At 72.2% G+C, this 55,194-nt stretch carries 45 protein-coding genes; 32 read left to right on the forward strand and 13 right to left on the reverse strand.

All coding sequences use genetic code 11. The annotated features are described in order from the left end of the window. The 11 genes from ADK52_RS30950 to ADK52_RS31000 form a co-directional block, all read left to right on the forward strand. Positions 1-2,034: hypothetical protein (locus ADK52_RS30950; RefSeq protein ID WP_053693173.1), on the forward strand; the 2,034-nt coding region annotated here is incomplete at its 5' end. A gap of 128 nt (positions 2,035-2,162) precedes the next feature. Next, the gene (locus tag ADK52_RS30955) at positions 2,163-3,743 is read left to right on the forward strand and encodes a PucR family transcriptional regulator (RefSeq protein WP_053693174.1); all 1,581 of its coding nucleotides are present in this window, start codon (positions 2,163-2,165) and stop codon (positions 3,741-3,743) included. Positions 3,744-3,933: 190 nt separating this feature from the next. Continuing rightward, positions 3,934-5,379, forward strand: coding sequence for an aldehyde dehydrogenase family protein (locus ADK52_RS30960; protein ID WP_053693175.1), 1,446 nt, complete (start codon positions 3,934-3,936; stop codon positions 5,377-5,379). Between the two features lie 153 nt (positions 5,380-5,532). Then, positions 5,533-7,476: an acyl-CoA dehydrogenase family protein gene (locus ADK52_RS30965; RefSeq protein ID WP_053693176.1), complete on the forward strand. Its 1,944-nt coding sequence runs from the start codon at positions 5,533-5,535 to the stop codon at positions 7,474-7,476. An 89-nt stretch (positions 7,477-7,565) separates the two neighbouring features. After that, the gene (locus tag ADK52_RS30970) at positions 7,566-8,936 is read left to right on the forward strand and encodes a hypothetical protein (protein WP_053693177.1); all 1,371 of its coding nucleotides are present in this window, start codon (positions 7,566-7,568) and stop codon (positions 8,934-8,936) included. A gap of 12 nt (positions 8,937-8,948) precedes the next feature. Next, positions 8,949-10,211, forward strand: a complete 1,263-nt coding sequence (gene dxr / locus ADK52_RS30975; RefSeq protein ID WP_199828581.1) for a 1-deoxy-D-xylulose-5-phosphate reductoisomerase — start codon at positions 8,949-8,951, stop codon at positions 10,209-10,211. Then, positions 10,208-11,509, forward strand: coding sequence for a M50 family metallopeptidase (locus ADK52_RS30980; protein WP_053693179.1), 1,302 nt, complete (start codon positions 10,208-10,210; stop codon positions 11,507-11,509). Before dxr ends, ADK52_RS30980 begins: the two co-directional genes overlap by 4 nt. 185 nt (positions 11,510-11,694) lie before the next feature. After that, positions 11,695-12,852, forward strand: a complete 1,158-nt coding sequence (gene ispG / locus ADK52_RS30985; RefSeq protein WP_053693180.1) for a flavodoxin-dependent (E)-4-hydroxy-3-methylbut-2-enyl-diphosphate synthase — start codon at positions 11,695-11,697, stop codon at positions 12,850-12,852. A gap of 173 nt (positions 12,853-13,025) precedes the next feature. Beyond that, the gene (locus ADK52_RS30990) at positions 13,026-13,871 is read left to right on the forward strand and encodes a GNAT family N-acetyltransferase (RefSeq protein WP_182508533.1); all 846 of its coding nucleotides are present in this window, start codon (positions 13,026-13,028) and stop codon (positions 13,869-13,871) included. A gap of 86 nt (positions 13,872-13,957) precedes the next feature. Beyond that, a complete protein-coding gene (locus tag ADK52_RS30995; RefSeq protein ID WP_053693182.1) occupies positions 13,958-14,530 on the forward strand; it encodes a GNAT family N-acetyltransferase in 573 nt (190 codons plus the stop codon). A 42-nt stretch (positions 14,531-14,572) separates the two neighbouring features. Then, positions 14,573-16,267 carry a proline--tRNA ligase gene (locus tag ADK52_RS31000; RefSeq protein WP_053693183.1) on the forward strand — a complete coding sequence of 565 codons (1,695 nt, stop codon included), beginning with the start codon at positions 14,573-14,575 and terminating at the stop codon, positions 16,265-16,267. 22 nt (positions 16,268-16,289) lie between these two features. On the opposite strand, the gene ADK52_RS31005 is transcribed toward ADK52_RS31000, so the two are convergent. From ADK52_RS31005 to ADK52_RS31020, 4 genes are read right to left on the reverse strand one after another with little or no spacing between them, the layout of a single operon-like run. Next, positions 16,290-17,300, reverse strand: a complete 1,011-nt coding sequence (locus ADK52_RS31005; RefSeq protein WP_053693184.1) for a slipin family protein — start codon at positions 17,298-17,300, stop codon at positions 16,290-16,292. 60 nt (positions 17,301-17,360) lie between these two features. Beyond that, positions 17,361-18,263: an aminoglycoside phosphotransferase family protein gene (locus ADK52_RS31010; protein WP_053693185.1), complete on the reverse strand. Its 903-nt coding sequence runs from the start codon at positions 18,261-18,263 to the stop codon at positions 17,361-17,363. A 16-nt stretch (positions 18,264-18,279) separates the two neighbouring features. After that, positions 18,280-18,738, reverse strand: a complete 459-nt coding sequence (locus ADK52_RS31015; protein ID WP_030161480.1) for a ferritin-like domain-containing protein — start codon at positions 18,736-18,738, stop codon at positions 18,280-18,282. Further along, positions 18,735-19,337, reverse strand: a complete 603-nt coding sequence (locus ADK52_RS31020) for a hypothetical protein (protein ID WP_420714959.1) — start codon at positions 19,335-19,337, stop codon at positions 18,735-18,737. The genes ADK52_RS31015 and ADK52_RS31020 overlap by 4 nt, the downstream gene beginning before the upstream one ends. Before the next feature lie 114 nt (positions 19,338-19,451). On the opposite strand from ADK52_RS31020, the gene rimP reads away from it, so the two are divergent. The 7 genes from rimP (at position 19,452) to truB (ending at position 26,497) form a co-directional block, all read left to right on the forward strand. After that, positions 19,452-19,949, forward strand: a complete 498-nt coding sequence (gene rimP / locus ADK52_RS31025) for a ribosome maturation factor RimP (RefSeq protein ID WP_053693186.1) — start codon at positions 19,452-19,454, stop codon at positions 19,947-19,949. 2 nt (positions 19,950-19,951) lie between these two features. Then, a complete protein-coding gene (gene nusA, locus ADK52_RS31030) occupies positions 19,952-20,962 on the forward strand; it encodes a transcription termination factor NusA (protein WP_053693187.1) in 1,011 nt (336 codons plus the stop codon). Positions 20,963-21,081: 119 nt separating this feature from the next. Then, positions 21,082-21,369 carry a YlxR family protein gene (locus ADK52_RS40690; protein WP_078988735.1) on the forward strand — a complete coding sequence of 96 codons (288 nt, stop codon included), beginning with the start codon at positions 21,082-21,084 and terminating at the stop codon, positions 21,367-21,369. A 148-nt stretch (positions 21,370-21,517) separates the two neighbouring features. After that, positions 21,518-24,655 carry a translation initiation factor IF-2 gene (gene infB / locus ADK52_RS40695; protein WP_078988736.1) on the forward strand — a complete coding sequence of 1,046 codons (3,138 nt, stop codon included), beginning with the start codon at positions 21,518-21,520 and terminating at the stop codon, positions 24,653-24,655. Positions 24,656-24,808: 153 nt separating this feature from the next. Continuing rightward, complete coding sequence (locus ADK52_RS31040; protein WP_030651158.1) at positions 24,809-25,102, forward strand: DUF503 domain-containing protein; 294 nt, start codon at positions 24,809-24,811, stop codon at positions 25,100-25,102. 28 nt (positions 25,103-25,130) lie between these two features. Further along, complete coding sequence (rbfA, locus tag ADK52_RS31045; RefSeq protein ID WP_030708679.1) at positions 25,131-25,592, forward strand: 30S ribosome-binding factor RbfA; 462 nt, start codon at positions 25,131-25,133, stop codon at positions 25,590-25,592. Continuing rightward, positions 25,589-26,497 carry a tRNA pseudouridine(55) synthase TruB gene (gene truB, locus ADK52_RS31050; protein ID WP_053693188.1) on the forward strand — a complete coding sequence of 303 codons (909 nt, stop codon included), beginning with the start codon at positions 25,589-25,591 and terminating at the stop codon, positions 26,495-26,497. Before rbfA ends, truB begins: the two co-directional genes overlap by 4 nt. Before the next feature lie 239 nt (positions 26,498-26,736). On the opposite strand, the gene ADK52_RS31055 is transcribed toward truB, so the two are convergent. Both ADK52_RS31055 and ADK52_RS31060 read right to left on the reverse strand, forming a co-directional pair. Further along, positions 26,737-27,360 carry a hypothetical protein gene (locus tag ADK52_RS31055; RefSeq protein WP_053693189.1) on the reverse strand — a complete coding sequence of 208 codons (624 nt, stop codon included), beginning with the start codon at positions 27,358-27,360 and terminating at the stop codon, positions 26,737-26,739. Next, positions 27,357-27,959 carry an RNA polymerase sigma factor gene (locus tag ADK52_RS31060; RefSeq protein WP_078988737.1) on the reverse strand — a complete coding sequence of 201 codons (603 nt, stop codon included), beginning with the start codon at positions 27,957-27,959 and terminating at the stop codon, positions 27,357-27,359. The genes ADK52_RS31055 and ADK52_RS31060 overlap by 4 nt, the downstream gene beginning before the upstream one ends. Positions 27,960-28,188: 229 nt before the next feature. Between ADK52_RS31060 and ADK52_RS31065 the strand changes: the two genes are divergently transcribed. Then, positions 28,189-29,145 carry a bifunctional riboflavin kinase/FAD synthetase gene (locus ADK52_RS31065; protein ID WP_078988738.1) on the forward strand — a complete coding sequence of 319 codons (957 nt, stop codon included), beginning with the start codon at positions 28,189-28,191 and terminating at the stop codon, positions 29,143-29,145. 77 nt (positions 29,146-29,222) lie between these two features. On the opposite strand, the gene ADK52_RS31070 is transcribed toward ADK52_RS31065, so the two are convergent. The 3 genes from ADK52_RS31070 to eccE form a co-directional block, all read right to left on the reverse strand. After that, entirely contained in the window at positions 29,223-31,787 is a 2,565-nt protein-coding gene (locus ADK52_RS31070) for an SCO5717 family growth-regulating ATPase (RefSeq protein WP_053693191.1), read from the reverse strand. A 234-nt stretch (positions 31,788-32,021) separates the two neighbouring features. Continuing rightward, a complete protein-coding gene (locus ADK52_RS31075) occupies positions 32,022-32,720 on the reverse strand; it encodes a hypothetical protein (protein ID WP_053693192.1) in 699 nt (232 codons plus the stop codon). Next, positions 32,717-33,991, reverse strand: a complete 1,275-nt coding sequence (gene eccE, locus ADK52_RS31080; RefSeq protein ID WP_053693193.1) for a type VII secretion protein EccE — start codon at positions 33,989-33,991, stop codon at positions 32,717-32,719. Before eccE ends, ADK52_RS31075 begins: the two co-directional genes overlap by 4 nt. A gap of 223 nt (positions 33,992-34,214) precedes the next feature. On the opposite strand from eccE, the gene eccB reads away from it, so the two are divergent. From eccB to ADK52_RS31100, 4 genes are all read left to right on the forward strand, one after another. Continuing rightward, positions 34,215-35,816 carry a type VII secretion protein EccB gene (gene eccB / locus ADK52_RS31085; protein ID WP_053693194.1) on the forward strand — a complete coding sequence of 534 codons (1,602 nt, stop codon included), beginning with the start codon at positions 34,215-34,217 and terminating at the stop codon, positions 35,814-35,816. Between the two features lie 11 nt (positions 35,817-35,827). Next, entirely contained in the window at positions 35,828-37,120 is a 1,293-nt protein-coding gene (mycP, locus tag ADK52_RS31090) for a type VII secretion-associated serine protease mycosin (RefSeq protein ID WP_420714960.1), read from the forward strand. Positions 37,121-37,333: 213 nt separating this feature from the next. Then, complete coding sequence (locus ADK52_RS31095) at positions 37,334-37,669, forward strand: WXG100 family type VII secretion target (protein WP_030859748.1); 336 nt, start codon at positions 37,334-37,336, stop codon at positions 37,667-37,669. A gap of 63 nt (positions 37,670-37,732) precedes the next feature. Further along, positions 37,733-38,044 carry a WXG100 family type VII secretion target gene (locus ADK52_RS31100; protein WP_053693195.1) on the forward strand — a complete coding sequence of 104 codons (312 nt, stop codon included), beginning with the start codon at positions 37,733-37,735 and terminating at the stop codon, positions 38,042-38,044. A gap of 75 nt (positions 38,045-38,119) precedes the next feature. Here ADK52_RS31100 and ADK52_RS31105 read toward each other — a convergent pair whose 3' ends face one another. Both ADK52_RS31105 and eccCa read right to left on the reverse strand, forming a co-directional pair. After that, complete coding sequence (locus tag ADK52_RS31105) at positions 38,120-38,365, reverse strand: DUF397 domain-containing protein (RefSeq protein WP_030161442.1); 246 nt, start codon at positions 38,363-38,365, stop codon at positions 38,120-38,122. A 162-nt stretch (positions 38,366-38,527) separates the two neighbouring features. Next, on the reverse strand, positions 38,528-42,493 hold the full coding sequence (gene eccCa / locus ADK52_RS31110; RefSeq protein ID WP_053693196.1) for a type VII secretion protein EccCa: 3,966 nt from the start codon (positions 42,491-42,493) through the stop codon (positions 38,528-38,530). 218 nt (positions 42,494-42,711) lie between these two features. On the opposite strand from eccCa, the gene eccD reads away from it, so the two are divergent. The 6 genes from eccD (at position 42,712) to ADK52_RS31140 (ending at position 49,909) form a co-directional block, all read left to right on the forward strand. After that, positions 42,712-44,217 carry a type VII secretion integral membrane protein EccD gene (eccD, locus tag ADK52_RS31115; RefSeq protein ID WP_053693197.1) on the forward strand — a complete coding sequence of 502 codons (1,506 nt, stop codon included), beginning with the start codon at positions 42,712-42,714 and terminating at the stop codon, positions 44,215-44,217. A gap of 184 nt (positions 44,218-44,401) precedes the next feature. After that, entirely contained in the window at positions 44,402-44,689 is a 288-nt protein-coding gene (gene rpsO, locus ADK52_RS31120; protein ID WP_030161433.1) for a 30S ribosomal protein S15, read from the forward strand. Between the two features lie 312 nt (positions 44,690-45,001). Then, complete coding sequence (locus tag ADK52_RS31125) at positions 45,002-47,224, forward strand: polyribonucleotide nucleotidyltransferase (RefSeq protein ID WP_053693198.1); 2,223 nt, start codon at positions 45,002-45,004, stop codon at positions 47,222-47,224. Further along, a complete protein-coding gene (locus ADK52_RS31130) occupies positions 47,221-48,600 on the forward strand; it encodes a M16 family metallopeptidase (RefSeq protein ID WP_053693199.1) in 1,380 nt (459 codons plus the stop codon). Before ADK52_RS31125 ends, ADK52_RS31130 begins: the two co-directional genes overlap by 4 nt. Before the next feature lie 75 nt (positions 48,601-48,675). After that, positions 48,676-49,431, forward strand: a complete 756-nt coding sequence (gene dapB, locus ADK52_RS31135) for a 4-hydroxy-tetrahydrodipicolinate reductase (RefSeq protein ID WP_030161428.1) — start codon at positions 48,676-48,678, stop codon at positions 49,429-49,431. 19 nt (positions 49,432-49,450) lie between these two features. Continuing rightward, positions 49,451-49,909, forward strand: coding sequence for a hypothetical protein (locus ADK52_RS31140; RefSeq protein ID WP_053693200.1), 459 nt, complete (start codon positions 49,451-49,453; stop codon positions 49,907-49,909). A gap of 100 nt (positions 49,910-50,009) precedes the next feature. Here ADK52_RS31140 and ADK52_RS31145 read toward each other — a convergent pair whose 3' ends face one another. Continuing rightward, entirely contained in the window at positions 50,010-50,576 is a 567-nt protein-coding gene (locus tag ADK52_RS31145) for a PH domain-containing protein (RefSeq protein WP_053693201.1), read from the reverse strand. Positions 50,577-50,623: 47 nt separating this feature from the next. Beyond that, a complete protein-coding gene (locus ADK52_RS31150) occupies positions 50,624-50,863 on the reverse strand; it encodes a hypothetical protein (RefSeq protein ID WP_053693202.1) in 240 nt (79 codons plus the stop codon). Between the two features lie 247 nt (positions 50,864-51,110). On the opposite strand from ADK52_RS31150, the gene thyX reads away from it, so the two are divergent. The 3 genes from thyX to ADK52_RS31165 all read left to right on the forward strand — a co-directional run bounded on the left by thyX (position 51,111) and on the right by ADK52_RS31165 (position 54,806). Next, entirely contained in the window at positions 51,111-51,851 is a 741-nt protein-coding gene (gene thyX, locus ADK52_RS31155) for an FAD-dependent thymidylate synthase (RefSeq protein ID WP_053693203.1), read from the forward strand. A 249-nt stretch (positions 51,852-52,100) separates the two neighbouring features. Further along, positions 52,101-53,000 carry a 4-hydroxy-tetrahydrodipicolinate synthase gene (gene dapA, locus ADK52_RS31160; protein ID WP_053693204.1) on the forward strand — a complete coding sequence of 300 codons (900 nt, stop codon included), beginning with the start codon at positions 52,101-52,103 and terminating at the stop codon, positions 52,998-53,000. A 120-nt stretch (positions 53,001-53,120) separates the two neighbouring features. Next, positions 53,121-54,806, forward strand: coding sequence for a ribonuclease J (locus tag ADK52_RS31165; protein WP_053693205.1), 1,686 nt, complete (start codon positions 53,121-53,123; stop codon positions 54,804-54,806). Positions 54,807-55,194 lie beyond the last annotated feature (388 nt).

The following is a 55,194-nucleotide window of genomic DNA, read 5'->3' on the forward strand; positions in this document are numbered from 1 at the left end:
CCTCCCGGCCTCCCGCCGAAGCCCGCCCACGCCCCCGCCGGCCCCGGCCCGTCCCTCGCCGACTGGCTGCGCACCCCGCGCAGCTCCGACGGGCCCGGCGTGTGGACGTACGGTCACGTGCCGCGCGCCGCCGAGGAGCCCGAGCGGACCCCGACCCGGCAGCTGATCAGCGGTGCGCTGATCGCCTTGCTGGCCGGGCTGCTGCTGTGGTCCCTGCTGTGGAACGGCTACCTGGGCGGCTTCTGGCTCTGGCCGCTCTACATGTTCACGCCCGACTCCTGGGCCGGGACGCTGCCCTCGGTGGTGGCCGCGTACATCTGGTACGCCCTGGTCGCCATCGCCCTGACCGTCGGCTTCGGCCGGCTCGGCCGCTGGCCCGAACTGGCCCGCCGGATGCTCGGCAGCCGGGCCGTCCAGGCCGTGCAGGCCGCCGTACCGGCCCGACCCGAGGAGGGCGGCCCCGACGATCCCGCCGGCTGGCCGCAGCTGCGCGGGGCCGGACTCGGGGAGATCGCCGACCGGCTCGGCGCCGAGGTCGGGGCCGGCCGCATGAACGACGTGGACTACGCGCGGATCCGGCGCGCCTGGGAGTCCGTACGGGCCGACCCCTCCCGGGCCGTGGCCTTCGCCGACTCCGTCCGCGACAAGGGCGCGGGCGCCTGCATCCACCCCTCCGGGGCCCGGGACCTGCCCGTCCGCGCCGCCCGGCACGATCTGCTGGCCCGGCAGGTGCTGCTCGGCACGGTCGACGACAGCGCGCGCAACCCGTACGGCCGCCGCGGCACCCGCCTCGCCCTCGACCCCGCCGTGCTCGGCACCTCGCTGCTCGCCGTCGGTCCCTCCGGAGCGGGCAAGACACGGCAGCTGGTGCGGCCCGTCGTCGAATCGCTCGCCCTCCAGGCGCTGGCCGGGCAGGCCGCCGTCATCGCCGTCGCCTCGGCCGGCACCCAGCTCGGGCCGGACACCGCGTACGACGTCGTGGTCCGCGTGGGCGATCCCGAATCCGTCTACGACCTCGACCTCTACGGCGGCACCACCGACGCCGACGAGGCGGCCACCCTGCTCGCCGAGGCCTTCGTCGGCGACGTCCCCGGCATGGAGGTACGCCGGGCCGCGACGGCCCTCGCCCAGCTGCTCGGCCCGTTCCGCACCGCGTACGGCCGCTTCCCGGCCGTGCCCGAACTGCGCGAACTGCTCGACCGGCTCCCGGCCGCCCTCGGCGGGCTGCGCACCGCCCTCGAAGACGCCGGACAGCACGTGATGCTCCGCGAACTCGACGCGCGGGAACGGCAGTACGGGGCCCACGGCGACCCGGGACCGGCCCTCGCCGACCGGGTGGCCCTGCTCGACCGGCCCGCGTTCGCCGGCTTCTTCGACACCACCGGGCAGGGCAGGCCCTTCTCGCTGCGCGCCCTGGAGCACCCGCTGCGCGTCCGCATCGACCTGCCCGAGCGCGGCCACGCCGACGCCTCCCGGATCCTGGCCCGGCTGCTGCTCGCACAGTTCAACGCCAGCGCCGCGGCCCGCGCCGACCGCTCCCTGTTCGCGTTCCTCGCCTTCGACGACGCCTCGCACACCCTGACCCCACAGACCGTGCGCGGCCTGCAACGGCTCCGCTCGGCGAACGCGGGCGTCCTGCTCACGCTGCGCACCCTGGACGACGTACCGGAGGCGCTGCGCACCCCGCTGCTGGGGGCGGTCGGCTGCCGGATGGCCTTCTCCGGGGTCACCACCTGGGACGGCAAGCGCTTCGCCGAGGCCTGGGGCACCGCGTGGGTGGAGACGCGCGACGTCACCCACCGGACGGTCTTCGCCGACCAGCCGCTGACCCGGGCCATCCACGCCTTCCGCAAGCTGGTCACCGGCAAGGCCGTGACCACGGACGCGGTGACCGTACGGCAGGTGGAGCGGGAGCGGTGGTCGGCCTCCGAGCTGGCGCACGCCGTACCACCCGGGTACGCGGTGCTCTCGCTGACCTCGGTCCAGGGGGAACGGGCGGCCCCGCTGCTGGTGCGGCTGGCCGCCACGGGCTGAGCCGACCCGTACGAGGTGGCAGAATCGAGGGGAGTCGTTCATACGACAAGGCGAAATTGCGAAATTCCCGCCGCGCGCCTTCCCCCTCCGCCGTACCCCCTCTCTCCTCATAAGGCCCCTGGTACCCGATGCCGCTCACGCTCGCCTCACTCGTCCAGCACTCGGCGCTCAAGCTCAGCGTCCGGGCGGGGGAGGGCCGCCTCGACACCCCCGTGCGCTGGGCCCACGTCAGCGAGCTCGCCGATCCCGTCCCCTATATGGAGGGCGGCGAGCTGCTCCTGATCACCGCGATGAAGCTGGACGCGGAGGATCCGCAGGAGATGCGCCGGTACGTACGCCGCCTCGCCGCGGCGGGGGTCGTCGGCATCGGCTTCGCCGTCGGCGTGAACTACGACGCGATCCCCGAGGCCCTGGTCGAAGCCGCGCGCGCCGAGGACCTGCCGCTGCTGGAGGTACCGCGCAGGACCCCGTTCCTCGCGATCAGCAAAGCCGTCTCGGCGGCGCTGGCGGCGGACCAGTACCGCGCGGTGACCGCCGGCTTCGAGGCACAGCGGGAGCTGACCCGGGCCGCGCTCTCCGCCGACGGGCCCGCCGAGCTGCTGGCGAGGCTGGCGGCGCACGTGCACGGCTGGGCCGCCCTGTACGACACCTCGGGCGCGGTGGTCGCGGCCGCCCCGGAGTGGGCCGCGCGGCGGGCCGCCCGGCTGACCCCCGACGTGGAGCGGCTGCGGGAGCGGCCGGCGCCCGCGAGCGCCGTGGTCGGCGGGTCGGAGGACCGCGTCGAGCTCCAGTCCCTCGGGACGGGCCGGCGGGCCCGAGGCGCGCTGGCCGTCGGCACGGGGGCCCCGCTGGGCACGGCCGAGCGGTACGCCGTGCACTCGGCGGTGGCCCTGCTGACCCTGACCACCGAGCGGTCGAGGTCCCTGCACGACGCCGAGTCCCGGCTGGGGGCGGCGGTGCTGCGGATGCTGCTGGACGGGGAGGCCGAACACGCCCGGGCGGTGGCCGGGGACCTGTACGGGGCGCTGCTGGAGGCGCCGTTCCGGCTGATCGTGGCGGAGCCGGCGCTGCCGGGGACCGCGCAGCCGGAAGGGCTGGCGCTGCTGGCCGACGCGGTGGAGTCGGCGGCCGCCCGGGCGGGGGAGGCCCTGCTGGTGGTGCCGGAGCCGGGGCGGCTGGTGGTGCTGGCGGCCGACGGGGGCGCGGCGGTGCAGGCCGCCGCGGAGCACGCGGAGGCGCTGGAGTCGCGGCGCGGGCGGGATGCGACCGGTCCGGAGCCGGACGAGCTGGTGGTCGGGCTCTCCGCCGCCGCGGTGCCCTCGGGGGTGGCGGCGGCGTTCAAACAGGCGGACCAGGCGCTGGCGGTGGCCCGGCGGCGGGGCCGGACGATGGTGGAGCACGAGGACCTGGCGGCGGGGTCGGTGCTGCCGCTGCTGGCGGACGACGCCGTACGGGCCTTCGCGGACGGCACGCTGCGGGCGCTGCGCGAGCACGACGAGAAGGGGCGCGGCGACCTGGTGGCGTCGCTGCAGGCGTGGCTCTCGCGGCACGGGCAGTGGGACGCGGCGGCGGCCGATCTGGGCGTGCACCGGCATACGCTGCGCTACCGGATGCGGCGGGTCGAGGAGATCCTCGGCCGTTCCCTGGACGACCCGGACGTGCGCATGGAGCTGTGGCTCGCCCTCAAGGCCACCTCGCCCGCCGCATAGCGCGGGTGGTGCGGGGTCGCCGCCGCGCCGCGCCGCGCGGGTCCGGGCGGCGGCGTCGCGCGGGCGACACTGACAAAGCGGCGCGGCGGGCGCCCGTCATGCTCCACCCCGGCTAAACGCCGAAACCCGGACGGAGTCCTACGGTGGAGGGGACAAGGACCCCGCACACACTCGAAGGGCCGGGATTCGCATGACTTCCACCCACGCCTTCTGGCTCGCCGGCCGCCAGGCCACCGGCGAGGACAGCTTCGACGTCCACTCCCCGTGGGACAACCGGCTCGTCGGCACCGTCAGCGTGCCCACCGACGCCCAGGTCGAAGAGGCCGTGGCCGCGGCGCACGCCGTGACGGCCGAATTCTCCGCGACTCCCGCCCACGTCCGTGCCGCCGCCCTGGACCACGTGTCCAAGCGGCTCACCGAGCGCACCGAGGAGATCGCCCAGCTGATCTCCGCCGAGAACGGCAAGCCCATCAAGTGGGCCCGCGGTGAGGTCGGCCGTGCGGTGTCCGTGTTCCGTTTCGCCGCCGAAGAGGCCCGCCGCTTCAACGGCGGAGAGGCCCAGCGCCTGGACACCGACGCCGGCGGCGTCGGCCGTCTCGCCCTGACCCGCCGCTTCGTCAAGGGCCCGGTCCTCGGCATCGCGCCGTTCAACTTCCCGCTGAACCTGTGCGCCCACAAGGTGGCCCCCGCCATCGCCGTCGGCGCGCCGATCATCCTGAAGCCGGCCCCGGCCACACCGCTGTCCGGTCTGATCCTGGGCGAGCTGCTCGCCGAGACCGACCTGCCGGCCGGTTCCTGGTCCGTCCTGCCGGTCGCCAACGACAAGATGCCGGCCCTGGTGAAGGACGAGCGCCTGCCCGTCATCTCCTTCACCGGCTCCGACAAGGTCGGCTACGCCATCCAGCAGTCGGTGCCCCACAAGCACTGCACCCTGGAGCTCGGCGGCAACGCCGCCGCCGTGGTCCTGGACGACTGGTCCTCCGAGGCCGACCTCGACTGGGCCGCGACCCGCATCGCGACCTTCTCGAACTACCAGGCCGGCCAGTCCTGCATCTCCGTGCAGCGCGTGATCGCCGACGCCTCCGTCTACGACCGCCTCGTCGAGAAGGTCGTCGCGAAGGTCCAGGCCCAGGTCACCGGCGACCCGTCCGACTCCGCCACCGACGTGGGCCCCCTCGTCTCCGAGGACGCCGCCCAGCGCGTCGAGTCCTGGGTCGACGAGGCCGTCTCCGCCGGAGCCAAGCTGCTCACCGGCGGCAAGCGCGAGGGTGCCTCGTACGAGCCGACCGTCATCGCCGACCTGCCCGCCGACACCACCCTCGCCGTCGAGGAGGTCTTCGGGCCGGTGCTGACGCTGACGAAGGTCGAGAACACCGACGAGGCCTTCGCCGCCGTCAACGACTCGAAGTTCGGCCTGCAGACCGGCGTCTTCACCCGGAACATCCAGACCGCGTTCCGCGCCCACCGCGAGCTCGAGGTCGGCGGTGTGATCGTCGGCGACGCGCCGTCCTACCGTGCCGACCAGATGCCGTACGGCGGAGTGAAGCAGTCGGGTGTCGGCCGCGAGGGTGTCCGCTACGCGATGGACGACTACACGTACGAGCGAGTCCTGGTCCTGACCGGCCTCGACATCTGATTCTCGTACGGCCAAAAAGCCGACGGCCGGAGCCTACTGTGCGGGGGCTCCGGCCGTCCCCCTTTTCCCGCGGGCCCGGATTGGGTACGACTCACAGGTAGCACCGGCCAGTAGGCCGGTACCACCGACTCCTGCGGCGAGGTGAGCCCGCTCATGTCCGCAACACAGCCCGCACAGCCCAAGGTGACCGAGCGCGAGGCACGGCAGGTCGCGGAAGCGGCCCGGGAACAGGACTGGCGCAAGCCCAGCTTCGCCAAGGAACTGTTCCTGGGGCACTTCCGGCTCGACCTGATCCACCCGCACCCGATGCCCGCGGACGAGGACGTCCGGCGCGGCGAGGCCTTCCTGGCCCGGCTGAGGGCGTTCTGCGAGACCGAGATCGACGGACCGCGCATCGAGCGCGAGGCGCGGATCCCCGACGAGACCGTGCGCGGGCTCAAGGAGCTCGGCGCCCTCGGCATGAAGATCGACCCCAAGTACGGGGGCCTGGGCCTCACCCAGGTGTACTACAACAAGGCGCTGGCCCTGGTCGGCTCCGTCAGCCCCGCCATCGGGGCCCTGCTCTCCGCGCACCAGTCGATCGGCGTCCCGCAGCCGCTGAAGATGTTCGGCACGCAGGAGCAGAAGGAAACCTTCCTGCCGCGCTGCGCGACCACCGCCATCAGCGCCTTCCTGCTCACCGAGCCGGACGTCGGCTCCGACCCGGCGCGCCTGGCCACCACCGCCGTGCCCGACGGCGACGACGCGTACGTCCTCGACGGGGTGAAGCTCTGGACCACCAACGGGGTCGTCGCGGACCTGCTGGTGGTGATGGCCCGGGTGCCGAAGTCGGAGAACCACCGTGGCGGGATCACCGCCTTCGTCGTCGAGGCAGACTCCCCCGGGATCACCGTCGAGCACCGCAACGCCTTCATGGGCCTGCGCGGTCTGGAGAACGGCGTCACCCGCTTCCACCGGGTCCGGGTGCCCGCCGCGCAGCGCATCGGCGCCGAGGGCGCCGGGCTGAAGATCGCCCTGACCACGCTGAACACCGGCCGGCTGTCCCTGCCCGCCATGTGCGTCGGCGCCGGGAAATGGTGTCTGAAGATCGCCCGCGAATGGTCCGCCGTCCGCGAGCAGTGGGGCCGACCGGTCGCCCGGCACGAGGCGGTCGGCGCCAAGATCTCCTTCATCGCCGCCACCACCTTCGCCCTCGAAGCCGTCGTCGACCTCGCCTCCCAGATGGCCGACGAGGACCGCAACGACATCCGCATCGAGGCCGCCCTCGCCAAGCTCTACGGCAGCGAGATGGCCTGCCTGATGGCCGACGAGCTCGTCCAGATCCGCGGCGGGCGCGGCTTCGAGACCGCCGAATCGCTGGCCGCCCGCGGCGAGCGCGCCGTCCCCGCCGAGCAGATGCTGCGCGACCTGCGCATCAACCGGATCTTCGAGGGCTCCACCGAGATCATGCACCTGCTGATCGCCCGCGAGGCCGTCGACGCCCACCTGTCGGTCGCCGGCGACCTCATCGACCCCGAGAAGGCGCTCGGCGACAAGGCCAAGGCCGGAGCCCGCGCCGCCGGGTTCTACGCCCGCTGGCTGCCCAAGCTCGCCACCGGCCCCGGCCAGGTCCCCGGCGCGTACCGGGCGTTCCACCCGGGCGGCCACCCCGACCTCTCCACCCACCTGCGCTACGTCGAGCGCAGCGCCCGCAAACTCGCCCGCTCCACCTTCTACGCCATGTCCCGCTGGCAGGGCCGGATGGAGACCAAGCAGGGCTTCCTCGGCCGGATCGTCGACATCGGCGCCGAGCTCTTCGCGATGAGCGCGGCCTGCGTGCGCGCCGAGCACCTGCGGGCCTCCGGGGAGCACGGCCGCGAGGCCTACCAGCTGGCCGACGCCTTCTGCCAGCAGTCCCGGATCCGCGTCGAGGAGCTCTTCGGCCGGCTCTGGTCCAACACCGACGACCTGGACCGCAAGGTCGTCGCGGGCGTCCTGTCCGGTACCTACACCTGGCTGGAGGAGGGAGTGCTCGACCCGTCCGGCGACGGCCCCTGGATCGCGGACGCCACTCCCGGCCCCTCGACTCACAAAAACGTGCACCGTCCCATCCGCTGACCTGAGAGGATCGATCTCAGGCGCACTGATGTACGGGTACGGGCAGGCGTACGCCTACGCCTACCGGCACGAGGGCAAGGCGGGCAGCGATGTCGACGGCCGTGGAAGACCGCAACAGCCGGCGGCTGGCATGGTGCGTGGCGCACGTCCTGCGCCACGCACCGGACCACATCGCCCTCGACCTCCTCGGCCGGCTCGACTGGCCGACCCGCAAGTACCTGTGCCGTGACGAGTGGCTGCCCGCCTCGGCCGTCACCCTGCTCCTGCGCCACGGCAGCGAGGCGGACCGCCACTTCATCGCCCGCAACCCCCGCGTCGTCGGGCGGCCCCTGCCGGGGCTGCCCGGCCCGGCCCGGTACGCCCGCCGCCGGACCCCGCCCGAACTGCTGCCCGTACTGGCGGCCGAGCTCGGCCGGGACCCCGCCGACGGCGCCCTCACCACCGAGGAGCTCATCGGCCTGCTGCGCCGGCACGGCATACGCAGGCCCCGCGTCGCCCTCGACGTCCTGCGGCTCCCGTACGTGCTCGACCCGCGCGAGGCGGCCGCCGCGCACGAGCGGCAGCCGCTGCCGGCCGGCGCCGTGGAGGCGCTGCTGCTCGTCGCGGAACTGCCCGACGACACCGTCGGCGCGCTGCTCGCCACCCCGGCCGCCGTCCGGGACGGGCACTCCTGGCACCGGCCCGCCGTACGCGCCGTCCGGATGGGCCGGCTCACCCACGAGGAGCTCGTCGCCTGCGTGGCCCCCGCCCGCCACACGCTGCTCCTCGGCCATCTCCCGCCCGGACCGGGCCTGCGCTGGACCCTGCCCGAGCAGGCCGGGATGCGGACGGCCGTCACCCGGGCGCTGAACCCGCTGGGGGACGACCCCCGGCTGTGGTCCGAACTGCTGCGGCACGCCCCCGGCTTCGCCGGGCCGCTGCCGGACCTGGTGGCCTCCGTGGTCGCGGGGAGCCTGCCCGGGCCGCAGAGTGCGGCCGCACCGGCCACACCGGCCGCTCCGGCCGGCCCCGTGGAGCACGACGGGGCGGCCCTCGCGCGGGCCGTGCGCCACCTGGCCCCGACGGCCGCCGAGCCGGTGACCGGGGGAGTGGAGCGGGAGCTCGCCCTGGCCAGCCTCGCCGTCCCCATGGAGACCGTCCAGGAGGACATCCGCTGGGTACGGGACTGCCTGGACCGGGGGCTGCTCACCGGCGCCGACGTGGTCCGGCACAAGCTCCCCGCCTGCTGGGCCCTGGACGAGGACCACTGGCTCGGCGACGTGGACCACCCCGACCGGCACGACCGCCCGGAGGCCGTGCTCGCCGCCCGCGCCGAGGCGGACCGGCTGTTCGCCCTCGCCCTCCGCGAGGACCCGGACGCCTGGTGGCGGGTGGCCCGTACCCTCCCCGACTTCGCCGGAACGCTCCCGCACCTGCTCCTGCGGGTCACCGACGGGGACTCCGTGTCCACGCGCCCCTGAGTTGCGGCAACAATGGGGGGCATGAGCGACCGCCCAGCCCCCCTCGCCGATCCGCACCTCCTCTTCGACCCCGCGGCCGGCCGGCGGGACATCGTCATCCTCGGATCCACCGGGTCCATCGGGACCCAGGCCATCGACCTCGCCCTGCGCAACCCGGACCGGTTCCGGGTGACCGCGCTGTCCGCCGCCGGCGGGCGCGTCGGGCTGCTGGCCGAGCAGGCCCGGCAGCTGCGGGTGAACACCGTGGCCGTCGCCCGCGAAGACGTCGTACCGACCCTGAAGGAGGCCCTGAACGCCCAGTACGGCGCTTCGGAGCCGCTGCCCGAGATCCTGGCCGGGCCCGACGCGGCGACCGAGCTCGCCGCCTCCGAGTGCCACACCGTCCTCAACGGCATCACCGGCTCCATCGGCCTCGCGCCCACGCTCGCCGCGCTGCGCGCCGGGCGGACCCTGGCCCTGGCCAACAAGGAGTCGCTGATCGTCGGCGGCCCGCTGGTCAAGGCCCTCGCGAAGCCCGGCCAGATCATCCCGGTCGACTCCGAGCACGCGGCCCTGTTCCAGGCTCTCGCCGCCGGCACCCGGGCCGATGTGCGCAAGCTGGTGGTCACCGCCTCCGGCGGGCCCTTCCGCGGACGTACCCGCGCCGAGCTGGCCTCGGTCACCGTCGAGGACGCCCTCGCGCACCCCACCTGGGCCATGGGCCCGGTGATCACCATCAACTCGGCGACCCTGGTCAACAAGGGGCTGGAGGTCATCGAGGCGCACCTGCTCTACGACATCCCCTTCGACCGCATCGAGGTCGTGGTCCATCCGCAGTCCTACGTCCACTCGATGGTGGAGTTCTCGGACGGCTCCACGCTGGCCCAGGCCACCCCGCCGGACATGCGCGGACCCATCGCGATCGGCCTCGGCTGGCCCGAGCGGGTCCCGGACGCGGCCCCCGCCTTCGACTGGACCAAGGCGTCGACCTGGGAGTTCTTCCCCCTCGACACCGAGGCCTTCCCCTCGGTCGGCCTCGCCCGGCACGTGGGCACGGTTGGCTCCACCGCCCCGGCCGTGTTCAATGCGGCGAACGAGGAGTGCGTGGAGGCGTTCCTGGCCGGTCGGCTGCCCTTCACAGCAATCATGGATACGGTCTCTGCCGTGGTCGATGAGCACAGGACGCCGGACGCGGGAACTTCCCTGACCGTCGCGGACGTCCTCGAAGCGGAGACCTGGGCCAGGGCCCGGGCACAGGAGATGGCGGCGCGGGCCGCCGTGGAGGCGCGCGCATGACAGCACTCATGACGGTGCTCGGAATACTCATCTTCGTATTCGGGCTGCTCGTCTCCATCGCGTGGCACGAGCTCGGCCACCTGTCCACGGCCAAGCTCTTCGGCATCCGCGTGCCCCAGTACATGGTCGGTTTCGGCCCGACCATCTGGTCGCGGCACAAGGGCGAGACCGAGTACGGGATCAAGGCCATCCCGATGGGCGGCTACATCCGCATGATCGGGATGTTCCCGCCCGGCGAGGACGGCAAGGTGACCGCCCGGTCGACCTCTCCGTTCCGCTCGATGATCGAGGACGCCCGTTCGGCGGCGTACGAGGAGCTCCAGCCCGGCGACGAGACGCGGCTGTTCTACACGCGCAGGCCGTGGAAGCGCGTGATCGTGATGTTCGCGGGCCCGTTCATGAACCTGGTGCTGGCGCTGGCGATCTTCTTCGGCGTCTGGATGAGCTTCGGCATCAACCAGACGACCACGCAGGTCGCGACCGTCTCCCCGTGCGTCATCCAGCAGAGCGAGAAGCGCGAGGTCTGCAAGACCGGCGACCCGGTCGCCCCGGCCAAGGCCGCCGGGCTCCAGGCGGGCGACCGGATCGTGGCGTTCAACGGCCGCAAGGTGGCCGACTGGGCCGCCCTGCAGAAGCAGATCCGCGACACCGTCGGTCCCGCCACCGTCACGGTCGTGCGCGGCGGGCAGCAGCAGACCCTCCCCGTCAAGCTGATCGAGAACAAGGTCGCCAAGACGGACGGCCACGGCGGGTACGTCAAGGGCCAGTACGTGACCGCCGGCTGGCTCGGCTTCAGCCCGAAGAGCGAGATCGCCCCGCTCTCCTTCGGCCAGTCCGTGGACCACATGGGCGAGGTCGTCGACAACAGCGTCCAGGGGCTGCTCAAGCTGCCCGCCAAGATCCCGGCGCTGTGGAACGCGGCCTTCAGCGGAGCCGAGCGCGAGCCCGACTCCCCGATGGGCATCGTCGGCGCGGCCCGGATCAGCGGCGAGATCGCCACCCTGGACATCCCGGCCGAGCAGCGGCTGGTGTTCTTCCTCCAGCTCGTCGGGTTCTTCAACCTCTCGCTGTTCCTGTTCAACATGCTCCCGCTGCTCCCGCTGGACGGCGGGCACATCGCGGGCGCCCTGTGGGAGTCGGTCCGGCGCACCGTGGCGCGCGTGTTCCGGCGCCCCGACCCCGGCCCGTTCGACGTGGCGAAGCTGATGCCCGCCGCGTACGTGGTGGCCGGCGTGTTCGTCTGCTTCACGCTGCTCGTGCTCGTCGCCGACGTGGTGAACCCGATCAAGATCACCTAGTACGTCCGCACCTGTGCGAGGCGTACAGGAGCCGCAAGGGAGCCGGGCACGCATCGTGCCCGGCTCCCTACGTTCGGGTGTTCCAGACCCTCGGATGCGTGGGCGGCCCCGTGGTTGGCGTAATCTCGAAGCCTGGAGCCCGCCGATCTCGGGACCTTGATCCACACCTTGGGGTTGCACAGCAGATGACTGCCATCTCTCTCGGAATGCCGGCCGTGCCGACGAAGCTTGCCGACCGCAGGGTCAGCCGCAAGATCCAGGTCGGCTCGGTGGCCGTCGGCGGCGACTCACAGATCTCGGTGCAGTCGATGACGACCACCAGGACCTCCGACATCGGCGCGACGCTCCAGCAGATCGCAGAGCTCACCGCCTCCGGCTGCGACATCGTGCGCGTGGCCTGCCCGACGCAGGACGACGCCGACGCGCTCGCCGTGATCGCGAAGAAGTCGCAGATCCCGGTCATCGCCGACATCCACTTCCAGCCCAAGTACGTGTTCGCCGCGATCGACGCCGGCTGCGCCGCCGTCCGCGTGAACCCGGGCAACATCAAGCAGTTCGACGACAAGGTCAAGGAGATCGCGCGGGCCGCCAAGGACGCGGGCACCCCGATCCGGATCGGCGTCAACGCCGGCTCCCTCGACGCGCGACTGCTGAAGAAGTACGGCAAGGCCACCCCCGAGGCGCTGGTCGAGTCCGCGCTGTGGGAGGCCTCCCTCTTCGAGGAGCACGGCTTCAGCGACATCAAGATCTCGGTCAAGCACAACGACCCGGTCGTCATGGTCAACGCCTACCGCCAGCTCGCCGCCCAGTGCGAGTACCCGCTGCACCTCGGCGTCACCGAGGCCGGCCCGGCCTTCCAGGGCACCATCAAGTCCGCCGTCGCCTTCGGCGCACTGCTCTCCGAGGGCATCGGCGACACGATCCGCGTCTCCCTCTCGGCCCCGCCGGTCGAGGAGATCAAGGTCGGCATCCAGATCCTGGAGTCCCTGAACCTCAAGCCGCGCCGCCTGGAGATCGTCTCCTGCCCGTCCTGCGGCCGCGCCCAGGTGGACGTCTACAAGCTGGCCGAGGAGGTCACGGCGGGCCTCACGGGCATGGAGGTCCCGCTGCGCGTCGCGGTCATGGGCTGCGTCGTGAACGGCCCGGGCGAGGCCCGCGAGGCCGACCTCGGCGTCGCCTCCGGCAACGGCAAGGGCCAGATCTTCGTGAAGGGCGAGGTCATCAAGACCGTCCCCGAGTCGAAGATCGTGGAGACCCTCATCGAAGAGGCGATGAAGATCGCCGAGCAGATGGAGAAGGACGGCATCGCCTCCGGCGAGCCCACCGTCGCCATCGGCGTCTGAGCACACCGGCGTCGTCCGGGCCCCGCGCCCGGCACCCCGCACGCATCGGCCCCGGCCCCGTTCCCGCAGCTCGCGGGCGGGGCCGGGGCTCTTTCGTGACCCGTGGGACCAGGCATCCTCCGGTGACGCCGGGTACAGTGCGGAGATCAGCAGACTTGTATGGTGAGGCCCCAGTGTTGACGCAGACCACCACCCGGGTCCTTGAGCCCAGTGATCTCGACGCCGCCCTCGAAGTCCTCGGGCGCGAGCCGGTCGAGAACGCCTTCGTCACCTCCAGGGTCCAGGTCGCCGGACTCGACCCGTGGCGCCTGGGCGGCGAGATGTGGGGCTACTACACCGACGGCCGGCTGCGCTCCCTCTGCTACGCGGGCGCCAACCTCGTCCCCGTCTGCGCCGACTCCGACGCCGTCCGGGCCTTCGCCGACCGAGCCCGCCGCACCGGCCGCCGATGCTCCTCCATCGTCGGCCCCGCCGAGGCCACCCGGCTGCTGTGGCGGCTCCTGGAGCCCAGCTGGGGCCCCGCCCGCGACGTCCGCTCCCACCAGCCGCTCATGGTCACCGAGCAGTCGTCCGCCGACGTGCGTCCCGATCCGCTCGTGCGCCGGATCCGCAAGGACGAGATGGACCTGATCATGCCCGCCTGCGTGGCCATGTTCACCGAGGAGGTCGGCGTCTCGCCGATGGCCGGCGACGGCGGGCTGCTCTACCAGGCCCGGGTCGCCGAGCTGGTCGGCACCGGCCGCTCCTTCGCCCGCATCGAGGACGGCAAGGTCGTCTTCAAGGCGGAGATCGGCGCCGCGACCGCCCGCGCCTGCCAGATCCAGGGCGTGTGGGTGGACCCCGAGTTCCGCGGCCGCGGGCACTCCGAGACCGGGATGGCGGCCGTCGTCGACTTCGCGCTGCGCGACATCGCTCCCGTGGTCAGCCTCTACGTGAACGACTTCAACACCGCGGCACGGGCCGCGTACCGCCGCGTCGGCTTCCGCGAGGTGGGCGCCTTCATGAGCGTGCTCTTCTAGACGCACCGCTCGCACGCCCTGGCACCGCCGCGTGCGGGACGGGGGCCGTGGGGACGCCGGCGGGGGGCGCCCAGTAAGGTCGCGGCATGCTGCCTACCCCCGAGGGCGACGGCCCCGACCGGCCCGCCGGACTCCGCATCGGTCCCCTCGACCTCGCCGACCGCGTGGACGAGGCCCTGCGCGTGCAGGCCGTGGCCTTCGGGCTCAGCGAGGAGGAGGTCGGCATCCGGCGCTACATCGTGCAGCGCCACATGACCTGCCGCGGAGCCCGCGCCCTCGGCGCCTTCACCGAGGACGGGGCCCTCGCCGGGTTCGTGTACGGGATGCCGAACGACCGGGCGTACTGGTGGTCCTCCGTCGTCGAACCGTACCTGCGGACCGAGGGGCTCGACGGCTGGCTCGACGGCTCCTTCGTGATCACCGAGCTGCACGTCCACCCCGGCTTCCAGGGCCGCGGAGTCGGCCGCACCCTCATCACCCGGCTCACCGACGCCGCCGAGGAGCCCCGCTCCATCCTCTCCGCCATCGACACCGAGAGCCCGGCCCGCGGGCTCTACCGGGCCCTCGGCTACACGGACCTGGCCCGCCAGGTGCACTTCCCGAGCGCGAGCCTCCCGTACGCCGTGATGGGGGCCCCGCTGCCGCTGCGCCGGCCCTGAAACGGTTTCCGAAGGGCCGCGTGCCCCCGATAGCCTCCGGGCATGTCATCGCAACACGTGCAGCGCATGTCCCGCCTCATGGCCAAGACCCTCCGCGAGGACCCGGCCGACGCGGAGACCCTGAGCCACCGGCTCCTCGTCCGCGCCGGCTACGTCCGCCGCAGCTCCGCCGGCGTGTGGACCTGGCTGCCGCTCGGCAAGAAGGTCCTCGACAACGTCTCGCGCATCGTCCGCGAGGAGATGGACGCGATCGGGGCCCAGGAGGTGCTGCTCCCGGCGCTGCTGCCGAAGGAGCCGTACGAGGTCAGCGGGCGCTGGTCGGAGTACGGGGACCTGCTCTTCCGGCTCAAGGACCGCAAGGGCGCGGACTACCTGCTCGGCCCCACCCACGAGGAGATCTTCACCCTCGTGGTGAAGGACCAGTGCACGTCCTACAAGGACCTGCCGGTCATGCTCTACCAGATCCAGACCAAGTACCGCGACGAGGCCCGGCCCCGGTCCGGCGTGCTGCGCGGCCGCGAGTTCCAGATGAAGGACTCGTACTCCTTCGACGTGAGCGACGAGGGCCTCGCCGAGTCGTACGCCCTCCACCGGGCCGCGTACCAGCGGATCTTCGAGCGCCTCGGCCTGGACCACCGCATCGTGTCCGCCGTGTCGGGCGCGATGGGCGGCTCGGCGTCGGAGGAGTTCCTGGCGCCCGCCGCGGCGGGCGAGGACACCTTCGTCGACTGCCCGTCCTGCGACTACGCGGCGAACACCGAAGCCGTCACCTTCGCGCTGGCCCCGGTGGACGCCGAACACCCCGCCATCGAGGAGGTCGACACCCCCGACACCCCGACGATCGAGACCCTCGCCGCACACCTCGGCGTGCCCGCTTCGGCGACGCTGAAGAACCTCCTGGTGAAGGTCGACGGCGAGATCACGGCCGTGGGCGTACCCGGCGACCGAGAGGTGGACCTCGGCAAGCTGGGTGAGCATCTGGCTCCGGCGGTCGTGGAGTTGGTGACCGCCGAGGACTTCACCGACCGCCCCGACCTGGTACGCGGCTACGTCGGCCCGCAGGGCCTCGGCAAGGTCCGCTACCTCGCCGACCCCCGTGTCGCGCCCGGCACTTCGTGGGTGACCGGCGCCAACAAGCCGGACACGCACGCCCGGAACGTGGTCTGCGGACGCGACTTCGAGGTGGACCGGTACCTCGACGTGGTCGTCGTCGAACCGGGCGACCCCTGCCCGCGCTGCGGCGCCGGGCTCCGGCTGGACCGGGCGATCGAGATCGGGCACATCTTCCAGCTGGGCCGCAAGTACGCCGACGCCTTCGGGCTGGACGTGCTCGGCCGCGAGGGCAAGCCGGTGCGGGTCACGATGGGCTCGTACGGGATCGGCGTCTCGCGGGCGGTGGCCGCGCTGGCCGAACAGACCGCCGACGAGCGGGGCCTGGCCTGGCCGGCGGCGGTGGCCCCGGCGGACGTCCACGTGGTGGCGGCCGGCAAGGCCGTACAGCTGGGGCTCGCGGAGCGGGCGGCCGAGGCCCTGGCGGGGTCCGGGCTGCGGGTCCTGCTGGACGACCGCGCGGGCCTGTCCCCGGGCGTGAAGCTCACGGACGCGGAGCTGATCGGCGTCCCGTGGATCCTGGTCGCGGGCCGCCGCTCGGCGGACGAGGTGGTCGAACTCCAGCACCGCGCCACGGGCACCCGCGAGGAACTCCCCCTGGCGGAAGCCCTCGCCCGCCTGACGTGACCCCGCACGGCGGCCCTCCGTACTAGCCGGCCGACGGCTCGTCACCGCCCGGCCGGGCGGAGCCGGGGGCGGGCCCCTCCGCCCCGGGCTCCGGCGGTGCGCCCGCCGCCGCGCGGCCGGGCTCCGGCGAGGCGTCCAGCGCCGCGGGGCCCGGGTCCGGCGAGGCGTCCAGCGGAGCGGGGCCGGGCTCCGGCGCGGTGACCGCGGGCGGGGGCGGCGGCGTGGTGACCGCGGGCGGTGCGGCCTGCGGCGCCGCCTCCGCCCCGCCCGGCGCCGGGGCCGCGCGCTCCAGGAAGCGCAGGAGTTCCACCGGGAACGGCAGGACCAGCGTGGAGTTCTTCTCCGCGGCCACCGCCACCACCGTCTGGAGCAGCCGCAACTGCAGCGCCGCCGGCTGCTCCGACATCACCGCCGCCGCCTCGGCCAGCTTCTTCGAAGCCTGGAGCTCCGCATCGGCGTTGATGACGCGCGCCCGCCGCTCGCGGTCCGCCTCCGCCTGCCGCGCCATCGACCGCTTCATCGTCTCCGGCAGCGAGACGTCCTTGATCTCGACCCGGTCGATCTGCACGCCCCAGCCCACCGCCGGGCTGTCGATCATCAGCTCCAGCCCCTGGTTCAGCTGCTCCCGGTTGGACAGCAGATCGTCCAGGTCCGACTTGCCGATGATCGAGCGCAGCGAGGTCTGCGCCATCTGCGACACCGCGAAGCGGTAGTCCTCGACCTCGATGATCGCGTTCGCCGGGTCCACGACCTTGAAGTACACGACCGCGTCCACCCGCACCGTGACGTTGTCCCGCGTGATGCCCTCCTGAGCGGGCACCGGCAGCGTCACGATCTGCATGTTCACCTTCCGCATGCGGTCGACGAACGGGAGGATCATGGTGAAGCCCGGCCCCCGGACCCCCTTGCGCAGACGGCCGAAACGGAAGACCAAGCCCCGCTCGTACTGGCGCACCACGCGTGCGGCCACACCCGAGTACGCCGCGATGGCCGCGGCCGCCGCGATTCCCACTGCCAGCAAGTCCTGGACCATGACGGCCTCCCGCGAGGCGCCGACCGCAATCCACGAGGCACCCCGTATCTACGGTATGCCCTACAGCCAGGCCGCGAATTCCAGCAGCAGCTCCGCCTCCCGGCGCCGCCCCGCGGCCAGCGCCCGGTTGCCCGACTCCACCGCGCGGAACAGCGTCCAGCCCCGCAGCCGGTCCCGGTCCAGCTCCAGGGAGTCGGCCAGCTTGTTCACCCGGCGCCGGGCGCCCGCCGCCCCCGCCGAGGAGGCGACCTGGTCCTCCAGCCGGTCCCGGACCAGCCGCGCCAGGTCGTACGCACGGTCCCCGACCAGCGGATCGGGACCCACCGCCAGCCACGGCGCCCGCTCGCCCGCCAGTACCTTGCCCTGCCGGAAGTTCCCGTGCAGCAGGAGCTCCTCCCCGGGCAGCGCCGTCAGCTCCTCGCGGACCGCGAGCGCGGCGGAGGCCAGCGCCCCGGCCTCCGGCGCGGCCTTGCGCAAGGCCTCCGCCTGCTGCGCGGTGCGCTCCGCCACCGTCTCGAAGGGGTGCCCGGCCGGCAGGGCCACCCACAGCCGGCGCAGCGTCCCGCACGCCTCCAGCAGGGCCTTCGCCTCCGGCAGCGAGCGCAGCGACACCTCCGGGTGGAGCCGCTCCAGCAGCAGCGCCCCGTCCTCCTCGTGGTGGCGGGTGTCGAGGACCCGTACGGCGCCGAAACCGCCCCAGTGCGCCAGCGCGGCCAGCTCCCGGTCGGGCCGGGCCTGCGGGGGAGCCAGCTTCAGCGCGGCCGGCGTCCCGTCGGCGTAGTGGACGAGGAGGACCAGACTGCTCCGGCCGCCGGGGGCCTGCACCCGCTGGGCCCGCACCCCACGCCGTGCCAGCGCCTCCTCGGCGAGCCGGGGCAACTGCCCCAGCCAGTCCGCGTTCTGCGCCGAATCCGGCGTCTCGCCGAGCGCCCGTACAAGCCGCTGCGGCGGTTCGAAAGCCATGCGTGCGTGATCCCTTTCAGCTGGTCCGAGCTCGTTCTCCACGTTCCGTGAGCCCAGGGAAGGCTACGCCGACCCCGCGCCAGCGTGCCGCGCGCACGGCCGCGGCACTCAGCGCGTCGGCCGCCTCACGGCGCAGCCGGCCGTCCGCCGCCCGCACCAGATCGGAGTACGCGCCCGCCACCCGGTCCTCGATCTCGGCGGCCAGCCGCTCGGCGTCGGCCGGGGCGCGCACCTCGAAGGGCAGGGCGTACGCCGCCTCCGCGGGCCGGGGCGAGCCGCCCATCTCGCGCACCGTCCGGGCGAGCGCGTCCCGGCGGGAGAGGTGGCCGCCGTACGCCTCGCGGGCCTCGGCCGACCGCGCGGCGGCGGCCCGGGCGCCGATGACCCCGTAGCCGTAGGCGGCCGCGTGCTCGGCGGCGAGCGCGGCCTGCGCCGCCTCCAGGGCGCGGCTCGCGGAGGAGGGTTCGGGGGTCACGGCTTGTCTCCCTGGGGCGAGGTCAGCAGATACGCGTGTACGGCGCCGCAGGCGGCCACCGAGGCCAGCAGCCGGGCCAGCTCCCCGGGCGCCCCGGCGAGGGTGACGGTCCGGGCCTCGGCGAGGCTCCGCTCGGCGTCCGCGAGGGCGGTCAGGGCCTCCTCGGGCTTCGGCGGCACGGGCTCGGCGCTCGCCACGGGGGCGCCGGCCGCGGCGGACGAGGGCGACGGGGACGGCGGGGCGGAGCCCGGGGTCTTCCCGGCCGGGGCGTCCGCGGAGGCGAACGCCCCCGCGTGCGCGGCGACCGCGGCGCGCAGCGGCGCGAGGCGCGCGGCCAGGGCCGGATGGGCGGCGGCGGTGGCGTCGTAACGTTCCAGCAGCCGCTCACTGTCCCGAACGGCCGTCTCGCGCATCCGCCGTTCGAGTGAAACCCCGGTGGCGGTGCCCGACGGGCCGCCCCCGTCGGAGCACCCGGTGAGCAGCGCGGCGCCGGCCGCGCCGGCGGCGCCGGTGAGCAGGCTCCTGCGAGAGGGCCGCGAAGGCAGGGTCCAGGGCACGGAGACGTCCTCGGAGGTGGTGGCGGGGCAGGGTGTGATCACCGTACCCGGGGGTCCGTCCCGGCGGAGGACGGCAACACCCTCCGCGACCGGATACCCTTTGACCTGACACGCGACGTAAACCACAACAGCACACGCGGCCGAGGAGTCACCCGGATGAGCACCACCCAGAGCGACAGGCTGCGCGCATTGCTGGAGCCGCTCGTCGCCGCCAAGGGCCTGGACCTCGAGGACATCGAGATGTCCAAGGCCGGCAAGCGCCGGATGCTGCGCATCATCGTGGACTCCGACGAGGGTGTGGAACTGGACGCGTGTGCCGAGCTGAGCCGCGAGGTCTCCGACCAGCTCGACGAATCCGATGTGATGGGCGAGGACGAGTACGTCCTCGAAGTGAGCTCGCCGGGCGCGGACCGCCCGCTGACCGAGCACCGTCACTACGTACGGGCGATCGACCGCCTCGTGAAGTTCCAGCTCGTCGAGGGCGGGGAACTGATCGCCCGCATCCTCGACGTGGACGACGAGGGAATGGACCTTGAGGTTCCGGGCGTGAAGGGCCGCAAGGCGACCGCCCGCCGCATTGCTTTCACCGACATCGCCAAGGCGCGGGTCGAGATCGAGTTCAACCGCAAGGACAAGAAGGAAGAGGAGGCGTAGCCGTGGACATCGACATGAGTGCCCTGCGGGGTCTGGTCCGGGAGAAGGAGATCTCCTTCGACCTGCTCGTCGAGGCGATCGAGTCGGCCCTCCTCATCGCGTACCACCGCACCGAGGGCAGCTTCCGGCGCGCCCGCGTTGTGCTGGACCGCACCAACGGCCACGTCGTCGTGTGGGCGACGGAGGACCCGCGGGACCTGGAGGAGGGGCAGGAGGCCAAGGAGTTCGACGACACCCCGTCGGACTTCGGCCGGATCGCCGCGACGACCGCCAAGCAGGTGATCCTGCAGCGTCTGCGCGACGCCGAGGACGACCTGACCTTCGGCGAGTTCGCCGGCCGCGAGGGCGACGTCATCACCGGCGTCGTCCAGCAGGGCAAGGACCCCAAGAACGTCCTCGTCGACATCGGCAAGCTGGAGGCCATCCTGCCGGTGCAGGAGCAGGTCCCCGGCGAGGAGTACACGCACGGCCTCCGCATCAAGGCGTACGTCGTACGGGTGGCGAAGGGTGTCCGCGGTCCGTCCGTGACCCTGTCGCGCACCCACCCCAACCTGGTGAAGAAGCTCTTCGCGCTGGAGGTCCCGGAGATCGCGGACGGCAGCGTCGAGATCTCGGCGATCGCCCGCGAGGCCGGCCACCGCACCAAGATCGCCGTCCGGTCCACCCGCTCGGGCCTCAACCCCAAGGGCGCCTGCATCGGCCCGATGGGTGCCCGCGTGCGCAACGTCATGGCCGAGCTGCACGGTGAGAAGATCGACATCGTCGACTGGTCGGACGACCCGGCGGAGATGGTCGCGAACGCGCTGTCACCCGCCCGGGTGAGCAAGGTCGAGGTCGTGGACTGGGACTCGCGCTCCGCCCGGGTGACCGTGCCCGACTACCAGCTGTCGCTGGCCATCGGCAAGGAGGGCCAGAACGCCCGCCTCGCCGCGCGGCTCACCGGCTGGCGCATCGACATCCGCCCCGACACCGAGGTGTCCCCGGACACCGACCGGGACCGGGGCGGGGAATAAATCCGGTACCGGTCGGAGCTGTCCGGCCGGTAGACAGGATCAAGACAGCAGATCTCGACAACATCCGTTCGATTTTTCGCCCGAAGGGGTGAGGTCGGTGCGGGGAGGTAGACTTAGGCGTGTCTGGCCGGACGCAAGCCCGCGCATGCCCCGAACGCACCTGTGTGGGGTGTCGGGAGCGAGCGGCCAAGAGCGATCTGCTGCGCATCGTGGCGGTCGGGGACGAATGCGTCCCTGATCCAAGCGGTACGCTGCCCGGCCGGGGCGCCTATGTGCACCCAGCCGTGGTCTGTCTGGACAAGGCGGTCCGTCGCAGAGCGTTCCCCCGGGCCCTTCGGTCCCCGGGAGCACTCGACACGACCGGACTGAGCAAAGCCGTGGCCGTCGTGGCCGAGGCGACACCGTAAGAAGTAGTACGGCACGGATACCCCGTGCGGTCAGGTACCTCGCGAGTTGGAAGTAGGTCGAGATTGCGATGAGCACTCGATGAGTACGCGATGAGTACGCCCATGAAGTAGCGACGGTCCGGCGTAACCCGGACCTAAAAGGAGCGAAGTGGCTAAGGTCCGGGTATACGAACTCGCCAAGGAGTTCGGAGTTGAGAGCAAGGTCGTCATGGCCAAGCTCCAGGAACTCGGTGAGTTCGTCCGTTCGGCGTCCTCGACGATCGAGGCGCCGGTTGTACGCAAGTTGACTGACGCACTGCAGGGGCCCGGCGGCAACGCCGGCAAGTCCGCTGCGAAGCCGGGCGCGCCCCGCAAGGCCGCCCCCGCCAAGCCCGGGGCTCCCACCCCGGGTGCCGTTGCACGTCCCGCTGCCCCGAAGCCCGGCGCCCCGGCCCCCAAGCCGGCCGCTGCCGAGGCCCCGGCCCCCAGCGTGTCCGCCCCGGTGACTCCGGCCGCTTCCGGCCCGCGTCCCGGTCCCAAGGCTCCGGCCGCCCCGAAGCCCGCTCCGGCGGCTCCCGTGGCGACCGAGTTCTCCGCGCCTCCGGCGGCCCCGGCCGCCCCGGCGCGCACCGAGCGTCCCGCCGGTCCCGGCGCGACCCCCGGCCCGCGTCCGGCGCAGCAGCGTCCCGCGGCCCAGGGCGGCCAGGCCGGCGCCCGTCCCGGCGCCCCGCGCCCGGCCGGCACCGCCCCCGGCGGCCAGGGACAGCGTCCCTCCGGTCCCGGTGGCCAGGCCCCGCGTCCGCAGGGCGCCCGTCCGGCCGGTCCCCGTCCGGGCAACAACCCGTTCACCTCTGGTGGCTCCACCGGCATGGCGCGCCCGCAGGCGCCCCGTCCGGCCGGCGCTCCCCGTCCCGGTGCCCCCGGCGCCGGTGGCGGCCAGGGTGCTCCCCGCCCGCAGGGCGGTCCCGGTGGCGCTCCGCGTCCCCAGGGTCCCGGTGCGGGTCGTCCCACCCCCGGCGGCATGCCCCGTCCGCAGGGCGGCGCCCCGCGTCCGGGCGGTGCTCCCGGTGGTAACCGTCCGAACCCGGGCATGATGCCGCAGCGTCCCGCTGCCGGTGGTCCCGGTCCCCGTCCCGGTGGCGGCCCCGGTGGCCGTGGTCCCGGTGCCGGTGGCCCGCGTCCCGGTGGTGGCGCCGGTCGTCCCGGTGGCGGCGGCTTCGCCGGCCGTCCGGCCGGTCCCGGCTCGCGTCCCGCGGGCGGCGGCGGCTTCGGCGGCCCGCGTCCGGGTGGCGGCGGCTTCGGCGGCGGCCCGGCCGGCGCCGGTGGCGGCGGTCGTCCCGGCTTCGGTGGCCGTCCCGGCGGTCCCGGTGCCCGTGGTGGCACGCAGGGTGCCTTCGGCCGTCCCGGCGGGCCCGCCCGTCGCGGTCGCAAGTCGAAGCGTCAGAGGCGCCAGGAGTACGAGGCCATGCAGGCCCCGTCGGTCGGCGGCGTGATGCTGCCCCGCGGCAACGGCGAGACCGTTCGCCTGTCGCGCGGTGCTTCGCTCACCGACTTCGCGGAGAAGATCAACGCCAACCCGGCGTCGCTGGTCGCGGTCATGATGAACCTCGGCGAGATGGTCACTGCCACGCAGTCCGTCTCCGACGAGACCCTCCAGCTCCTCGCGGGCGAGATGAACTACGAAGTTCAGATCGTCAGCCCGGAGGAGGAGGACCGCGAGCTCCTCGAGACCTTCGACATCGAGTTCGGTGAGGACGAGGGCGGCGAGGAATACCTCATGCCGCGTCCCCCGGTCGTCACCGTCATGGGTCACGTCGACCACGGTAAGACCCGACTGCTCGACGCCATCCGCAAGACGAACGTCGTCGCGGGCGAGGCCGGCGGCATCACCCAGCACATCGGTGCCTACCAGGTGGGCACCAACGTCAACGGTGAAGACCGCAAGATCACCTTCATCGACACCCCGGGTCACGAGGCGTTCACCGCCATGCGTGCCCGTGGTGCCAAGTCGACCGACATCGCGATCCTCGTGGTCGCGGCCAACGACGGCGTCATGCCGCAGACGATCGAGGCGCTGAACCACGCCAAGGCCGCCGGCGTCCCGATCGTCGTCGCGGTCAACAAGATCGACGTCGAGGGTGCCGACCCGGTCAAGGTGCGCGGTCAGCTCACCGAGTTCGGTCTGGTCGCCGAGGAGTACGGCGGCGACACGATGTTCGTCGACATCTCCGCCAAGCAGGGTCTGCACATCGACTCCCTGCTGGAGGCCGTCGTCCTCACCGCCGACGCCTCGCTCGACCTGCGCGCCAACCCGGAGCAGGACGCTCAGGGTATTGCGATCGAGTCCCACCTCGACCGCGGCCGCGGTGCCGTCGCCACCGTCCTCGTCCAGCGCGGTACCCTCCGCGTCGGCGACACGATGGTCGTGGGCGACGCCTACGGCCGTGTGCGCGCCATGCTCGACGACAAGGGCAACAACGTCGAGGAAGCGGGTCCGTCGACCCCCGTCCTGGTCCTGGGTCTCACCAACGTCCCCGGCGCCGGCGACAACTTCCTCGTCGTCGACGAGGACCGCACCGCCCGTCAGATCGCCGAGAAGCGTGCTGCGCGTGAGCGCAACGCCAACTTCGCCAAGCGCGTCCGCCGGGTGTCCCTGGAAGACCTCGACTCGGTCCTCAAGGCCGGTCTGGTCCAGGAACTCAACCTCATCATCAAGGGCGACGCGTCCGGTGCGGTCGAGGCCCTCGAGTCCTCGCTGCTCCAGCTCGACGTCGGCGAAGAGGTCGACATCCGCGTCCTGCACCGCGGTGTGGGTGCGGTCACCGAGTCCGACATCGCCCTGGCGATGGGCTCCGACGCCATCGTCATCGGTTACAACGTCCGTGCGGCCGGCCGTGCCGCGCAGATGGCGGACCGCGAGGGTGTCGACGTCCGCTACTACTCGGTGATCTACCAGGCCATCGAGGAGATCGAGGCGGCCCTCAAGGGTCTGCTCAAGCCGGAGTACGAAGAGGTCGAGCTCGGTACGGCGGAGGTCCGCGAGATCTTCCGCTCGTCCAAGCTGGGCAACATCGCGGGTGTTCTCATCCGCTCCGGCGAGGTCAAGCGCAACACCAAGGCGCGGCTCCTGCGCGATGGCAAGGTCATCGCCGAGAACCTCACCATCTCCGGTCTGCGCCGCTTCAAGGACGACGTCACCGAGATCCGCGAGGGCTTCGAGGGTGGTATCAACCTCGGTTCCTTCAACGACATCAAGATCGACGACGTCATCGCGACGTACGAGATGCGCGAGAAGCCCCGCGCGTAAGCGCGAGGCGGTTCGCACCGTGTCGTAAGCCCGGGGCCGGTCGGCGGAATATCCGTCGATCGGCCCCGGCCGTTGCGTGTACGGTTCTGGTGACCCTGCCGCGCGACGGCCGGCAGGCCACCGAACCCGCACCGGCGGGATATCCGGAACTGAATGTACGTGGGGACTCTGTCCTTCGATCTGCTCCTCGGCGACGTCCACTCGTTGAAGGAGAAACGCTCTGTCGTCCGGCCCATCGTCGCCGAGCTCCAACGCAAGTTCTCCGTGAGCGCGGCCGAAGTGGGCGACCAGGATCTGCACCGCAGGGCCCGTATCGGGGTCGCTCTGGTCAGTGGGGACGCGGGGTTCCTCTCGGATGTACTGGACCGCTGCGAGCGGCTGGTCGCGGCACGTCCGGAAGTGGAGCTGCTGTCGGTGAGACGGCGGCTGCACGGTGATGAAGACTGACTGCAAGACATAAGAAGGAGACGGACCAGTGGCCGACAATGCGCGGGCGAAGAAGCTGGCGGACCTCATCCGGGAGGTGGTGGCCGAGAAGCTGCAGCGTGGTGTCAAGGACCCCCGCCTCGGTACGCACGTGACCATCACGGACACCCGGGTCACCGGCGACCTGCGGGAGGCCACGGTCTTCTACACGGTCTACGGTGACGACGAGGACCGCGCCAGCGCGGCGGCGGGCCTCGAAAGCGCCAAGGGCGTACTGCGCTCCGCGGTCGGCCGGGCGGCGGGCACCAAGTTCACGCCCACCCTGACCTTCGTCGCGGACGCCCTCCCGGAGAACGCCAAGACCATCGAGGACCTCCTCGAGAAGGCGCGGACCTCCGACGCCCAGGTGCGCGAGGTGTCCTCCGGCGCCCAGTACGCCGGAGACGCCGACCCGTACAAGAAGCCGGGCGAGGACGCCGACGACTCCGACGAGGACGCAGCCGCGGAATGAGCACGCAGGTAGGTAAGACGCCGGACGGCCTTGTCATCGTCGACAAGCCGTCCGGCTTCACTTCGCACGACGTGGTCGCCAAGATGCGCGGGATCGCCAAGACCCGCCGCGTCGGCCACGCCGGCACGCTCGACCCGATGGCGACGGGCGTCCTCGTCTTGGGCGTGGAGAAGGCCACCAAGCTCCTCGGCCACCTCGCGCTCACCGAGAAGGAGTACCTCGGGACGATCCGCCTCGGCCAGAACACCCTGACGGACGACGCGGAGGGTGAGATCACCTCCTCGGCGGACGCCTCCGCGGTGACGCGCGAGGCCGTGGACCAGGGCATCGCCAAGCTGTCCGGCGAGATCATGCAGGTCCCGTCGAAGGTCAGCGCCATCAAGATCAAGGGCGTGCGCTCCTACAAGCGCGCCCGGGACGGCGAGGACTTCGAGATCCCGGCCCGGCCGGTGACGATCTCCTCGTTCCAGGTGTACGACATGCGGGACGCGGAGGCCGAGGACGGCACCAAGGTCGTCGACCTCGTCGTCTCCGTCGTCTGCTCCAGCGGTACGTACATCCGCGCGCTCGCCCGTGACCTGGGAGCCGACCTCGGCGTCGGCGGGCACCTGACCGCGCTGCGGCGCACCCGGGTGGGCCCGTACAAGATCGACCGGGCGCGGACCCTGGACCAGCTCCAGGAGGAGCTGACCGTCATGCCGATCGGCGAGGCGGCGGCCGCGGCCTTCCCGCGCTGGGACCTCGACGCCCGGCGGGCCTCGCTGCTCGCCAACGGCGTGCGGATCGACATGCCGGACGCGTACCCCGCGGGGCAGACGGTGGCGGTCTACGGGCCGGACGGCGTGCTGCTCGGTCTCGTGGAGAGCAAGGGCGGCAAGGCGAAGTCGCTGGCGGTCTTCGCCTGATCCGCCGGTCTCTCCGGACCCGCTGACCCGCTGATCCGCTTTGACGTGGAGCGGTGAGCGCACATCGCCTGCCGCTCACCGCTCCACGACCCCCCTCGGGTAGGTCTCTATCCAGCCGGACCCCCGTATTCACCCGTCCGGGCAGGCGCGCGGAGTGACTGGAGGGAGCGTAAGGGGGCGCTTTTGCCACCCGTGCTCCTCCTCTTGGCCTGCATGCGCCGGCTGCCCCGCCGGGTCCGCTACTCCCCGAAGGCCCCACCAGGCTTTATGCCGCCGCCCGGCGCCGGGGGCGCGGGCGGGCCCGGGTACTCGGGAAGGCAGGACGGCACCAGCGATGTCTCGAGCGAGCCGAAGGACACGTCCTTGGGATGGGCTCGGGACTGCCCGAGCACGAGGGTGCGCCCCGGCGGAAGCGTCACCGAGTTGATCTTCAGTACGAATCCGCTGCCATCGCGGCTGAGCAGCCCCTCCGCGGAGTCGAAACCACCGGCCGGCCATGCGGTGCACTGAGCCGCCGGGATCCGGGGAACCAGGGCGACGCTGACGCCCAGCGCGCGGAGTTCTCGCTCCATCCCGGGCGTCCCCTCGGGATGGAAGAGCCTGACCGTGATGGTGCCGTCGTTGCCCTTGGACCAGGCATACGCGGCCGAGGAGCCCCCATCGCCGCCGAGGACCGGCAGGGCGACCAGAAGGCCCGCGGCGGCCGCCGCCGCTGTCACGCCGACGGCGAGCGGCATCCGGAACCGGCGGGCGGGGGAACGGACGGAGAAATCGACCTGCTCCTCCAACCTGCTCCGGTCGGCGGCGATCGCCAGGAGCTCCTCCTTGAGGCGCTCCTCGAACCGGGTGGGCCTGCTGTTCATCGCGCTGCCTCCAACTGGTGTGCCGGGACGGGGTGTTCGCAAGACGTGGACGCGGTCCGCAGAATGCGCCGGGCGCGGTGCAGGCGGACCCGGACGGTGGCCTGGGTGACGCCGAGGGCCTGCGCGGCCTCGGCCGGGCTGAGGCCGTCCACGACGATCAGGTCGAGGACGGCTCGAAGCGGATCGGAGAGGGCGGCATGTCTCTCGGCGAGCGCCCGGAACGCCCGCTGGGCGTCGATCCGCTCCTCCAGCGCGGCGACGTCCTCTTCGTCGAGCAGCCGGCGGCCGCTCAGCCGCTCCAGTGCGCCGCGCTCGCGGGCACGGCCGCGGGCATGGCCCGCCAGGACATGCCGCGCGATGCCGTACAGCCAGGCGACCGGGACCCCGCGGTCGGGCCGGTAGCCCGGAGCGGCCTTCAACGCGGCGAGGAAGATGTCTGCCGTGAGGTCGGCCGCCAGATGCGGGTCCGCGACGCGGCGCGTGACGAAACCCAGAACCGCGTCTATGTGCTCCTGGTAGAACGCCCCGAATCCTTCGGGCGTGGTCAGATCCGGCGGTCCGATCCCCGCCCGCACGGTCTCCTGCTCGGTGCTGCTCACCGGGCCCCCTCCCTGGTATTTGGGGGCCCGTACGAGCCCCTCTACCCCCTACTTGGCCGCAGCCGCCCCCACCGTTACATCCGCGAGCGCGGGCTCCGCCCCGCCGAGGTGACACAGAGCGCCCCCAGCCAGATGCCGATGCGGGGCCCCGGGCACGGGCATGGCAGTCTTAGACCTGCAATCGGCAACCAGGACAGGGCCTACACGGTTCGGGCGAGGAGCGGTCACAGTGCAGCGCTGGCGTGGCTTGGAGGACATCCCCCAGGACTGGGGACGCAGCGTCGTCACCATCGGCTCGTACGACGGTGTGCACCGGGGCCACCAGCTGATCATCGGGCGAGCCGTGGCCAAGGCCCGTGCGCTCGGCGTCCCGTCCGTCGTCGTCACCTTCAGCCCGCACCCGAGCGAGGTCGTGCGCCCCGGCAGCCACCCGCCGATCCTGGCCCCGTACGACCGCCGTGCCGAACTGATGGCCGGGCTGGGTGTGGACGCGCTGCTGATCCTGCCGTTCACGGCGGAGTTCTCGCAGCTCTCCCCGGCCGACTTCATCGTGAAGGTGCTCGTCGACAAGCTGCACGCGCGCGCCGTCATCGAGGGTCCGAACTTCCGCTTCGGCCACCGGGCCGCCGGGAACGTCGACTTCCTCCGCGAGCTGGGCGCCACGTACGACTACGAGGTCGAGGTCGTGGACCTGGTCGAGCGCGGCGAGGCGGGCGGCGGCGTGCCCTTCTCCTCCACGCTGGCGCGCAGGCTGGTCGCCGAGGGTGACATGGAGGGCGCGGCCGAGATCCTGGGCCGGCCGCACCGGGTCGAGGGCGTCGTCGTACGCGGCGCCCAGCGCGGGCGCGAGCTCGGCTTCCCGACCGCCAACGTCGAGACGCTCCCGCACACCGCGATCCCGGCGGACGGGGTGTACGCGGGCTGGCTCACGGCCAACGGCGAGCGGATGCCGGCCGCGATCTCGGTCGGCACGAACCTGCAGTTCGACGCCACCGAGCGGACGGTGGAGGCGTACGCGATCGACCGGGTCGGCCTGGACCTGTACGGCCTGCACGTCACCGTGGACTTCCTCGCGTACGTGCGCGGCATGGCGAAGTTCGAATCGCTGGACGGCCTCCTCGAAGCGATCGCGGACGACGTGAAGCGGGCGCGGACGCTGACCGAGTCGTACGACGCGGAGCGCTGAGCCGGGTCGCCCCGAACGCGGAAGGGCCCGTACCTCCCCCGGGAGGTACGGGCCCTTCTCGTTGTCCGCCGCCGCCGTCAGCCGAGGCGCGGGTCGCGCGGGGGCTGCTGCGGGTGCTGGGGGGGCTGCTGCTGGGGCTGCCAGGGCTGACCGGGCTGCGGATAGGGCTGTCCGTACGGCTGCGGAGGCTGCTGGTACGGGGACGGGGCCGGGCCCTGGGGCTGGCCGTACGGCTGGCCCTGCGGCTGAGCCTGCGGAGCCTGCTGGTGCGGCTGCGGCTGCGGCTGAAGCTGGGGCTGGGGCTGGGGCTGTTGAGGTGCTCCCCAGTGGCCCTGGGGGGCCTGCTGGGCCGCGCGGAGGAAGTCCTCGGCGACGAGTGCGGAGAGGTTGAAGTACGCCTCCCGGGTCTTCGGCCGCAGCATGTCGAGGTCGACCTCGGCACCGGCCGCGAGGTGCTCGTCGAACGGCACCACGACGACGCCCCGGCAGCGGGTCTCGAAGTGCTGCACGATGTCCTCGACCTTGATCATCTTTGCGGTCTCGCGGACCCCCGAGATGACGGTGATCGAGCGGGAGACGAGATCGGCGTACCCGTGCGCGGAGAGCCAGTCGAGCGTGGTGCTCGCGCTGCTGGCGCCGTCCACCGACGGGGTCGAGATGATGATCAGCTGATCGGCCAGGTCCAGGACCCCGCGCATGGCGGAGTAGAGGAGCCCGGTGCCCGAGTCGGTGAGGATGATCGGGTACTGGCGGCCGAGCGTGTCGATGACGCGGCGGTAGTCCTCGTCGTTGAACGTCGTGGAGACCGCCGGGTCGACGTCGTTGGCGATGATCTCCAGGCCGGAGGGGGCCTGAGAGGTGAACCGCCGGATGTCCATGTACGAGTTCAGGTACGGGATCGCCTGGACCAGGTCCCGGATCGTGGCCCCGGTCTCGCGGCGGACCCGGCGGCCGAGGGTGCCGGCGTCGGGGTTCGCGTCGATGGCCAGGATCTTGTCCTGGCGCTCGGTGGCGAGGGTGGCGCCGAGGGCGGTCGTGGTCGTGGTCTTGCCGACGCCGCCCTTGAGGCTGATGACGGCGATGCGGTAGCAGGACATGACCGGGGTGCGGATCAGCTCCAGCTTGCGCAGGCGCTCGGCCTCGGCCGCCTTGCCGCCGAACCGGAACCCGGAGCGCTGGGGCCGGGGCTTCTGCTTGCCGCGCAGCAGGCGGTCCGAGGACAGCTCGACCGCGGCGGTGTAGCCGAGGGGCGCGCCGCCGCCGGTGCCCGGACCGGGCTGGTAGCGCGGGTCGTGCGGCTGCGGGCCGGGCTGGGGCCCGGCGGGCCACTGGGCGTTGGTACGGGGGTCGTACTGCGGCTGCTGGTGCTGCTGCTGCGGCGGTACGGGTGCGGCTTGCGCGGGCGGGAACGCGTACTCGCCCGCCTCGACGGGCGGCTGGGGCTGCGGCATCGGCTGCGCCGGTGCGGGAGCCGGGGGGAAGCCGTACCCGTCCTGCGGCGCGGGCGCGGGCGCGGGCGCGGCAGGGCCGGGGGTCGGGGGGAAGCCGTAGCCCTGCTGGGGCGCGGTCGCGGACGGGCCGGGTGAGGGAGGGAATCCGTACCCGTCCTGGGGCGCGACCGGGGCCGGGCCGGGGGCGGGCGGGAAGCCGTACCCGTCCTGCGGCGCCGGGGTCGAGGGGAACGCGGGCGGCAGCGCCGGGAGTTCGCCTCCGTGTCCCCCGAAGGGGGTTCCCACGGGCGGGTGAACCGCGTCCGCGGGGCTGACGGGTTTCGGTGCCTCCGGCGCGGGGACCGCGTCGCGGGGCTCGTCCTCCGCGGCGGCGGGCCCGGCGCTCGGGAACGGGACGGGCGTCCCGTCGGGCGGGGTGTCCTGCCGCTGGGCGGGGACGGGCGCCTCGAGGGAGGCCTTCACGAGCGGTCCGGGCGCGTCCGAGGGCTCGGCGGCGAAGGGCGCCGGGACCTGGACCGGAGCCGGCAGCGCGGGCGCGTCGACCGGAGCCGGCAGCGCGTGCGCGTCGGCCGGAGCCGGGAGCGCCGGGAGGGCGGGGGGAGCCAAGGGGGCAGCGACCGGCGGAACGGGTGCCTCGGCCAGGGGGGCGCCAGTGCCGTCGGCCGGTGCCGGCGGGGCCGGGAACACCGGGGGCGTGTCGGCGGGTGCCGGTGCCGGGTACGCCGGGGGCGTGTCAGCGGGGGCCGGTGTCTCCGGGGCCGCGGCCGCGGCCGGTACCGGGAACGCCGAGGGCGCAGACGTGTCGGCCGGGGCGCTGAAGGGAGCCGGGGCCGGGGCCGGTGCCGGGAACGGCGCGGGCGGGGCGGCGTTCTCGGCAGGCGCAGGCGCAGGCGCAGGCGCCGGAGCGGGGAAGGGGGACGGTACGCCCGCGCCGTCCGACGGCGTGCGCGGGACCGGCGGCGCGATCCGCATCGTCGGGGGCGAGGCCACGTCCGACGGGCGGTGGGGTTCGAAGCCGCTGCCCTCGGGCAGGCCCGGTACGGGGGTGGCCGGAGCCGCGCCCTGCGTGTACCAGGCCGGCGGGGTGTAGTCGATGGTGAACTCGCCCGTCACCTCGGGCTCCGCGTCGGACTGATCGTCCGTCGGGACGTCCCAAGTCCCGCCGCGCCTCTCGTTCCGATCGCCGCTCACTGGTCCTCCTGGTCTGTCGAACACTGGTCCGGCGCCCACCTCGACGCCGCGCCCACGCTCAGCCTAATCGTGCGCGCCGACGCCAGTGTCCGCCCCCGTGGGACGGGCCGCGGGGCCGGGCCCTGCGGGCCGCCCCGGTGGCGTCGTCCTTCCCGTCCTGCCTACAGGGTGGCCGCCTCCTGAGCAACCGTCACCGGGCCCGGGACACGATGTGCCGGCGGGGCCGGACGGGGCTCAGTCGATGCGGCGGGACGGGCCCAGGAGGCCGGTCTCGGCCTCCGTGCCCTGGGTCATCACGAACTGGCGGTCCCGCGGCGTGCACCACAGGGTGACCCCGTCGCCCAGCGTCGGCAGCGAATCCACGGCCGCCCGCGGCAGGTTCATCAGACGGCCGAGCTGCTCCGCCTCGTCCGGGGACACCCGCTGGACGCCCACCAGCGAGGAGTTCTGCAGCAGCCGCGGCGCCGTCGGGCTCAGGTACGGCAGCAGGGTCAGCACCGACTGCCAGGGCCCCGCCACCACGCGTCCGCGCGGCGGCCGCATCCCGCAGTCCCGGATCACCAGCACCGGGCTGCCCGCCGACGCGCCCTGCGGCGGCACCCGGCCGACCTCGTGCAGCGTCACGCACTGCTGCCCGCCGCCCGCCGCCTGGGCCAGCCCGGACCACACCTGCCCGCGCCCGGTCTCCACCGCCACCCGGGCCCCCGTGGCCGCCGCCCGCAGCGCCATCACCTGAGCCGTCCACAGGCCGCCGATCAGCGTCACCTCGTACGGCGTCGGCCGGTTGATGCCGAGCACCGCCGGGCGCCCCTCGGCGTCCACGCCGATGACGACCCCGTCGTCCCCGACGGGCAGCGCCAGCGCGTCCAGGTCCACCGCCGGGACCGCGTGCCGTTCCCGGCGCGGGCCGATCAGCCCGAAGCCGCCCCTCATCGCGCCCCTCCCAGCGGCAGTGAAGCCAGCAGCCCCGGTACCTGTTCACGGTCGAGCCGGACCAGCCCGGTGCGCACACCGCGGGCCGTCCGTTCCAGTTCCCGGCGGGCCGCCACGAGTTCCTCGTCGCTGCGCCCCGTGACCCGTACGTGGCCGGTCAGCGTCACGCCCTGGCGCTCCGCCGGAGCCATCGTCAGGCTGAAGTTCGTCGCCAGCGCCGGCAGCGAGGTCAGCAGCGCCACGAACTGGGGCAGGGACGCCGCCCCGCCGCCGCCGAGCTGCGGCCAGCGGGCTATCCAGTACGTGGTGTGCCGCCGGTCGTCGCAGCGCCAGATCCGCGCCGTCTCCTCCGTCCGCCGGCCGGTGCTCGCCGAGCGCCCCGCCTGCGTGATCGCCATCGGGTTCGCGCACGAGGACGTGGCCAGTGCGCCTGTCAGCTCCTGTTCGGTGAGCACGGTGGCCCGGAACCCGGCCCCAGTGAGCCGGCTCGCCAACTGGTCGGCCGCCCGCACCACACAGCGCTGCGCGCCCGCGAGTCCGCCGCCGCGCGCGGTGACCGCCTCGGGGCACAGCTCCGGGTCGAGCTTGAGCGCGATCCAGGTCAGCCGCACCGCCGGGGTGCCCGTGGCGGCCTGGAGCGGCGCGTAGTTGCGGGTGGCCATCGACTGGGCCGGCAGGTGCGGGGCCGGCGCGGGCTGCGTGTGCTGCACCAGCTGGGCGGATTCCAGCCGGATGCCGTCGACTTCGAGGATGTCCCGTACGAGCCCGAGCGGAAGCGGCCGCGCACCGCGGTCCGGCCGCAGCGCGGTGGCGTCCATGTCCACCTGGACCACGGCGGTCAGGAACGTCCCGTCACCGACCATGCCGACGGGCCGCCGGTCACGGTCGCTGAACGTGAGGGTCCGCAGCGCCGGATCGGCCTCGACGAGCGGGGCCAGCCCCGGCTCGGTGCCCGCGGGCACCGCGAACGACGCGGCCCGGCGGCGCCGCGAGCGCAGTTCGAGGGCGCCGCCGAGCCACTCGGGCAGGGAGCGCTGGTGGCGGCGTACGACGGCGAGCACCACCAGGGCGAGCGCCAGGACACCGGCGGGCACCAGCAGCATCGGCTCCACGACCCAGGCCACCAGCAGGGCGGCCACGGCGATCTGGAGCAGGACGAGTTGTTGCAGTCGGAACGGGCCGAAGCGGCCCGGGCTCGACTTCGGATACGGCGTCACCCCGCCGCGCGCGGGTGCGGGCGCACCCGTCTGCGGCTGCGTCGCGGTGGCCATCAGGCGCCCACCTCCCCTTTCTCCCCCAGCTACCGCCGGGAGGTGCCCCCAGGGCCGTGTCCCCGCGCTGAATTCGTGCGGTCCGGAAGGCAGCGAGCGGCGGCCTCACCCTACCCGGCCCGTACCCACCCTCCGTCAAGAGGCATAGTAGGTGCCCGGTCCGACAATCGAGGCCCGGGGACCGTACTCACCGACCGGGCCGTGCGGGGAGAAGCAGCCGGTCATGGCATCACGACGTGATGAACTCAACGCGTACACCTTCGCGAAGCGGCGCACGGTGTCCGCGTTCCTCCAGCCTTCCGCCACGGGCTCCGAGGAAGGCGCGCCGCGCCCGCTGCGCGCGGTCCTGCCCGGCCTGATCGCGGGAGCGCTCGTACTCGCCGGGTTCGGCGCCTGGGGGATGTTCAAGCCCCAGGCCCCCAAGGGCTGGGACGAGGCCGGTACGAAGGTCATCGTCGGCAAGCAGTCGACGACCCGGTACGTGGTGCTGACGACGAAGGTGAACGGCAAGGACCAGACCCGGCTGCACCCGGTGCTCAACCTCGCCTCCGCCCGACTCCTGCTGGATCCGCAGAAGTTCAAGGTCATCCAGATCGACGACAAGGTCCTGGACGCGGGCAAGCCGCCGCGCGGGCCCATCATCGGCATCCCGTACGCGCCGGACCGGCTGCCCGCCCCGCAGGACGCGGGCAAGGCCAAGCGGTGGGCCGTCTGCCAGGCGCCGGGCGGCAACGGCAAGACCGTGCAGACCGCGACGTTCGTCCTCGCCGACCGCGAGGCGGGGCTGATGGACGACGCCCGCAAGCTCACCGACACGCAGATGCTGTACGTGCAGAGCGCGGGCGGGGCCAAGGAGCGCTACCTGGTCGACGCCTCGGGGACGAAGTACAAGTTCCCCGAAGGCGGCCCGGACGCGGCGAAGATGACGAACGCACTGGTCGGCAGCACCGGCGCCACCCCGCAGCAGGTCACCGAGTCCTGGCTGGCCACCCTCAACTCCGGGGACGACCTGGCCTTCCCGCAGCTGCCGGTGGCGGCCGGCACCAAGGCGGACGTCCAGGGCCTGACCACGGCCGACAACAAGGTCGGCATGGTGCTGATGGCGCAGACCGGCTCCGGCGCGCAGCACTACGTCGTCCTGCCCGGGAAGGTCGCCCCGGTCTCCGACTTCATGGCGTGGCTGCTGATTTCGGCGCCCGCGACCGACGGCCTCAACATGCACGGCAAGCCCCACGAGGTCGACCTCCAGTCCCTCACCCCGGACGCCACCGCGTTCAAGGGCGAAGCCAAGTGGCCGCAGAAGAAGGCCGACCGGATCAACATGACGGCCGCGGCGGACGCCGCGAATGCCCAGGGCGCGGCCGCCCAGGGCGCCGGCGCCCGCGACACCGTCTGCAACGTGCTGCGCTCGGTCGACGGACAGGGCAACCAGACGCTGAGCACCTGGGCCGGCACCGGATTCCCCATCGACATCACCGCCAGCGGCACCAGCGCGTACGTCACGCCCGGCTCGGGACTGCTCTACACGCAGGTCCAGGGGCGGCAGACCACGGCGGGCGGCGCCCTCTTCCTGGTCACCGACACCGGCCTGCGGTACGCGGTGCAGGCCAACGGGGACAGCGACGCCGAGAAGTCGAAGATCGGTGCCCCCGACCAGCAGAGCGGCCAGCCCGCCGCCGACGGCCGGCCCGAGGCCAGCCAGGCGCAGATCCGGCTCGGCTACGGGACCGTCACACCGGCCCTGGTGCCCATCGCGTGGTCCGAGTTCCTCTCGAAGGGGCCGCGCCTGGACACCAACTCCGCCCGCCAGCCCCAGGGTTCGTGAGGACGCCGCCGATGCCGATCCCGATGCCGAAGCCGATGTCCCCGTACGCGCGCGGTGCGCTCGTCTGCGCCGCGCTCGCCGTCGCCGCCCTGTCCGGTACGACCGCCACGGCCGGTGCCGCCGCGGCAGCGGCTCCGTACCCGGAGCCCGTCAGCGCCCCGGCCGCCCCCCTCGCGCTCGCGGGCGCGGGCGAGTGCACCTTTCCCATGAAGAAGCAGATCGCCGACCGCCCCTGGGCCCTGCAGCGGCTGCTGCTCGACGCGCTCTGGGCGCAGACCAAGGGCAAGGACAAGAGTGGCAAGCCCGTCCGCGTCGCGGTCATCGACACCGGTGTGGACCGGGCGAACCCGCAGCTCAGCGGGGCCATAGACGTAGGTGCGGGCAAGGACCTCATCGATCCCAAGGGCGGCGACGGCACCACCGACACCGTCGGCCACGGCACCAAGGTGGCCGGGCTGATCGCGGCCCGCCCGCAGGAGGGAACCGGCTTCGTCGGCCTGGCCCCCGACGCCACGATCATCCCGATCCGGCAGAACGACGGGCAGGGCAAGGGCAACGCCCAAACGCTCGGCCAGGCGATCGACCACGCGGTGTCCAAGGGCGCCCAGGTCATCAACATCTCCCAGGACACCGACGTCCCGCTGAGCGCCGACTCCGAGCTCGGCAAGGCCGTCCAGCGGGCCGTCGACGCCAAGATCGTGGTCGTGGCCTCGGCGGGCAACGACGGCATGACCGGAGAGAAGCGCAAGACCTACCCGGCGGCCTTCCCCGGCGTCCTCGCCGTCGGCGCCTCGGACCGCAACAACGAGCGGGCGGCGTTCTCCCAGCCCGGCGACTTCATCGGCGTCGCCGCGCCCGGCGTGGACATGGTCTCCACCGTCCCCGGCTTCGGCCAGTGCATCGACAACGGCACCAGCTTCTCCGCGCCTTACGTGGCCGGACTCGCCGCCCTGCTGCGCGCCAAGCACGAGGACTGGACCCCGCAGCAGATCATCTGGCAGATCCAGGGGACCGCCGAGCGATCGGTCAACGGCCGCGACGACTACGTCGGATGGGGAGTCGTCGACCCGGTGCGCGCGGTCACGCAGGACCACGAGGCGCCCAAGGCGCCGGTCCCGGACCCGGGCCCGCCCCCGGCGGCCGCGCCCGAGGCGGCGGCGCTGCGGATGACCGAGACGGCGCAGGAGCGCGAGGAGCGGTACAGCACGTACGCTCTCGGCATCGCGGGCGTGCTGATCGCGGTCATCGCGGGCACGGCGACGGTGGTGCGCGACGCCCGCAAGCGCCGGGGCCGTTTGCAGTGAACCGTCACAGTTCATCAACGGTAGCGGCCCACTGGTGTTGGGCCTGTCAGATGAACTGGCTAGAGTGACACCAGGCTTCACGACTGTGATCGGGGGATCGCGTGAGGCGGAGGGGATTTCCGGTGGTGCGTGGCTCAGATCCGCGCCCGGAACCTCCCTTCCGCTGCGCAATCCGCCGGTTCTGCCGGCGAATTGAGAAGTGAGGAGCTTCGGATGAGCAATTTCGGACTCGCAGACGATCCGATCGTCCAGGCGAAGAACAAGATCGAGACGACGGCCCGTGCCGTCACCACCCAGTCCCGCGAGCTGGCCGACATCCTCGCCACGGTGAGCGCCGGCTGGACCGGTGTGGGTGCCTCGGGCTTCGTTTCCGCCCAGACGGTCGTCAACGAGGACCACGACGAGATCCGTCGTCTGCTCGGGGTGCTGCACAACGCGGTCGCGCAGACCAAGAACCTCAGCAACGCGCAGGACGACGACGTGCGCGCGGCGTTCAAGACGGTGCAGGCCGGCGCGGGCCAGGGCGGCTCGGGCCTCAACGGCATCTGACCTGCCGCGCAGGTCTTACGACGTCACGTCGTTCCCACTCAACTCAGCGTGAAGGAGTACAACATGTCCGGTCCCGACGGCGGGCACACCAAGGTCCGGTATGAGAGCGTCCAGGAGATGGCGAACCGCATCCGCGTCGTCTCGAAGAAGATCATGACGGACCTGGAGGAGATGGACCAGGCCCTGAAGGTCGTCACGGACACCTGGGACGGTGAGGCGCACCAGGCGTACGTCACCCTCCAGGGGAAGTACAAGGGCAAGGCCGACCACATGCACAAGCAGCTGGAGCAGGTCGCCACGCTGATCGAGCGCGGCAAGGGTGACTACCGCGCCACCGACGTGAAGGCCTCGCGCCTGTTCACCGAGGCCTACTGAGCCCGGTCGACCGCATGCGAAGAGGGGCGCGCCCGATCAGGGCGCGCCCCTTCGTGCCTTCCCGGCGTACGGGACTCAGCGCGGACCGCGGTCGAGGTCGAACTCCCCGTCCCTGGCCCCGAGCACGAAGGCCTCCCACTCGGCCGCCGTGTAGCGCAGGACGGTGTCCCGGTCGAGCGAGGACCGCATGGCCACCGCGCCCTCGGGCAGCCGCGCGATCTCGACCCGCTCCTCGTCGGGGCTGGACCCGGGAGGCCCCTCCCACTCCACGCCGCTGATGTCGAGCGCGTACAGCTCGTCCTTCTCCTGCTGAGTGCCCATGTGCGGCCTTTCCCTCGGCGGTGCGGTGCTCCCGCGGTCTTCCCTCCCGATTATCGGTGCTGCGGGCACCCGCGGGGGAGCGTTTCCCGTTGATCACAGGAAAGCGGGGCCCGGCCGTCGGCCGGGCCCCGCTCCTCGTTCGTGCTCCTCCCCAGGCGCCCCTTACATCTCCGGCAGGCGGCCCAGCTGGACCAGCGACGTGCCCCGCTTGCGCGAGGAGAAGTACGCGCGGCCCGGGGGCATCGGGCGGGGGCGGACGTTGCCGATCAGGTCGCCCTCGGACGGGTCACCCGACAGGACCACGCCCTGCGCGCCGAGCTCCTTGAAGCGCTGCATGAACGGCTCGTACAGCGAACGCGAGGCGCCCGCCGAGTTGCGCGCGATGATGAAGCGGACACCCGTGTCGCGGGCGAACGGCAGGTACTCCACCAGCGGGGCCAGCGGATTGCCCTGGCTCGTGGCCACCAGGTCGTAGTCGTCGATGACGATGAACACGTCCGGGCCCGTCCACCAGCTGCGGTCGCGCAGCTGCTGCGGAGTGACGTCGGTCGGCGGCTGGCGCCGGGAGAACACCCCGCCCAGCGCCTCCATGTGCGTCTGCAGGGAGCTCGCCATCGGCGCGTACTCCAGCAGGTGCTCCTCCGGCAGCGCCCCGAGCAGGCTGCGCCGGTAGTCGCCGACGACGAGGCGGGCCTGGTCCGGGGTGTACCGCTGGGCGATCTGCTGGCAGATCAGCCGCAGCAGGTTCGTCTTGCCGGACTCGCTCTCGCCGAACACCAGGAAGAACGGGTCGCTCTCGAAGTCGACGAACACCGGCTCCAGGTCCGTCTCGTCGATGCCGATGGCCAGCCCGCGGCCCGGCTGGTCCCCGCCCCGGGGCAGCTGGTCGGCGTGCAGCAGCCGCGGCAGCAGCCGTACTCCGGGAGCCGCGGCCCCCGCCCAGTTCTGCTTCACCGCCGACACGAAGGCGGCCGTGGCCTCCGACAGCTCCTCCGGGTCGTGCGCGCCGTCGATCCGCGGCAGTGCGCCCAGGAAGTGCAGCTTCTCCGCGACCTGGCCGCGCCCCGGCATCCCGGTCGGCACGTTCGCCGCGACCTTGCGGTCGAACTCGGAGTCCATGACGTCGCCGAGCCGCAGCTCCAGCCGGTTCAGCATCTGGTCCTTGAGCGCGGCCCGCACCTCCATGTACCGCGCCGCCGTGATCACCACGTGGATGCCGTAGCCCAGACCGCGCGAGGCGATGTCCGTGACCACCGACTCCAGGCCCTCGTACTCGGTCCGGAAGCCGCCCCAGCCGTCGATGACGAGGAACACGTCGCCCCACGCCTCGCCGGGCAGCTCGCCCGCCGCGCGCCGGCGCCGGTACGTGCCGATCGAGTCGACGTTGTTCGCGCGGAAGAACTCCTCGCGGCGGTTGAGGATGCCCCCCACCTCCGCGACCGTGCGCCGCACCCGCTCCGGGTCCAGGCGCGAGGCGATCCCGCCCACGTGCGGCAGCTCGGAGATCGACGACATGCTGCCGCCACCGAAGTCCAGCCCGTAGAACTGCACCTCGCGCGGCGTGTGCGTCAGCGCGAACGAGGAGATCAGCGTCCGCATCAGCGTCGACTTGCCCGACTGCGGGCCGCCGACCACCATCATGTGGCCCGCCGCACCCGAGAAGTCCCGGTACAGCACCTCACGGCGCTGCTCGAACGGCTTGTCGATGAGGCCGAGCGGTACGACGAGCCCGCCGGGCCGCGTGTACCCCTCCGCGTGCAGCCCCCGCTCCGCCGAAGGAGCCAGCGCCGGCAGCAGCTGGTCCAGCGGCGGGGCCTGGTCGAGCGGCGGCAGCCACACCTGGTGCGCCGGCACCCCCTGCCCCTCCAGCCGGCCCACGATCACGTCCAGCACCGTGTCCGCGAGCGCGTCGTCCTCCCGCTGCGACTGCGCCGCCAGGTACGCCGGGTCCGGCGCCGCGTACACGACCGGCACCGGGGTCGCCGTGAACAGCGCGGGCCGCCGCTCCACCGGGAACAGCCCGACCGACAGGTCCGGTCCGCCCGAGCGGTAGGTGCCCGAGACGTACGCCGCCTTGAAGCGCGTCATCTCGTCCGTACCGAACTTCAGGTAGCCCGAACCCGGCACCGAGGGCAGGTGGTACGCGTCCGGCACGCCGATCGCGGTGCGCGACTCCGCCGCCGAGAAGGTCCGCAGACCGATCCGGTACGACAGGTACGTGTCCAGCCCGCGCAGCTTGCCCTCCTCCAGGCGCTGCGAGGCCAGCAGCAGGTGCACGCCCAGCGAACGGCCGATGCGGCCGATCTGGATGAACATGTCGATGAAGTCGGGCTTCGCCGTCAGCAGCTCGCTGAACTCGTCGATGACCAGCACCAGCGAGGCCAGCGGCTCCAGCGGGGCACCCGCCGCGCGCGCCTTCTCGTAGTCGTGGATGTTCGCGTAGTTGCCCGCCGAGCGCAGCAGCTCCTGCCGGCGCTGCAGCTCACCGCGGATCGAGTCGCCCATGCGGTCCACGAGCGTGAGGTCGTCCGCCAGGTTGGTGATGACCGCGGCCACGTGCGGCATCTGCCCCATGCCCGTGAAGGTCGCACCGCCCTTGAAGTCGGCGAGTACGAAGTTCAGCGTCTCCGAGGTGTGCGTGACCGCCAGGCCCAGCACCAGCGTGCGCAGCAGCTCCGACTTGCCGGAACCGGTCGCGCCCACGCACAGGCCGTGCGGGCCCATGCCCTCCTGCGCCGCCTCCTTCAGGTCCAGCATGACCGGAGCGCCGTCCTCGCCGACACCGATCGGCACGCGCAGCCGCTCACCGGCCGAACGCGGCCGCCAGGTGCGGGCCACGTCGATCGAGGCCGCGTCGCCCAGGTTCAGCAGATCCGTGAAGTCCAGGTTGGCCAGCAGCGGTTCGTCGTCGTCCCCGCCGCCCGTGCGCAGCGGCGCCAGCTGCCGCGCGAGCGCCTCCGCCGCCGGCAGCGACAGCGTGTCCGGTACGCCCTCGTACGCGATCCCCGCGCCCGACTCCAGCCGCAGCCGGCCCGGCCGCACCACGACCGACAGCCCGCCGCGCGGCTCGTCCAGCTCGCCCGCGACCACCTCCACGATGGTCACGCCCTGCAGCCCCTCGGCCGCCGCGAACGCCGAGTCCGGCGGCACCAGCCCGCCGCGCGAGTTCGCGTCCAGTACGACGACCAGGTGCGGCTGGTCCAGCACCGGGGACACGTCGCGGCTGAACCGCGGCCGCCCCTCCAGCCGGGGAGCCAGCAGCCCCTCCAGCTCGGTCAGGTCATCGCTGAACAGGCGCTTCGTACCGGCCCCGTCGACCTGCCCCGGCACCTGCGTGTGCGGCAGCCACTTCGTCCAGTCCCAGGACGGCACCGCCCCGGGCGCCGCCACCACGGCCACCACCAGGTCCTCGGGGGAGTGCAGCGTCGCCAGCTGCGCCACCAGCGCCCGCGCCGCCCCGCGCGCCGACTCCGGCTCCCCGGACACCGTCACGTGGTAGAACGCCCGCAGCGACACGGCCACCGGCAAACCGTCCAGCGAGGAGTGCACCTTCAGGAAGCGCTGCATCGCGCCCGCCGTCAGCGGCTCCAGCTCATCCACCGGCGCCGTGTCCGGCGCCACCAGCGCAGTCGCGAGACGCTGAGCGCCCAGCCCGAGCCGGGCCTGCCCGAAGTCCTCGTCGCCGACGCGCCGCTCCCACAGCCGCGAGCCCTCGGCCACCACCGACCACAACTGCTCGGGGGCCGGGTGCAGATACAACTGGGCGTCGCGCTGCGCCCGCGCGGTCCTGCGGACCTGACGGCGGGTCTGCGCGAGGTATTTCAGATAGTCCCGGCGCACATCGGCCATTTGCCCCTGCGTACCGCGCCGATGGCGCACCAGCTGGGCCAGAACCATGCCCACCGTGGACACCAGCATCAGCACACCCATGATGCGCATGAAGGGCGCCGCACCCGGCATGAAGAAGAAAACGACCGACGAGCCCATGCCGAGCATCGGCAGGAGCTGCATCAGCATGCCCTCCTGCTGCCCGCGGGGAAGCTCCGGCGGAGCCTCCAGCCTCAGCTCGTCCGAAGGAACTTCGGGCGGCAAGGACCGCGGCGGGCGTTTGACGACGATCTGACTCACCGGAGCATCAATCCCTCGAAAACGGACGGGACGTCGCAACCGGCGCCCCCAAGTCCCGGGCGCGAAGGGGGTCTCCCCTGCGCGACGGTGATCCTACTTGCCGACAGTCACTCATACGCCCGGTAGGGTGGCCCGCGCAGCATGCGCATCCGCGAATCCACGGCGAATCCAATGCAGCGGTGCATGCACCCGCTTCGCCAACCAGGGGGGTCACACAGGTGAGTACGGCCGCAACGACGGGTTTCTGCAGGGTCACCGTCGTGGCTCCCGACAGCCGCATCGACGTCGCCCTCCCCGAGGACATCGCCGTCGCCGACGTCTACCCCGAGCTGCTGCGCCTCACCGGCCAGACCCAGCCCGTCGGCGCCCCCACCGGCTTCCACCTGGTCCGCCGCGACGGCACCGTCCTCGACGGCGCCCGCACGCTCGCCGCCCAGCAGGTGCTCGACGGCGAGGTGCTGAGCCTGCGCCCGTTCGCCGACTCGCTGCCGCCCGCGGTCTTCGACGACGTCTCCGACGCCGTCGCCTCCGCCGTCGTCCGCGACCGCCACCGCTGGAGCGACGACATGCTGCGCGGCGCCGGCCTGATCGGCGCCGCCCTGCTCCTCGTCCTGCTCGGCTTCGTCCTCTGGTACGCCGACCCGGTCCGCCACGACATGCACGGCCTGCCCGGCATCATCGCCGGCGCCGCGGGCGTGCTCCTGACCGCCGCCGCCGGAGTGCGCGCCCGGGTCTACCGCGACCGCGGCTCCGCCGTCGCCCTCGGCCTCGGCGCCCTCCCGCTCCTGCTGATCGCCGGCTCCGGCATCGTCGCGGCCGGCGCCGGAGAGGGACCCGGCCGGCTGCAGTTCCTGCTCGGCTGCGCCTGCGTCCTGGTCGCCTCCGTCGCCCTGGTCGCGCTCACCCCGAACGGGGACGCCCCCTTCGTCGCGGCCACCTTCCTCGCCGTCACCGGGACCCTGGCCACCTTCGTCGCCATCGTCACCGAGGCCTCCGCCACCGGGACCGCCGCCGTCTGCGCCCCCGTCGCCATCGGCCTCGTCGCCTTCCTGCCCGGTCTCTCCGCCCGCTTCGCCCGGCTGCCCATCGGCTACGCCGCCCCGCAGAGCGCCGTGGAGGATTACGAGACCCCGGACCGCTACGAGACCGAGCCGTACGGCGACCCCTCCGGCTCCGAGCACCACGAGGCGGGCACCCCGCTCGACGCCGAGGCCATCGCCGCCCAGGCCCGCCGCGGCCACGAGATGCTGCTCGGCCTGGTCGGCGGCTGCGCCGCGGTCGCCGTCGGCTCCGCCGCCGTCCTCGGCTTCTCCGACAACACCTGGGGCCGCCTGCTGGCCCTGGCCACCGGGCTGGCCATGCTGCTGCGCGCCCGCCTCTTCCGCTACACCTCCCAGGTCGTGTGCACCCTGGTCGCCGGTCTGGCCGCCATCGCCCTGCTGATCCTGGGCCTGGCCCTGCACCCGCCGGCCGACCTGGTCCGCGAGCTCGTCCAGTACCACGACCGCGGCGGCCTGGACCTCCGTACGATCTGGCTCTCCGCCGCCGTCACCGCCGGCGCGGCCCTCCTCGCGGGAATTGCGCTTGTCATCCCCCGCAAGGGCCTGTCACCCTTCTGGGGACGGCTGCTCGACCTCACCGAGGCGGCAGTACTGCTCAGTCTTGTCCCGCTGGCCCTCGCCGTGCTGGACGTGTACGCCCGGGCCCGCGCTCTCACCAGCTGAGACAGGGGCCGGGCGGCAGCCTGGTACGCTGTGTGACGGCCGTTTGTGTACGCGTCCGCCGGATCCCTCGACGAGGGGTCTGTGGACTGCGCTCAGCGGACCCCGCCTCCCGAGTTACGGAAGATCCCCAGAGAATTCGACCTGGGGCACTCGGTGGCCACGAAGACCTATACGAGGAGTACGCGTGTCGCTCGACGCCGCTACGAAGAAGCAGATCATCGCCGAGTTTGGTGCCAAGGAGGGCGACACCGGCTCCCCCGAGGTCCAGGTCGCGATGCTCTCCAAGCGCATCACGGACCTGACCGAGCACCTCAAGACCCACAAGCACGACCACCACTCCCGTCGTGGTCTGCTGATCCTGGTCGGCCAGCGTCGCCGCCTGCTGCAGTACCTGGCCAAGAAGGACATCCAGCGCTTCCGTACGCTGGTCGAGCGCCTCGGCATCCGCCGCGGTGCGGCCGGCGTCAAGTAAAGACGCTGTGAAGGGAGCGGTTCCCACACTGAGGGGGCCGCTCCCTTTGCTGTACGTGCAGTCGCTCTACGTGCGCGACGTACCGGACGCTTTGTAGTCTGGACGCAACGTGCATGCGAACCACGTGCACAACTGAAGAGGAGGAGCGCCCTCCCACGCCGCCGGTCCTCGGTAGTGGTACCCGGAGAGCCCCACGGGCACTGGACCGGGTACTTCGATCGAAGACCGGCCCGCACGCAAGGAGCGCTTCTCCGCAACCGTCCGCAGCCACACGGGCAGCGGACGGAGACGACGAAAATGGAGAAAACGCTAGTGGAGAACGAGACCCACTACGCCGAGGCCGTCATTGACAACGGTTCCTTCGGCACCCGCACCATCCGCTTCGAGACGGGCCGTCTGGCCCGCCAGGCCGCCGGCTCCGCCGTTGCCTACCTGGACGACGACACGATGGTGCTTTCCGCCACCACCGCGTCGAAGAAGCCCAAGGACCAGCTCGACTTCTTCCCCCTGACGGTGGACGTCGAGGAGCGCCAGTACGCGGCCGGCAAGATCCCCGGATCCTTCTTCCGCCGCGAGGGCCGCCCCTCCGAGGACGCGATCCTCACCTGCCGTCTGATCGACCGCCCGCTGCGCCCGTCCTTCAAGAAGGGCCTGCGCAACGAGATCCAGGTCGTCGCCACGATCATGGCGCTCAACCCGGACCACCTGTACGACGTCATCGCGATCAACGCCGCGTCCGCGTCCACCCAGCTGGCCGGTCTGCCCTTCTCCGGCCCGATCGGCGGCGTCCGCGTCGCGCTGATCCGCGGCCAGTGGGTGGCCTTCCCGACCCACACCGAGCTCGAGGACGCCGTCTTCGACATGGTCGTCGCGGGCCGCGTCCTGGACGACGGCGACGTCGCGATCATGATGGTCGAGGCCGAGGCCACCGAGAAGACCATCACCCTGGTCAAGGGCGGCGCCGAGGCCCCGACCGAGGAGATCGTCGCCTCCGGTCTGGACGCCGCGAAGCCGTTCATCAAGGCCCTCTGCAAGGCCCAGGCCGACCTGGCCGCCAAGGCCGCCAAGCCCGAGGGCGAGTTCCCGGTCTTCCTGGACTACCAGGACGACGTGTACGAGGCCCTCGCGGCCGCCGTCAAGGGCGAGCTCTCCCAGGCGCTGACCATCGCGGGCAAGCAGGACCGCGAGGCCGAGCTGGACCGCGTCAAGGACATCGCCGCCGAGAAGCTCCTCCCGGCCTTCGAGGGCCGCGAGAAGGAGATCTCCGCCGCCTACCGCAGCCTGACCAAGGCCCTGGTGCGCGAGCGCGTCATCAAGGACAAGGTCCGCATCGACGGCCGCGGCGTCACGGACATCCGTACGCTGGCCGCCGAGGTCGAGGCCATTCCGCGCGTGCACGGCTCGGCGCTGTTCGAGCGTGGCGAGACCCAGATCCTGGGCGTCACCACCCTGAACATGCTCCGCATGGAGCAGCAGCTGGACACCCTCTCCCCGGTGACCCGCAAGCGCTACATGCACAACTACAACTTCCCGCCGTACTCCGTCGGTGAGACCGGCCGCGTGGGCTCGCCCAAGCGCCGCGAGATCGGCCACGGCGCGCTCGCCGAGCGCGCGATCGTGCCGGTCCTCCCGACCCGCGAGGAGTTCCCCTACGCGATCCGTCAGGTGTCCGAGGCCCTCGGCTCCAACGGTTCGACGTCCATGGGCTCGGTCTGCGCCTCCACCATGTCGCTGCTGAACGCCGGTGTGCCCCTCAAGGCCCCCGTCGCCGGTATCGCCATGGGCCTGATCTCCCAGGAGATCGACGGCAAGACGCACTACGTCGCCCTCACCGACATCCTCGGTGCGGAGGACGCCTTCGGCGACATGGACTTCAAGGTCGCCGGCACCAAGGAGTTCGTCACCGCGCTCCAGCTGGACACCAAGCTCGACGGCATCCCGGCCTCCGTCCTGGCCGCCGCCCTCAAGCAGGCCCGCGACGCCCGCCTCCACATCCTCGACGTGATGATGGAAGCGATCGACACGCCGGACGCGATGTCCCCGTTCGCCCCGCGGATCATCACCGTCAAGATCCCGGTGGACAAGATCGGTGAGGTCATCGGCCCCAAGGGCAAGATGATCAACCAGATCCAGGAGGACACCGGCGCCGAGATCACGATCGAGGACGACGGCACCATCTACATCGGTGCCGCCGACGGCCCGGCCGCCGAGGCCGCCCGCGCCACGATCAACCAGATCGCCAACCCGACCATGCCGGAGGTCGGCGAGCGCTACCTGGGTACGGTCGTCAAGACCACCACCTTCGGTGCCTTCGTCTCCCTGATGCCCGGCAAGGACGGCCTGCTGCACATCTCGCAGATCCGCAAGCTCGCCGGTGGCAAGCGCGTGGAGAACGTCGAGGACGTGCTCGCGGTCGGCACCAAGGTCCAGGTGGAGATCGCCGAGATCGACCAGCGCGGCAAGCTCTCCCTGATCCCCGTGATCGACGGCGAGGCCGCCGGTGACGACGCTGACAAGGACGACTCCGACAAGTGACGTCGCGTAGTTCCCGTGTGACGGCCCGCCCCTCTTCGGAGGGGCGGGCCGTCGCCCGTACCCAAACCCTCCTCAAGGGCGAGAACGGCATCGGCACCGTCCGGCGCACGGTCCTCCCCGGCGGACTGCGCATCGTCACCGAGACGCTGCCCTCGGTCCGCTCCGCCACCTTCGGCATCTGGGCGCACGTGGGCTCCCGTGACGAGACGCCCACGCTCAACGGTGCCACGCACTACCTCGAACACCTCCTCTTCAAGGGCACCGGCAAGCGCAGCGCCCTCGACATCTCCTCCGCGATCGACGCGGTCGGCGGCGAGATGAACGCCTTCACGGCGAAGGAGTACACCTGCTACTACGCGCGGGTGCTCGACACCGACCTGCCGCTGGCGATCGACGTCGTGTGCGACATGCTCACCGGCTCGCTGATCCGCGAAGAGGACGTCGACGCCGAGCGCGGCGTCATCCTCGAAGAGATCGCGATGACCGAGGACGACCCGGGCGACATGGTCCACGACCTGTTCGCGCACACCATGTACGGGGACACCCCGCTGGGCCGCCCCGTCCTCGGCACCGTCGACACGATCAACGCGCTCGGCGCCGACCGGATCCGCCGCTTCTACAAGAAGCACTACGACCCCCGCCACCTGGTGGTGGCCGCGGCCGGCAACGTCGACCACAACAAGGTCGTACGCCAGGTCCGCGCGGCCTTCGAGAAGGCCGGCGCCCTCGGGCACACCGACGCCGAGCCGATCGGACCGCGCACCGGCACCAAGCGCATCCGCACCTCGGGCCGCGTCGAGCTGGTCAACCGCAAGACCGAGCAGGCCCACGTGGTCCTCGGCATGCCCGGCCTGGCCCGCACCGACGAACGCCGCTGGGCGCTCGGCGTGCTGAACACCGCCCTCGGCGGAGGCATGTCCTCCCGCCTCTTCCAGGAGGTCCGGGAGAAGCGCGGCCTGGCCTACAGCGTGTACTCGTACACCTCGGGCTTCGCCGACACCGGCCTCTTCGGCGTGTACGCGGGCTGCCGCCCGAACCAGGTCCACGACGTGCTGGCGATCTGCCGCGGTGAGCTCGACAAGGTCGTCTCGGAGGGCCTCAGCGACGAGGAGATCAAGCGGGCCATCGGTCAGCTGTCCGGCTCCACCGTCCTCGGCCTGGAGGACACCGGCGCGATCATGAACCGCATCGGCAAGAGCGAGCTCTGCTGGGGCGACCAGATGTCCGTCGACGACATGCTGGCCAAGATCGCGTCCGTCACCCCGGACGACGTCCGCTCGGTCGCCGCCGACGTACTGGCCCAGCGGCCGTCGCTCGCGGTGGTCGGCCCGCTGAAGGAGAAGCAGGCCGCCCGCCTCGACGAAGCGGTGGCCTGAGACCCTGACACCCCGAGGCCGGGCACCGGCCGCCGCCGGCCGGTGCCCGGCCCGTACGACAGGAAGCGAAGAAGCATGAGCAGCAAGCTGCGGGTAGCGGTTCTCGGTGCCCAGGGCCGCATCGGCTCCGAAGCGGTCAAGGCCGTCGAGGCCGCCGAGGACATGGAGCTGGTGGCCGCCCTCGGCCGCGGCGACAAACTGGAGACGGTGGCCGAGGCCGGCGCGCAGGTCGCGGTCGAGCTGACCACCCCCGCGTCGGTCATGGGGAACCTCGACTTCCTCATCGGCCACGGCATCCACGCGGTGGTCGGCACCACCGGCTGGAACGAGGAGCGCCTCACCCAGCTGGACACCTGGCTGGCCGGTTCCCCGCAGACCGGTGTGCTCATCGCCCCGAACTTCTCCATCGGCGCCGTCCTCACCATGAAGTTCGCCGCCCAGGCAGCCCGCTACTTCGAGTCCGTCGAGGTCGTCGAGCTCCACCACCCGAACAAGGTCGACGCCCCCTCCGGCACCGCGACCCGCACGGCGCAGCTCATCGCGGCCGCCCGCGCCGAGGCCGGCTGCGCCCCGCAGCCCGACGCCACCGCCACCGCCCTCGACGGCGCACGCGGTGCGAACGTCGACGGCGTCCCGGTGCACGCGATCCGCCTGCGCGGCCTGCTGGCCCACCAGGAGGTGCTCCTCGGCGGTGAGGGCGAGACCCTGACCATCCGTCACGACTCCCTGCACCACAGCAGCTTCATGCCGGGCATCCTGCTCGGCGCGCGCCGCGTCGTGCAGCACCCGGGCCTCACGTTCGGCCTGGAAAACTTCCTCGACCTCGGCTGATGAGCAGGCAGTAGTCCCCATGCGCGCGAAGATCACTTACTTCCTCACGGCCGCCGTCCTGGTCGTCTACTTCGTCCTGGTCGGCAGCCGGGGGGTGATGCTGATCCGGCAGGGCACCGCACTGACCGTGGCCTTCGGCGGCGCCGTACTGATCCTGCCGGTCATCGGCGTCTGGTTCCTCTGGAAGAACACGCAGTTCGTGACCAGGGCGAACCAGCTCGCGACCGAGCTGGAGGCCGAGGGCGGACTGCCCGTCGACGAGCTGGAGCGGGACCAGTACGGCCGGATCCTGCGCGACTCCGCGGACGAGGTCTTCGCGCGCCGCAAGGCCGAGACGGAGGACGCGCCGGGGGACTGGCGCAGCTGGTTCCGCCTCGCCGTCGCCTACCACGACGCCCGCGACACCCCGCGGGCCCGCAAGGCCATGCAGCGGGCCATCGCCCTGCACGGCGGAGCGCGCCGCCAGGTGGCGCCGTAAGGCCCGCAAGCCCCGTAAACACCGGAAGCCCGTACGGGCCGCCTCGGCGGATCCCGTACGGGCTTCCAGGGCTCTGGACGCCGATGTCAGGCGGGCGGTGTCAGGCGGGCACGGCCCGGTACTCCTCGGCCCAGGCCTCGACGGTGTCGGCGGCACGGTCGAACGCCTCGGTCCGCGACAGGAAATCGGCATTGTGGTCGGTCAGCAGCACCGGCAGCTCCGCGCCGCCGCGCCCGGCGGCCGTCAGAGCCTGGCCCTGGACGGTCCGCGGCAGCCCCAGCCAGCGCACCGGCTGCTGGACCGTACGGAGCTCGGTGATCTCGTCCCACGCGATCGAGCGGGTCCGGAAGAACGACACCCGGCGCAGCCCCGCGGGGCTCACCCAGACGCCCGTCATGAGGATCCGCAGCGCGGACCCGATCACGCAGAGCGCGGCGGCCAGGCAGACGAGGGCGCCGGCCCAGGTGCCCGCGAACGCGATGATCATCGTGGCGAGCAGCATGAAAGCGGCCAGCAGGAGCAGCAGCGCGGCGCCGGCCACCCGCCAGGGCCCAGGCCGGTACGGCCGACGCCAGCGGTCGGGGTCCTCGTGGGCCAGTACGTCCTCGCCGGCGCTGTCTTCGTGCGCGTCGAACGCGCGGTCGGCCGTCAAGAAGGGCAGGGGCACGGCTGTACCTCACTCACATGCACGTTCGGTTGGGCTTGACCGTGAGGCTACCGCCCCTCGGAGGCCTCCGACTGCTGCGACTTGGCGGGCGCCTGGTGGGGCTGGAGTGCCGGCATGCCGAAGAGCAGGGAGCCGACGAGCCCGGCCACCACGGTCAGCCCGACCAGACTACGGGCGGCTATCTGGGCCGCGCCCAGACGCTCGCGCGGCGGCGGAGTGACATTGCTGCGGAAGCGGTCGGCCTCGGCGACGAAGGCGAACGGGACGGGCTCGCTCCGGCGAAACATAGAGCGACTCTCCTCACGGTCGGGCCCGGGGGGCGGTGGTGGCGGGGGTGTGCGGCGTCTACTGGTGAAGACGTACGAACCGCCCAATCGGTGCCGGAATTCGGGACATTAACCAAATTTTATGGCTGGGCGTCAGCTGAAAGGGTGACCGAGCGGCCTCCCGGCCCCGCGGGAGAGCTGCGCGTCGAGCCGTGAGCCGCGCCGTAGAGTGGGCGCGCCCCAAGAGAGTCGTTCGGAAGGACCCCCGGTGAGCGAGACCGCCGCTTCAGACCTGAAACCCAGCTTCCGCAGTGATGTGACGGTGGAGCTGGTGAAGCACTCCGCCGCCGACTCCGACGTGCTGTGGGCCGCCCGTGTCTCCACGGCCGGCGAGCAGTCGCTCGAAGAGCTCCAGAAGGACCCGGAGCGCTCCAAGGGCCTCATCAACTACCTGATGCGCGACCGGCACGGCAGCCCGTTCGAGCACAACTCGATGACCTTCTTCATCAGTGCCCCGATCTTCGTGTTCCGCGAGTTCATGCGGCACCGCGTCGGCTGGTCCTACAACGAGGAATCGGGCCGCTACAGGGAGCTGGAGCCGGTCTTCTACGTCCCGGACGCCGAGCGCAAGCTCGTCCAGCAGGGCCGTCCGGGCAAGTACGTGTTCGTCGAGGGCACCGCGGCGCAGCAGGAACTGACGGGCCGGGTCATGGAGGACTCGTACCGTCAGGCCTACGAGGCCTACCAGGAGATGCTGGCGGCGGGCGTGGCCCGGGAGGTTGCCCGTTCGGTCCTGCCGGTCGGACTTTTCTCCTCGATGTACGCCACCTGCAACGCGCGCTCCCTCATGCACTTCCTCGGCCTGCGCACGCAGCACGAGCTCGCGACCACCCCGTCCTTCCCGCAGCGGGAGATCGAGATGGTCGGCGAGAAGATGGAGCGGCACTGGGCCTCGCTCATGCCGCTCACGTACGCCGCCTACAACGCCAACGGACGCGTCGCCCCGTAAGGGCCGGTACGGCCCGATGGGGACGGATGAGCCCATGGCGTACTGATGTGCGGAGTCAAGTCCGAAGTGTCCGTATTGCCACGTTTCGTAAAGTTCATCTAGGCTGATCAAACGGACCCGGCACTGCTTGAACCCCCGAGCAGGCAGTGCCGGGATCCAACAACCCTCCCGGGCCCGTGCCGGGAGCCACACCCTCTTGACGTCCCCCGAGGGGACAACGCGAGCATGGCAGCGAGTAGCGTGTTACCCATGGCTCCGATCTCGACTCCGCAGACCCCCTTCGGGCGGGTCCTCACCGCCATGATCACGCCCTTCACGGCGGATGGCGCACTCGACCTCGACGGCGCGCAGCGGCTCGCCGTCCACCTGGTGGACGCAGGCAACGACGGCCTGATCATCAACGGGACCACCGGCGAGTCCCCGACCACCACCGACGCGGAGAAAAACGACCTCGTACGAGCCGTCCTCGAAGCGGTCGGCGACCGGGCCCACGTCGTCGCCGGCATCGGCACCAACGACACCCGCCACACCCTGGAGCTCGCCCGCCAGGCCGAGCGCACCGGCGCCCACGGCCTGCTCGCGGTGACCCCGTACTACAGCAAGCCGCCGCAGGAGGGCCTCTACCGGCACTTCACGGCGATCGCCGACGCCACCGAGCTCCCGGTGATGCTCTACGACATCCCCGGCCGCAGCGGCGTCCCGATCAACACCGAGACCCTGGTGCGGCTCGCCGAGCACCCCCGGATCGTCGCCAACAAGGACGCCAAGGGCGACCTCGGCCGCGCCAGCTGGGCCATCGCCCAGAGCGGACTCGCCTGGTACTCCGGCGACGACATGCTGAACCTGCCGCTGCTGTCCGTCGGCGCCGTCGGCTTCGTCTCCGTCGTCGGCCACGTGGTCACCCCCGAGCTCCGCGCGATGCTCGAAGCCCACCTGGGCGGCGACGTCCAGAAGGCCACCGAGATCCACCAGAAGCTGCTCCCCGTCTTCACCGGCATGTTCCGCACGCAGGGTGTGATCACCACCAAGGGCGCGCTGAACCTGCAGGGCCTGCCCGCGGGGCCGCTCCGCCTCCCGCTGGTCGACCTGACGGCCGAAGAGACGGCCCAGCTCAAGATCGATCTTGCCGCCGGCGGGGTACAGCTCTGACATCAGACTTCACAACTGAATAAGCAAGACGAACACAACAGACGAATGCAAGTGCACGAATGACATGCGCGCCACGTGCCTTACGACGAGGTACGTGGCGTGTGTGGTGAGGAGATACTTTTGAGCCATCCGCACCCTGAACTCGGCCCGCCGCCGAAGCTCCCCAAGGGCGGCCTCCGGGTCACCCCCCTGGGCGGTCTCGGAGAGATCGGCCGCAACATGACCGTCTTCGAGTTCGACGGCCGCCTGCTGATCGTCGACTGCGGCGTTCTCTTCCCCGAGGAGGAGCAGCCGGGCATCGACCTGATCCTGCCGGACTTCTCGTCCATCCGGGACCGCCTCGACGACGTCGAGGGCATCGTCCTCACGCACGGCCACGAGGACCACATCGGCGCCGTCCCCTACCTCCTCCGGGAGAAGCCGGACATCCCGCTGATCGGCTCCAAGCTGACGCTGGCCCTCATCGAGGCCAAGCTCCAGGAGCACCGCATCCGCCCCTACACCCTTGAGGTGAAGGAAGGCGAGCGCGAGAACCTCGGCCCCTTCGACTGCGAGTTCATCGCGGTCAACCACTCCATCCCGGACGCCCTCGCGGTCGCCATCCGGACGGGCGCGGGCATGGTCGTCGCCACGGGCGACTTCAAGATGGACCAGCTGCCGCTGGACAACCGCCTCACCGACCTGCACGCCTTCGCGCGCCTGAGCGAAGAGGGCATCGACCTCCTCCTCTCGGACTCGACGAACGCCGAGGTCCCGGGCTTCGTCCCGCCGGAGCGCGACATCTCCAACGCCATCCGCGGAGTCTTCGCGGGTGCCCAGAAGCGGATCATCGTGGCGTCCTTCGCCAGCCACGTGCACCGCATCCAGCAGATCCTCGACGCCGCCCACGAGTACGGCCGCCGGGTCGCCTTCGTCGGCCGCTCAATGGTCCGCAACATGGGCATCGCCCGTGACCTGGGCTACCTGCGCGTCCCGGCCGGGCTCGTCGTCGACGTGAAGACCCTCGACGACCTGCCGGACGACGAGGTCGTGCTGGTCTGTACGGGCTCCCAGGGCGAGCCGATGGCGGCCCTGTCCCGCATGGCCAACCGCGATCACCAGATCCGGATCGTCCCCGGCGACACCGTGATCCTCGCTTCGTCGCTGATCCCGGGCAACGAGAACGCGGTCTACCGCGTGATCAACGGCCTGACCCGCTGGGGCGCCAACGTCGTACACAAGGGCAACGCCAAGGTGCACGTCTCGGGCCACGCCTCGGCCGGCGAGCTGCTGTACTTCTACAACATCTGCAAGCCGCGGAACCTCATGCCGGTCCACGGCGAGTGGCGCCACCTGCGCGCCAACGCAGAGCTCGGCGCCATGACGGGCGTCCCCAAGGACCGCATCGTCATCGCCGAGGACGGCGTGGTCGTCGACCTGATCGACGGCAAGGCCCGGATCTCCGGCAAGGTCCAGGCGGGGTACGTGTACGTGGACGGCCTGTCGGTCGGCGACGTCACGGAGGCCTCCCTCAAGGACCGCCGGATCCTCGGCGACGAGGGCATCATCTCGGTCTACGTGGTCGTGGACAGCAGCACGGGCAAGGTCGTCAGCGGTCCGAACATCCAGGCCCGAGGCTCCGGCATCGAGGACTCGGCCTTCGGCTCCGTCATGGTGAAGATCGAGGAAGCCATCGCCCGCGCCGCGGCCGACGGCGTCGCCGAGCCGCACCAGATCCAGCAGCTCATCCGCCGGACGATGGGCAAATGGGTCTCGGACGGCTACCGCCGCCGACCGATGATCCTCCCGGTCGTCGTCGAGGTCTGAGCCTCGCCGTAGCGCCGTCACTGGAGCGGGGCAACCGGATTTGCATCCGGGGCCCCGCTCCAGTACGTTTACGTCTCCACCTCGCACTACACCCCGGGCACACATGTGTGCCCGTACGTGTCATGCGCGAGCGGGTGGGATTCGAGACCGGGGAAACCTGATAAAGTCTGATCCGCCCGAAAGGGAAAGGCCCTCCAACGGCCACCGAATTCAATTCCACTCCGGAAACGGGGCGGAAAGGATCTGGTAAGGTTGGAACCGCCGGAAAGGGAAAGCGCGAAAGCGAAGGACCTGGAAAGCAAGCGGAACTGACTCTGATAGAGTCGGAAACGCAAGAACGAAAGCCCGGAGGAAAGCCCGAGAGGGTGAGTACAAAGGAAGCGTCCGT

This window comes from Streptomyces sp. WM6372, from assembly GCF_001279655.1.
Lineage (GTDB): Bacteria > Actinomycetota > Actinomycetes > Streptomycetales > Streptomycetaceae > Streptomyces.

Bases quoted from the DNA above. Each gene is read 5' to 3' on its own strand.
- ADK52_RS30955 (WP_053693174.1), top strand. From the start codon at position 2,163: ATGCCGCTCACGCTCGCCTCACTCGTCCAGCACTCGGCGCTCAAGCTC.
- ADK52_RS30960 (WP_053693175.1), top strand. From the start codon at position 3,934: ATGACTTCCACCCACGCCTTCTGGCTCGCCGGCCGCCAGGCCACCGGC.
- ADK52_RS30965 (WP_053693176.1), top strand. From the start codon at position 5,533: ATGTCCGCAACACAGCCCGCACAGCCCAAGGTGACCGAGCGCGAGGCA.
- ADK52_RS30970 (WP_053693177.1), top strand. From the start codon at position 7,566: ATGTCGACGGCCGTGGAAGACCGCAACAGCCGGCGGCTGGCATGGTGC.
- dxr (WP_199828581.1), top strand. From the start codon at position 8,949: ATGGGGGGCATGAGCGACCGCCCAGCCCCCCTCGCCGATCCGCACCTC.
- ADK52_RS30980 (WP_053693179.1), top strand. From the start codon at position 10,208: ATGACAGCACTCATGACGGTGCTCGGAATACTCATCTTCGTATTCGGG.
- ispG (WP_053693180.1), top strand. From the start codon at position 11,695: ATGACTGCCATCTCTCTCGGAATGCCGGCCGTGCCGACGAAGCTTGCC.
- ADK52_RS30995 (WP_053693182.1), top strand. From the start codon at position 13,958: ATGCTGCCTACCCCCGAGGGCGACGGCCCCGACCGGCCCGCCGGACTC.
- ADK52_RS31000 (WP_053693183.1), top strand. From the start codon at position 14,573: ATGTCATCGCAACACGTGCAGCGCATGTCCCGCCTCATGGCCAAGACC.
- ADK52_RS31005 (WP_053693184.1), bottom strand. From the start codon at position 17,300: ATGGTCCAGGACTTGCTGGCAGTGGGAATCGCGGCGGCCGCGGCCATC.
- ADK52_RS31010 (WP_053693185.1), bottom strand. From the start codon at position 18,263: ATGGCTTTCGAACCGCCGCAGCGGCTTGTACGGGCGCTCGGCGAGACG.
- rimP (WP_053693186.1), top strand. From the start codon at position 19,452: ATGAGCACCACCCAGAGCGACAGGCTGCGCGCATTGCTGGAGCCGCTC.
- ADK52_RS31040 (WP_030651158.1), top strand. From the start codon at position 24,809: ATGTACGTGGGGACTCTGTCCTTCGATCTGCTCCTCGGCGACGTCCAC.
- truB (WP_053693188.1), top strand. From the start codon at position 25,589: ATGAGCACGCAGGTAGGTAAGACGCCGGACGGCCTTGTCATCGTCGAC.
- ADK52_RS31055 (WP_053693189.1), bottom strand. From the start codon at position 27,360: ATGAACAGCAGGCCCACCCGGTTCGAGGAGCGCCTCAAGGAGGAGCTC.
- ADK52_RS31075 (WP_053693192.1), bottom strand. From the start codon at position 32,720: ATGAGGGGCGGCTTCGGGCTGATCGGCCCGCGCCGGGAACGGCACGCG.
- eccE (WP_053693193.1), bottom strand. From the start codon at position 33,991: ATGGCCACCGCGACGCAGCCGCAGACGGGTGCGCCCGCACCCGCGCGC.
- eccB (WP_053693194.1), top strand. From the start codon at position 34,215: ATGGCATCACGACGTGATGAACTCAACGCGTACACCTTCGCGAAGCGG.
- mycP (WP_420714960.1), top strand. From the start codon at position 35,828: ATGCCGATCCCGATGCCGAAGCCGATGTCCCCGTACGCGCGCGGTGCG.
- ADK52_RS31095 (WP_030859748.1), top strand. From the start codon at position 37,334: ATGAGCAATTTCGGACTCGCAGACGATCCGATCGTCCAGGCGAAGAAC.
- ADK52_RS31100 (WP_053693195.1), top strand. From the start codon at position 37,733: ATGTCCGGTCCCGACGGCGGGCACACCAAGGTCCGGTATGAGAGCGTC.
- ADK52_RS31105 (WP_030161442.1), bottom strand. From the start codon at position 38,365: ATGGGCACTCAGCAGGAGAAGGACGAGCTGTACGCGCTCGACATCAGC.
- dapB (WP_030161428.1), top strand. From the start codon at position 48,676: ATGAGCAGCAAGCTGCGGGTAGCGGTTCTCGGTGCCCAGGGCCGCATC.
- ADK52_RS31140 (WP_053693200.1), top strand. From the start codon at position 49,451: ATGCGCGCGAAGATCACTTACTTCCTCACGGCCGCCGTCCTGGTCGTC.
- ADK52_RS31150 (WP_053693202.1), bottom strand. From the start codon at position 50,863: ATGTTTCGCCGGAGCGAGCCCGTCCCGTTCGCCTTCGTCGCCGAGGCC.
- dapA (WP_053693204.1), top strand. From the start codon at position 52,101: ATGGCTCCGATCTCGACTCCGCAGACCCCCTTCGGGCGGGTCCTCACC.